This is a genomic window from Adlercreutzia sp. CNCM I-6216, from assembly GCF_977113345.1.
In genome coordinates, this window is the sequence record NZ_CDSBIE010000008.1 from 56179 (window position 1) to 113849 (window position 57671).

Annotated in this window: 51 protein-coding genes (2 of these 51 only partly in view); 9 read left to right on the forward strand and 42 right to left on the reverse strand. The window is 63.3% G+C overall.

Annotation, left to right across the window (positions count from 1 at the left end):
• From ACYVRU_RS08595 to asnB, 4 genes are all read left to right on the forward strand, one after another.
• A protein-coding gene (locus tag ACYVRU_RS08595) for an aminotransferase class I/II-fold pyridoxal phosphate-dependent enzyme (RefSeq protein WP_157012239.1) crosses the window boundary here: on the forward strand, positions 1-1165 show its 3' portion. 125 nt of this gene lie to the left of the window's left edge; only the last 1165 of its 1290 coding nucleotides appear in the window; the start codon falls outside the window, past its left edge; the stop codon is at positions 1163-1165.
• A 282-nt stretch (positions 1166-1447) separates the two neighbouring features.
• Positions 1448-2848: a carboxylate--amine ligase gene (locus ACYVRU_RS08600; protein ID WP_461186023.1), complete on the forward strand. Its 1401-nt coding sequence runs from the start codon at positions 1448-1450 to the stop codon at positions 2846-2848.
• A complete protein-coding gene (gene cuyB / locus ACYVRU_RS08605) occupies positions 2845-3576 on the forward strand; it encodes a cysteate racemase (RefSeq protein ID WP_288220831.1) in 732 nt (243 codons plus the stop codon). The genes ACYVRU_RS08600 and cuyB overlap by 4 nt, the downstream gene beginning before the upstream one ends.
• A gap of 93 nt (positions 3577-3669) precedes the next feature.
• Positions 3670-5550, forward strand: coding sequence for an asparagine synthase (glutamine-hydrolyzing) (gene asnB, locus ACYVRU_RS08610; protein WP_173112392.1), 1881 nt, complete (start codon positions 3670-3672; stop codon positions 5548-5550).
• A 145-nt stretch (positions 5551-5695) separates the two neighbouring features.
• On the opposite strand, the gene ACYVRU_RS08615 is transcribed toward asnB, so the two are convergent.
• The 6 genes from ACYVRU_RS08615 to ACYVRU_RS08640 all read right to left on the reverse strand — a co-directional run bounded on the left by ACYVRU_RS08615 (position 5696) and on the right by ACYVRU_RS08640 (position 12329).
• The gene (locus tag ACYVRU_RS08615; RefSeq protein WP_461186024.1) at positions 5696-6655 is read right to left on the reverse strand and encodes a slipin family protein; all 960 of its coding nucleotides are present in this window, start codon (positions 6653-6655) and stop codon (positions 5696-5698) included.
• A gap of 22 nt (positions 6656-6677) precedes the next feature.
• A complete protein-coding gene (locus ACYVRU_RS08620) occupies positions 6678-7064 on the reverse strand; it encodes a GntR family transcriptional regulator (RefSeq protein ID WP_157012244.1) in 387 nt (128 codons plus the stop codon).
• Positions 7065-7132: 68 nt separating this feature from the next.
• Positions 7133-8011: an NrfD/PsrC family molybdoenzyme membrane anchor subunit gene (gene nrfD, locus ACYVRU_RS08625; protein WP_157012245.1), complete on the reverse strand. Its 879-nt coding sequence runs from the start codon at positions 8009-8011 to the stop codon at positions 7133-7135.
• A gap of 27 nt (positions 8012-8038) precedes the next feature.
• Positions 8039-8803, reverse strand: a complete 765-nt coding sequence (locus tag ACYVRU_RS08630) for a TorD/DmsD family molecular chaperone (protein ID WP_157012246.1) — start codon at positions 8801-8803, stop codon at positions 8039-8041.
• A 234-nt stretch (positions 8804-9037) separates the two neighbouring features.
• On the reverse strand, positions 9038-9664 hold the full coding sequence (locus ACYVRU_RS08635; protein ID WP_157012248.1) for a 4Fe-4S dicluster domain-containing protein: 627 nt from the start codon (positions 9662-9664) through the stop codon (positions 9038-9040).
• 10 nt (positions 9665-9674) lie between these two features.
• Complete coding sequence (locus tag ACYVRU_RS08640; protein WP_157012250.1) at positions 9675-12329, reverse strand: molybdopterin-dependent oxidoreductase; 2655 nt, start codon at positions 12327-12329, stop codon at positions 9675-9677.
• Between the two features lie 371 nt (positions 12330-12700).
• On the opposite strand from ACYVRU_RS08640, the gene ACYVRU_RS08645 reads away from it, so the two are divergent.
• On the forward strand, positions 12701-13414 hold the full coding sequence (locus ACYVRU_RS08645) for a ferric reductase-like transmembrane domain-containing protein (protein ID WP_157012252.1): 714 nt from the start codon (positions 12701-12703) through the stop codon (positions 13412-13414).
• A gap of 24 nt (positions 13415-13438) precedes the next feature.
• Here the strand turns inward: ACYVRU_RS08645 and ACYVRU_RS08650 are convergent, their stop codons facing one another.
• The 6 genes from ACYVRU_RS08650 to nifJ all read right to left on the reverse strand — a co-directional run bounded on the left by ACYVRU_RS08650 (position 13439) and on the right by nifJ (position 24760).
• Positions 13439-14833 carry an ATP-binding protein gene (locus tag ACYVRU_RS08650; RefSeq protein WP_157012254.1) on the reverse strand — a complete coding sequence of 465 codons (1395 nt, stop codon included), beginning with the start codon at positions 14831-14833 and terminating at the stop codon, positions 13439-13441.
• A gap of 396 nt (positions 14834-15229) precedes the next feature.
• Positions 15230-15946 (reverse strand): response regulator transcription factor, encoded by a 717-nt coding sequence (locus ACYVRU_RS08655; RefSeq protein ID WP_157012256.1) that lies wholly within the window; start codon positions 15944-15946, stop codon positions 15230-15232.
• The gene (locus ACYVRU_RS08660; RefSeq protein WP_157012258.1) at positions 15927-17657 is read right to left on the reverse strand and encodes a sensor histidine kinase; all 1731 of its coding nucleotides are present in this window, start codon (positions 17655-17657) and stop codon (positions 15927-15929) included. Before ACYVRU_RS08660 ends, ACYVRU_RS08655 begins: the two co-directional genes overlap by 20 nt.
• A 119-nt stretch (positions 17658-17776) precedes the next feature.
• A complete protein-coding gene (locus ACYVRU_RS08665; RefSeq protein ID WP_461186025.1) occupies positions 17777-18352 on the reverse strand; it encodes a 4Fe-4S dicluster domain-containing protein in 576 nt (191 codons plus the stop codon).
• Positions 18353-18364: 12 nt separating this feature from the next.
• Complete coding sequence (locus tag ACYVRU_RS08670) at positions 18365-20995, reverse strand: molybdopterin-dependent oxidoreductase (RefSeq protein ID WP_302012621.1); 2631 nt, start codon at positions 20993-20995, stop codon at positions 18365-18367.
• A gap of 213 nt (positions 20996-21208) precedes the next feature.
• Entirely contained in the window at positions 21209-24760 is a 3552-nt protein-coding gene (nifJ, locus tag ACYVRU_RS08675; RefSeq protein ID WP_302222612.1) for a pyruvate:ferredoxin (flavodoxin) oxidoreductase, read from the reverse strand.
• 316 nt (positions 24761-25076) lie between these two features.
• On the opposite strand from nifJ, the gene ACYVRU_RS08680 reads away from it, so the two are divergent.
• The gene (locus ACYVRU_RS08680; protein WP_227070485.1) at positions 25077-26732 is read left to right on the forward strand and encodes an ABC transporter substrate-binding protein; all 1656 of its coding nucleotides are present in this window, start codon (positions 25077-25079) and stop codon (positions 26730-26732) included.
• On the opposite strand, the gene ACYVRU_RS08685 is transcribed toward ACYVRU_RS08680, so the two are convergent.
• From ACYVRU_RS08685 to ACYVRU_RS08790, 22 genes are all read right to left on the reverse strand, one after another.
• Positions 26729-28906: a cytochrome C oxidase Cbb3 gene (locus ACYVRU_RS08685; RefSeq protein WP_173112369.1), complete on the reverse strand. Its 2178-nt coding sequence runs from the start codon at positions 28904-28906 to the stop codon at positions 26729-26731. The two genes, ACYVRU_RS08680 and ACYVRU_RS08685, sit on opposite strands and share 4 nt — an antisense overlap.
• A 119-nt stretch (positions 28907-29025) precedes the next feature.
• On the reverse strand, positions 29026-29655 hold the full coding sequence (locus tag ACYVRU_RS08690; protein WP_157012270.1) for an adenylate kinase: 630 nt from the start codon (positions 29653-29655) through the stop codon (positions 29026-29028).
• A gap of 37 nt (positions 29656-29692) precedes the next feature.
• Entirely contained in the window at positions 29693-30973 is a 1281-nt protein-coding gene (gene secY, locus ACYVRU_RS08695; RefSeq protein ID WP_173112366.1) for a preprotein translocase subunit SecY, read from the reverse strand.
• Positions 30967-31416: a 50S ribosomal protein L15 gene (rplO, locus tag ACYVRU_RS08700; RefSeq protein ID WP_022740322.1), complete on the reverse strand. Its 450-nt coding sequence runs from the start codon at positions 31414-31416 to the stop codon at positions 30967-30969. The genes secY and rplO overlap by 7 nt, the downstream gene beginning before the upstream one ends.
• 320 nt (positions 31417-31736) lie before the next feature.
• The gene (gene rpmD / locus ACYVRU_RS08705; protein ID WP_022740323.1) at positions 31737-31928 is read right to left on the reverse strand and encodes a 50S ribosomal protein L30; all 192 of its coding nucleotides are present in this window, start codon (positions 31926-31928) and stop codon (positions 31737-31739) included.
• On the reverse strand, positions 31928-32458 hold the full coding sequence (gene rpsE / locus ACYVRU_RS08710; RefSeq protein ID WP_022740324.1) for a 30S ribosomal protein S5: 531 nt from the start codon (positions 32456-32458) through the stop codon (positions 31928-31930). Before rpsE ends, rpmD begins: the two co-directional genes overlap by 1 nt.
• A gap of 15 nt (positions 32459-32473) precedes the next feature.
• Positions 32474-32842, reverse strand: coding sequence for a 50S ribosomal protein L18 (gene rplR, locus ACYVRU_RS08715; protein ID WP_016309207.1), 369 nt, complete (start codon positions 32840-32842; stop codon positions 32474-32476).
• A gap of 36 nt (positions 32843-32878) precedes the next feature.
• Positions 32879-33418 carry a 50S ribosomal protein L6 gene (gene rplF / locus ACYVRU_RS08720; protein ID WP_022740325.1) on the reverse strand — a complete coding sequence of 180 codons (540 nt, stop codon included), beginning with the start codon at positions 33416-33418 and terminating at the stop codon, positions 32879-32881.
• Between the two features lie 18 nt (positions 33419-33436).
• The gene (gene rpsH / locus ACYVRU_RS08725; protein ID WP_022740326.1) at positions 33437-33835 is read right to left on the reverse strand and encodes a 30S ribosomal protein S8; all 399 of its coding nucleotides are present in this window, start codon (positions 33833-33835) and stop codon (positions 33437-33439) included.
• Between the two features lie 101 nt (positions 33836-33936).
• Positions 33937-34122 (reverse strand): type Z 30S ribosomal protein S14, encoded by a 186-nt coding sequence (locus ACYVRU_RS08730; RefSeq protein ID WP_013980746.1) that lies wholly within the window; start codon positions 34120-34122, stop codon positions 33937-33939.
• A gap of 97 nt (positions 34123-34219) precedes the next feature.
• Positions 34220-34771: a 50S ribosomal protein L5 gene (gene rplE / locus ACYVRU_RS08735; protein WP_041714614.1), complete on the reverse strand. Its 552-nt coding sequence runs from the start codon at positions 34769-34771 to the stop codon at positions 34220-34222.
• Between the two features lie 191 nt (positions 34772-34962).
• Entirely contained in the window at positions 34963-35298 is a 336-nt protein-coding gene (rplX, locus tag ACYVRU_RS08740; protein WP_022740328.1) for a 50S ribosomal protein L24, read from the reverse strand.
• Positions 35299-35311: 13 nt separating this feature from the next.
• Positions 35312-35680, reverse strand: coding sequence for a 50S ribosomal protein L14 (gene rplN / locus ACYVRU_RS08745; RefSeq protein ID WP_022740329.1), 369 nt, complete (start codon positions 35678-35680; stop codon positions 35312-35314).
• A gap of 50 nt (positions 35681-35730) precedes the next feature.
• Positions 35731-35991, reverse strand: a complete 261-nt coding sequence (rpsQ, locus tag ACYVRU_RS08750; RefSeq protein ID WP_016309213.1) for a 30S ribosomal protein S17 — start codon at positions 35989-35991, stop codon at positions 35731-35733.
• 19 nt (positions 35992-36010) lie between these two features.
• The gene (gene rpmC, locus ACYVRU_RS08755; protein ID WP_016309214.1) at positions 36011-36205 is read right to left on the reverse strand and encodes a 50S ribosomal protein L29; all 195 of its coding nucleotides are present in this window, start codon (positions 36203-36205) and stop codon (positions 36011-36013) included.
• Positions 36205-36627 (reverse strand): 50S ribosomal protein L16, encoded by a 423-nt coding sequence (gene rplP, locus ACYVRU_RS08760; RefSeq protein ID WP_016309215.1) that lies wholly within the window; start codon positions 36625-36627, stop codon positions 36205-36207. Before rplP ends, rpmC begins: the two co-directional genes overlap by 1 nt.
• Positions 36628-37341 carry a 30S ribosomal protein S3 gene (gene rpsC / locus ACYVRU_RS08765; protein ID WP_022740330.1) on the reverse strand — a complete coding sequence of 238 codons (714 nt, stop codon included), beginning with the start codon at positions 37339-37341 and terminating at the stop codon, positions 36628-36630.
• A 5-nt stretch (positions 37342-37346) separates the two neighbouring features.
• Positions 37347-37688: a 50S ribosomal protein L22 gene (rplV, locus tag ACYVRU_RS08770; protein ID WP_114539954.1), complete on the reverse strand. Its 342-nt coding sequence runs from the start codon at positions 37686-37688 to the stop codon at positions 37347-37349.
• Between the two features lie 19 nt (positions 37689-37707).
• A complete protein-coding gene (rpsS, locus tag ACYVRU_RS08775) occupies positions 37708-37980 on the reverse strand; it encodes a 30S ribosomal protein S19 (RefSeq protein WP_022740332.1) in 273 nt (90 codons plus the stop codon).
• 20 nt (positions 37981-38000) lie between these two features.
• Positions 38001-38831 carry a 50S ribosomal protein L2 gene (rplB, locus tag ACYVRU_RS08780; protein ID WP_022740333.1) on the reverse strand — a complete coding sequence of 277 codons (831 nt, stop codon included), beginning with the start codon at positions 38829-38831 and terminating at the stop codon, positions 38001-38003.
• A 1323-nt stretch (positions 38832-40154) separates the two neighbouring features.
• Positions 40155-40847, reverse strand: a complete 693-nt coding sequence (locus ACYVRU_RS08785; RefSeq protein ID WP_022740334.1) for a succinate dehydrogenase/fumarate reductase iron-sulfur subunit — start codon at positions 40845-40847, stop codon at positions 40155-40157.
• A gap of 35 nt (positions 40848-40882) precedes the next feature.
• A complete protein-coding gene (locus ACYVRU_RS08790; RefSeq protein ID WP_022740335.1) occupies positions 40883-42730 on the reverse strand; it encodes an FAD-dependent oxidoreductase in 1848 nt (615 codons plus the stop codon).
• A 196-nt stretch (positions 42731-42926) separates the two neighbouring features.
• Between ACYVRU_RS08790 and ACYVRU_RS08795 the strand changes: the two genes are divergently transcribed.
• Positions 42927-43787: a MarR family winged helix-turn-helix transcriptional regulator gene (locus ACYVRU_RS08795; protein WP_161127310.1), complete on the forward strand. Its 861-nt coding sequence runs from the start codon at positions 42927-42929 to the stop codon at positions 43785-43787.
• Here ACYVRU_RS08795 and ACYVRU_RS08800 read toward each other — a convergent pair.
• The 4 genes from ACYVRU_RS08800 to ACYVRU_RS08815 form a co-directional block, all read right to left on the reverse strand.
• A complete protein-coding gene (locus tag ACYVRU_RS08800) occupies positions 43784-45880 on the reverse strand; it encodes a YgiQ family radical SAM protein (RefSeq protein WP_227070488.1) in 2097 nt (698 codons plus the stop codon). The genes ACYVRU_RS08795 and ACYVRU_RS08800 overlap by 4 nt on opposite strands.
• 85 nt (positions 45881-45965) lie before the next feature.
• Complete coding sequence (locus ACYVRU_RS08805; protein ID WP_161127312.1) at positions 45966-47321, reverse strand: trigger factor; 1356 nt, start codon at positions 47319-47321, stop codon at positions 45966-45968.
• A 216-nt stretch (positions 47322-47537) separates the two neighbouring features.
• The gene (locus ACYVRU_RS08810; protein WP_114539957.1) at positions 47538-48119 is read right to left on the reverse strand and encodes a hypothetical protein; all 582 of its coding nucleotides are present in this window, start codon (positions 48117-48119) and stop codon (positions 47538-47540) included.
• Between the two features lie 87 nt (positions 48120-48206).
• Positions 48207-49814: a phytoene desaturase family protein gene (locus ACYVRU_RS08815; protein WP_114539958.1), complete on the reverse strand. Its 1608-nt coding sequence runs from the start codon at positions 49812-49814 to the stop codon at positions 48207-48209.
• Positions 49815-50031: 217 nt separating this feature from the next.
• On the opposite strand from ACYVRU_RS08815, the gene ACYVRU_RS08820 reads away from it, so the two are divergent.
• Positions 50032-50589 carry a TetR/AcrR family transcriptional regulator gene (locus ACYVRU_RS08820; protein WP_114539959.1) on the forward strand — a complete coding sequence of 186 codons (558 nt, stop codon included), beginning with the start codon at positions 50032-50034 and terminating at the stop codon, positions 50587-50589.
• 139 nt (positions 50590-50728) lie between these two features.
• Here the strand turns inward: ACYVRU_RS08820 and ACYVRU_RS08825 are convergent, their stop codons facing one another.
• Positions 50729-51424, reverse strand: a complete 696-nt coding sequence (locus ACYVRU_RS08825; protein WP_114539960.1) for a succinate dehydrogenase/fumarate reductase iron-sulfur subunit — start codon at positions 51422-51424, stop codon at positions 50729-50731.
• 17 nt (positions 51425-51441) lie between these two features.
• Positions 51442-53364: an FAD-dependent oxidoreductase gene (locus tag ACYVRU_RS08830; RefSeq protein WP_227070503.1), complete on the reverse strand. Its 1923-nt coding sequence runs from the start codon at positions 53362-53364 to the stop codon at positions 51442-51444.
• 187 nt (positions 53365-53551) lie between these two features.
• Here ACYVRU_RS08830 and ACYVRU_RS08835 point away from each other — a divergent pair, with 187 nt between their 5' ends.
• A complete protein-coding gene (locus tag ACYVRU_RS08835; protein ID WP_161127315.1) occupies positions 53552-54100 on the forward strand; it encodes a TetR/AcrR family transcriptional regulator in 549 nt (182 codons plus the stop codon).
• Between the two features lie 59 nt (positions 54101-54159).
• On the opposite strand, the gene ACYVRU_RS08840 is transcribed toward ACYVRU_RS08835, so the two are convergent.
• Both ACYVRU_RS08840 and ACYVRU_RS08845 read right to left on the reverse strand, forming a co-directional pair.
• Positions 54160-57432: an FtsX-like permease family protein gene (locus tag ACYVRU_RS08840; protein WP_227070490.1), complete on the reverse strand. Its 3273-nt coding sequence runs from the start codon at positions 57430-57432 to the stop codon at positions 54160-54162.
• Position 57433: 1 nt separating this feature from the next.
• Positions 57434-57671, reverse strand: partial view of an ABC transporter ATP-binding protein gene (locus ACYVRU_RS08845; protein ID WP_161127317.1) — the end only. The gene runs 464 nt beyond the window's last position; the window shows 238 of its 702 coding nt (coding positions 465-702); its start codon lies off the right edge, out of view — the gene reads right to left on this strand; it ends in the stop codon at positions 57434-57436.

The window sequence follows — 57671 nt, forward strand, 5'->3', positions numbered from 1 at the left end:
CGCACAGCTGGAGCTGTCCCTGCCTATGCTGGACGTGCTGGACTCCGAAGCCGACCTTGCCGCCGAGGACGGCACCGACTGCCGCAACTACGGCGTGCTCGACGGCATCCCCGAGGCGAAGCGGCTCATGGCGGCGCTTCTGGACGATGAGCCAGAGAACGTCATCGTGCTCGGCAATGCGAGCCTCACGGCCATGTACGACGCCATGGTGCGCTACCTGGTGTTCGGGGCCCTGGGAAGTACGCCCTGGGGGCGCTTGCCCGAGGTGAAATGGCTCTGCCCCGTCCCCGGCTACGACCGTCACTTCTCTATTTGCGAAGATCTCGGCATCGAGATGATTCCCGTCCCCCTTTGCGAGGACGGCCCCGATATGGAAGAAGTGGAGCGCCTCGTCGTCGCCGACGACGCAATCAAGGGCATCTGGTGCGTGCCGAAGTACTCGAACCCCTCCGGCATCACCTACTCCGATGAGACGGTGCGCCGCCTCGCCGCCATGGAGTGCGCCGCCGACGATTTCCGCATCTTCTGGGACAACGCCTACGCCGTGCACCATTTCTCCGGCGATCCAGCCGAGCAGGACATCGTGCTCGATATCGCCGAAGCCTGCCGCGAGGCGGGCAACCCCGATCGCTATCTGAAGTTCGGCTCCACGTCGAAGATCACCTTCCCCGGCGCGGGCGTGGCCGCTTTGGCCGCAAGCCCCGCCAACATAGCCGAGATCAAGCGGCACTTGGGCGTTCAGGCCATCGGCCACGACAAGCTCAACCAGTTGCGTCACGCCCGCTTCCTGGAAGAGGGCGCGCGCCTGCCCGAGCATATGGCCGCTCACGGCGCGCTCATGGGCCCGAAGTTCGAGCTCGTCGAAAAGAAACTGGCCGAGGAGCTTGCCGAGGCCGGCATCGCCACATGGACCAATCCGCGCGGCGGCTACTTCGTGAGCTTCGAGGGGCCCGCTGGCACGGCGCGCCGCATCGTGGAGCTGGCGAAGAACGCTGGTGTTACCATGACGGATGCCGGCGCCACCTGGCCCTACGGCGACGATCCGGCCGATTCCAACATCCGTATCGCACCCTCGCTGCCGCCCTTGGAAGAGCTTGACGCCGCCATGGATGTCTTCACCTGCTGCGTGAAACTGGCCGCCCTGGAACAGCTCGTCGAGGAATAAGGCTTTCGGCCCCGAACGGGCTCGCGATGCGGCTCTCTGGCGGGGGCGCGCCCCGCGCGCAGGTTGCGCAGCGAACGGAACAGGACTAAATGTCCTGTTCCGCCGAGCGAGCCATTGCTTGAGCACGGGGTGTGCCCCCGCCAGAGAGCTGCATCGTCCCGCCGTAAGGAAAAGTTACGCCCTCCTTACGCTTTCGTCAGCATTTGCTATGGGAAGCGTAATGGAGGGCTTTCCTATCATTTCTCCTGAACGCAGACGAGCCGAGTTCAGGAGATGAGTTCAATGGAGAATATCGATGCCCCCGACGTGCTGCCGGTGATCCTCGGCGGAGACATCGGCGCCTACAGCCTCGCCCGGGCCTTCCACGAGGCTTACGGCATCGTGCCCTTGGTGTTTTCCCAGGCCGACTGCCACATGTGCGGCGACTCCTCCATCCTTGTGAACCGCGTGGTGCCGCATTTGGAACGGCCGGCGGTGCTCCTCTCCACCTTGGCCAACACTGCCGAGTGCTTCAGCGACCGCCCGCTGCTTCTGCTCGGCTGCGGCGATTGGTACGTGCGGCTCATCGTTGAGAACCGTGCCGTGCTGGAGAAGTCCTTCATCATCCCCTACATTGGCGAAGATCTGCTGAACCGGCTCACCGAGAAGGATCGCTTCTACGAACTGTGCGCGGAAGTCGGCGTGCCCGCGCCGCGCACCGTGGTGTTCGATGCCCGCACGGGCGGCGACGACCCGGCCGCCCTCGCGCTTCCCTTCTCCTTCCCCGTGGTGGCCAAGCCCGCTTCCTCGGCGGCCTACCACTACGCCGATTTCCCCGGGAAGCAGAAGGTGTTCTTCCTGCGCGACGCGACGGAGCTTCGGGCGACGCTTGCGGCCGTGCAGAGCAGCCGCTACGAGGGGAAGTTCCTCATCCAGGAGATGATCCCCGGCGACGACACGAGCATGCGCATCCTCACTACCTACTCTGACCAGAACGGAAAGGTGCGCTTCGCCTCTTTCGGACAGACGCTTTTGGAAGATATGCGGCCCATGGGCGTGGGCAACCCGCTCGCCATCGTGAGCCGCACCGACGAGACGATCGTGGCCGAGGCCGCGCGCTTTCTGGAGGCCGTGAGCTACACCGGGTTCGCGAACTTCGACATCAAGGTGGACCCGCGCGACGACAGCCATCGCTTCCTCGAGATAAACACGCGTCTGGGCCGCAGCAACTACTATGTGACCGCCGCCGGCGACAACGTGGCCCGCTGGCTCATGGACGACCTCGTGTTGGGCCGACCCCTGCCCGAAGGGCTCACGATAGCCCGGGGCGAGTCGCTCTACACCGTGGCGCCCAAGGCCATCCTGCTCGACTACATCCGCGACGACGCCCTACGTCGGGAGGTGCGGGGGCTGTACGCGCTGGGCCGCGATGCCGACCCGCTGGACTACCCGGCCGAGAAGAGCCTGCGTCGGCGCCTGTATCCGCTCGTTTTCGCGTTCCGCCAATGGAAGACCTGCCGGGCCGCCATGGCAGATAAGCGGGCCCGGGAGAAAGCAGTGGAAGATTTGGAAGGTGCCGGGGCCATAGTCGATCGCCGTACGAAGGGGACTGTCTCCGGCAAAGACGACGAGTGCGTTGCCTGCGTCTCGCCGGAGCTCCCGTTGGCAGACAGGCTGGCGGCCCGCGCGAAAGCAGCATCATGAGCGGGCGCTTGGTAGGCGTGCTCGGAGGCACCGGACCTGCGGCCACGGCCTACTTCCTGCAGCGGCTCGTCGAGCGCACCGAGGCCCGCTGCGACCAGGACCACGTGCGCACCCTTGCCTTCAACGACACGGCCATCCCCGATCGCACGGCATTTCTGCTGGGGCGAAGCGACCGCTCTCCCCTCGCGGCACTTATCGAGGACGGTCAGCTTCTGGAAGCCTGCGGCTGCGATCTTCTGGCACTGCCCTGCAACACGGCCCACGGCTTCTTCGACGAACTGCAGGGCGCCTTGGGCATCCCCGTCGTCCACATGGTGCGCGAGACTGCCGCCGCCGCATCCGCTGTGGGCTTGGCGCGCATCGGCGTGCTGGCCACAAGCGGCACCGTGGCCGCCGATCTGTACGGGCACGAGGCCGCACGACTCGGCGTGGACTGTCTTTACCCGGATAGCGCCACGCAAGCGCGGGCGAACCGCATCATCTTTGACGAAGTGAAGGCGGGGCGATTCGTAGAGCCGGCGGCTCTCGAGGCGCTGGCGGCCCCGCTGCGCGCAGCGGGCTGCGACGGCGTCGTGCTCGGCTGCACCGAGCTGTCCTTGGCTTTCGGCGGCGTGACGCGGGCGGCAGGACTTCACGTGGTAGACGCCCTGGACGTACTAGCCGACTGCGTCATCATGCGTGCCGGGCGGCCGCCGAAAACCTCGAAAAACTTGTCACTTCGAAACTAGCCTTTTGACCTGAGATTTCCTTCGATATCACCAGGTCAGAAGCTTGGCAAGTTTTCCACGTTTTTCGGCACGAGCTTTCAGGAAGGATCCCTTATGTGCGGCTTTGTCGGCTTTATCGACGAGAACGACCAGACTTACGACCACCGCGCCACCATCGTCGCTATGGCCAATGCCATCGCCCATCGCGGGCCCGATTCGGAAGGGTATTTCAGCGACGGCCGCGCCGCCTTGGGCTTCCGGCGCCTGGCCATCATCGATCTGGCCGGTGCGAACCAGCCCCTCTATAACGAGAATCGCTCGCTCGTGCTCGTCTTCAACGGCGAAATCTACAACTACCAGGAACTACGCCGGCAGCTGATCGCCGCAGGTCACACCTTCTCCACCCAGGGCGATGCGGAAGTGATGCTCCACGGGTTCGAGCAGTGGGGAGAAGGGGTGCTCGACCGCTTGCGCGGCATGTTCGCGTTCGCTCTGTATCGCCCAGCCACAGGAGAGCTTTTCTGCGCGCGCGACGCCTTCGGCATCAAGCCCCTCTACTATGCCGTGGAAGGCGAGCGCATCCTGTTCGGCTCCGAGATCAAGGGGCTGATCACGCATCCGCGTGCGCACCGGAGCCTGAACGAGCGGCGACTCGCCCATTGGCTGTGCATGGAGTACCTGCCCGACGAGGAGACCCTGTTCGAAGGCGTCCGCAAGTTGCCCGCCGGCCATTGGCTGCGATGGCGCGACGGCCGCGCCGAATGCGGCCGATGGTTCGCCCCGCGCTTCGTCCCCGATGCGAGCCGCAGTCTGGAGGAGAGCGCCGAGGCCATCGAGGCTACCTTGCGGGAGTCGGTGGCGGCCCATGCCATCGCCGACGTAGATGTGGGCTGTTTCCTCTCGGCCGGGGTGGATTCCAGCCTCGTGGCCCGGGAGGCCGCCCGCATCATGGAGGCGCGCACGTTCACCATCGGCTGGGGCGAGGGGCGCTTTTCGGAATTGGAGGCCGCTGCAACCTTCGCCCGGGCCACCGGGTTGCCGAACGAGGGGTGCATTCTCGGCGCCGAGCAGTTCTTCGCCTCGGTGCCCGCCGTGCAGTACGCCATGGACGAGCCTCTGCCGAACCCCTCGGCGGTGCCGCTGTACCACCTGTGCGCCATGGCCGCCGAGTCGGTGAAGGTGGTGCTGTCGGGCGAAGGGGCCGACGAGCTGTTCGGCGGCTACCCCTACTACCAGGAGTGCCTCGCCTTTGCGCCTTACATGGCCGTGCCCGTACCCGTGCGCCGGGCCGCGAGCGCCGCCGCGCGGCATCTGCCCGAGGGCACCCACGGGCGGCGCTTCCTTTTGCGCGGGGCCCATGGGCTACCCGAGCGCTATATCCGATTGGAGTACAATTTCGCCTGGGCCGAAGCGCTGGGGCTCTTGGCGCCGGAGGTGGGCGCCCGATGCGCGGCGGCCCCGGCACCCTGGGAGCTCACAGCGCCCCTGTTCGCGGAAATCGTAGGCAGCGGGAAAGCGTGTGGGGATGCGCCCGACGAGGTCACGGCCATGCAGACCGCCGACATTCTCACCTGGCTTCAGCAGGACATCCTCCTGAAGGCGGACAAGATGTCCATGGCGTCGTCGCTGGAGCTGCGCGTTCCCTTCCTCGACCGCGAGGTGTTCGCCCTGGCGAGCACGCTTCCCGCCGCCCAGCGCGTCGGCCGCCACGAGACGAAGATCGCCCTGCGCGCCGCCGCGGCCCGCATGCTGCCGCAAGCCACGGCCGCCATGCCCAAGCAGGGCTTCATCACCCCGCTCGCCCAGTGGCTGAGGGAAGAGCCGTGGAACGCCCAGGTCCGCGAGGTGCTGAGCAGCGAGCGCGCCCGTCGCCTCTTCCACACCGAACGTTTGAATGCCCTGCTCGACGAGCACCAGCGCAGCGCTTGCTCCCACATGAAGAAGATCTGGTCAGCCTACTGCTTCCTCATCTGGCACGAGCAGTACTTCGGCTGAATGCCTCCCACGCTTCAAGGGCGGACCAAGGTCCGCCCCTACGGATAGAAGGCTCGCGCAACGCAGAACAACCTATCACAACACCCCGTAGGGGCAGACCTTGGTCTGCCCTCCCGACCGCGGGAGACAGCCGGTTTCGAACGTTCTATTTTCCGCTCTTCAGACTGTCCGGAGCGCGGTCGAGGCCGGCGTCGGCGAAGCCCTCGGAATAGGCGCTCGGAATGACCACCGTGCCGCCGGAGTTCTTCACCGACTCGTACAGCAGGTGCATGGTACGCAGCCGCACCGCCAACTCGTTCTCGTCGTACACATTGGCGGCGTCCACCAGCATCGAGGAGATGTCCTTCTCAACCTCGGCCAACACCATGCGGGCGTTCTTCTCGCGCTCGGCCTGGGCCTCGGCGGACATGGTCTCCTGCAGCTCCTGCGGGATAACGATGTCGCGAATCTCCACGGACATGACGGTGATGCCCCACACGCTCGTGCGCTCTTCGATGACCTCCTGCAGCTCCTGGTCGAGCTGGTTGCGGCGGATAGCCACCTCCGACACGCTCGCTCGTCCGATGGCATCGCGCAGGGCCGTCTGGGCCGCCAGCGACACGGAGTTGTAGTAGTTCTCCACCTCCAGGCACGCCTTCTTCGCGTCCCACACCATCCAGAACAGCACGGCGTCCACATTGATGGGCACAAGATCGCTCGTCAAGGTCTCCTCGGCGCCGAAGCCGGTGACCATGATGCGCTGATCGGCCTTGAGCGCCGTCTGTTCAATGAAGGGAATGGTGAAATACAACCCAGGCCCCGCCATGCGGTCGAACTTGCCGAAGCGGAAGATGACCACCTTCTCCCACTGCATGGCGATGTGCACGCACATGGTGGCAGCCCAGGCCACTACCAGCGCGCCCAAAAGCCACCAGACGTTGAATTCCCCCATCAGCGCGAACCCGCCCACGAACACGCAGGAGAACACCACCACAGCGATGAAGGCCGAGAAAATAAGCGGCCCGTTTTGGGAGGTGCGACGGTCGACGTTAGAATTGTATTTCTCGATGCCGGCGGCGCGACGGGTGCGGCCCTCGCGCTCGGTCTTCGCAGTGCGGTTTAGCATGGAACTCTCCCCTCTTCGAGGATCAGGACTTTTCGTCCTTCAAACGGTGGGCCACGTCCATCATGCGCAGGGTGACCTCGTCTATGGTCATTCCCAGGGCCAGACAGCGCCGGATGCAGCCCTCGATCTCGGTGTCGGCGATGGAACGCACGTCATCGGCCTTCCCGCCGATGTCGCGCACGAACACGCCCCGGCCGCGCACGGACTCGACGTAGCCGTCGCTTTCCAAATTGACGTACACCTTGCTCACGGTGTTGTAGTTGATGGCGGCCTCGGCGGCCAGGGTGCGCACGCTGGGCAGCTGGTCGCCCGGCTGGTAGTGGCCCGTCTTGATGAGATACACGAACCGGTTGCGCAGCTGCACCCAAACGGGTAGTCCGCTTGATTCGTCTATCTCGAACAGGGCCATGGGCTCTCCTGTGCCTTCCTGCTTGCGCGCCCATCGGGCGCGTCGGTTTCACATCGGCTCGCATTGTATCACCCGAGCCAGTGACTTCCGGCCAGCACCAGGCAGAACCGTAGAATCAGTCCTCCGAAGAGGCAGAGCACCTCGGATGCGGCCACGGGCGCGACACGGCCCGTGAAGGGGCGCAGCGTTTCAGCGGCGAAGGGAACGATGATGCCGCCCAGTACGAACCCCGCGAAGAACCAGGGGGCTTGGCCATCGGGCGAAACAAGCTGCGCGAGGCCCGGACCGGCGAATGGGTTTATCGCGGCCAGGGCGAGAAAGACGACAAGCGCCAGAAACTCGAGTCCCAGGACCACCAGATGCGCCCGGTGCAAGCCGCCTATCCAGCCGGACAAAAGTGCCCAATCGCGCACAAAAGGCGCCGCGAGAAGCACTGCAGCCATTCCCGAAGAGAGCGACGAGAGCGCGAACAAAGCCGGGAGCGCCCCATTGCTCCAAAGGGGCACGGCTTCCATCCACGCCAGGTACAGGCCGGTATATACCATCAGCACCGTCGCCAGCACCGCACAAAGCGCTTCCAACCCCTTGCGCGCCCATGAGGGCGCAGGCCAGCCGAGAGCATGAACCGCTGCCAAGCAGCCTGAGGCGAGCAGTGCCGCCAACAGCACGAACGAGCCCGCCGACAGCAGCGATGCCGTCGGGCGCAGGAACAACAGGAAGAAGCGGTGGGGGCTACCAAGATCAAGAAGCAGGCAGAATGCCGAAAGAGCCAGAAGCCCGAAACTAGCGAGGTAAAGCTTCCCCGCCAGATCCCAGAAGGCGCGGCTCTGCTGGAAGGTGCGCGTTTCCGTGCGATGGAACAGCAGCGACCATACAGCCGTCACGAACAGCGCGGCAGCCCCGCATCCGCCTAGAAACAGGTACAGCACCACGAACGTCCCCAACATACGCGCCTCCCCTCAAAGGCACCGACGCTACTTCCTCCGCTTGAACGCGCTGGCCTTTCCGTCGAAGCGAATGCCGAAACGCTCGGCATAACAGGCAATCAGGCCGAAAACGAACGCTCCGACACCACGGTAGTAATCGGTGCGCGCGTATTTCTCGACAGCATAGCGCCACGGAGCCAGCCAGGGAAGGACATGCTCGGTCAGGAACGCGTCCTGCTCGTCAGCGAGTGCAGCGCCCTGCTGCATATCGCCGGCCTCGACGGCCTCGCGCTCCTCGGCCATCAGGCGCGAGAGAAAGCCCAGCATGAGGCCTAGATGGTCATCAGGCTCGCGGTGCAGTCGCTCAATCTCAAGGCCATGGCGGCGATAGGCCTCGCGCACGGCGATGACGTTCTTACCGAACATATGGCTGTTGGGCTCCACGTAGAACGACTCTAAGCACGACGCCTCGGGCGTGCCCAGGCCGACAAACAGGCGCAGCCATTCGCGGCGCAATTCAGCCACGGCTTCGGCGAATGCGGGGCTTTCCACGAGACGCGCGGCCGCTTCGTCGGCGCTTGCCTCCTCGGGCACCTCGGATGCGTTCAGGGCGACTGCACACCACCCGTCAAGAAGATGCAGGCCCTGCCGCTCATCGTCGTTACCTTCGCCAAAGGGAGCGCTCGCGAACTGACGGCTTGCGACCTGCTCGGCCACCGGCGCGATCTCCGGCTCAAGGTACAGCAACTGCGAGGCGACAGCAAAGCAGACCTCGGCCGCAGCCAGCGTATCGGAATCAAAAGGAGTGTTCATGGGGCACCTCGGAAAAAAGAAAGGGCGGGGCACCGGGCAAATCGGGAGGGAGGGGGGTGAATCTGTCCGGTGCCCGCCTTAACGTGGGATTATACAGGGTTGGAAAGCATTCTTCTCGGTATTGGAAAGGTTCATGAAAGGGGCACAGATCCTGCCGCAACGGTTACTGCTTCGCGCAGCGATCTGCGCCCCTCGCAGTCCTCTCGCACCGAGCGAGTATCTTCCCGGAAACCGCTACAGCTCTTCCTCGAGATTGACCACTGAGCCAGTGCCCGATCCCGACTTCTGAGCGTCGCGATGAGGCGTCAGGATCAGGTTGGGGCCCGTGGTGTCGGCAGGCAGCGGCTCCACCTCAACATCTCCCTCGCCGTACTTCTCGATCATCTCCTCGCGAGTGCCGAAGTCCAGCGCGCGCATGGGACAGCCGGTTACGCAGATAGGCTTGCCGCCCGCGGCCACTTCGCCGCGGCACATGTCGCATTTCAACATGTAGCCCTCTTCCTCGCCGTAGGTCGGCGCGCCATAGGGGCAAGCGGTCTCGCAGGTCTTGCAGCCGATGCACACGTCGTGATCGGTCCAAACGATGCCGGTCTCCTCGTCCTTCTGCATGGCACCGGTGGGGCAGTTCGCCACGCAGGCCGGGCTCGAGCAGTGGTTGCAGGCCAGAGACACAAAATAACCGAACACACCGTCGGGTACATAGTGGCCAGCTTCAGTGGGTTTCCATGAGCCACCTTGGTAGTTGTACACCTTGCGGTAGAGGTTGCTCACTGGCAACTTATACGTTTCCTTGCATGCAACCTGGCACGTCTTACAACCAGTGCACTTGCCACCATCCAAATGAAATGCGTATTGAGTCATGATGCGCCCCCTATTCCTCAATGCCTACAGGCATAACTATAGGCATGTCCTTGTCGGGCTTAAGTGTCAGCGGCCCATCGTATTTCTCCACCTGCACGAGCGTGCCCGTCCACGACTGGGAGGCTTGCCCCGACGCCTTCGGCGCCTGAAGAATATTCGGATCGCCACCCAAATCGATGCCCGTCTCCTCGTCGATGCGAATCCAGGCGCCGTCCTGCAGCGCCACGGCACCGGGCACAATGGTGGGCAGCACCTTGGCCGGGCGCAGCACTTTGCCGTAGGGGCTCGTCATCAACACTGTGTCCCCACTCTTGATGCCCCGGGCCTCGGCATCCACGGTACTCATGAAGCACTCTTGGGGGAATGCCTCGCGCAGCGAGACAACGTTGTCGTTCACCGTATGGGAGCGACGCAGGGAGTGCGGCGTCCACAGCAGCAGCGGATAGGCGTCGGTCTGAGTACCAGCACCCTGCTCGGGGTCGCCGATCTGCCACTTCGCGATGGGCGGAATGGCGGAATAGCCCAGCGAACTTACAACTGCCGAGAGCGTCGCGCTGTAAATCTCGAACTTGCCCGATGCCGTGGCAGCGGGATTGGCTACCGGATCAGCGATGAATGCCTCGAACGGCCGATAGGTGAGCGCGTCCCCCTTGGATCGCTGGGTCTTATAGCAGCCCTTTTCCTTGAACTCGGCGATGGTGATGCTGCCTTGTTGCGGTTCGCCCTCCACGCCCAGGGCGTTAATGTCTTCCTGGGTGATGGTGAACAGCGGCTCGTATGCTGCCGTTGCCTGGTCGGTCATCTTGATGGCGCCGGCGAAGGAATAGTAGGTGCGCTCGGCGTCGGTCATGGTGTTTACGGCCTTCGGATCGAGGCCGAGGCGGCTCGCCAGCTCTTCGGCGATCTCGGTCTCAGGGCGCGCCTCGTACAGCGGCTCCATAATGCGGTCGGCCCAGTACACCGTCTCGGCATTCACGCTCCAGGCTATGTTGCCCTTCTCCCACCACGTTGCCACGGGCAGCACAATGTCGCAGTATTGGCGCGAGGCATCGAAGAAGGGCGCGGCGCCCCACACGAAATCGACTTTGCGGAAGACCTTGATGCCGGCATTCGCGTTGGGCAGCGAGTTCAGACTGTTCTCGTAGCCGCCCGTGTAGATGACGTGGATGTCAAGGGGCTTCTTGCCGCCGGGCCAGGTGTCGCGTCCGTAGGCCCCGTCGAGAATGGACTGCCAGCACTCGGTGTAATCCACCTTTTCCCAGGAGTCTTTGTCGGTAATTTCAGCCCAATTGGGCACAAGCACGATGACCGGGGGAGCCAGCGGGTTGACAGGGTTCTTGCCGGCACCGTTGGAGGCATCCCCCGCGAAGCAGTAGGGTGTAGTGGAATAGCCGTGCTCGTGCATACCGAGCCATCCCACATAGTTGCCCGGGGTTCCCACGCCGTGCATGAAGGCCAAGGTGTAGAAAGCCTGACCGAACATCTCGCCAGCGGGAATCTTGGTGGTGGACTGACCAGCGAAGAAATCGACCTTCTCGGTTTTAGCGATCTCCTCGGCGAGACGGCGCGTAGTGGCCGCAGGTACACCGCAGATAGCCTCGGCCCATTCCGGCGTCTTCGGCTCACCGTCGTAGGTGCCCAGCAGGTAGTCCTTGAAGTTCTCCTTGGGGTCCGCCCCCTCGGGCATATGCTCGGCATCGAACCCCACGCAGTAGGTGTCCAGAAACTCCTGGTTTTGCAGGTTGTTCTCCACCTGGTGGTACATCATACCGAGGCAGAACGCCGTATCGGTACCGGGCAGAATGGGCACCCACTCATCGGCGATGGCGGCAGCCGTCTGGTTGAGCCACGGGTCGATGATGACAAGCCTGCCGCCCTGTTCCTTGGCGTAATTCAGTTGAAGCGATGTGTTGCCGGCCTTGTTCGCCGCCCAGTTGTTGCCGAAATGGAAGTGCAGCTGGCTTTCGGCGAGGCTCAAGGCATCAGGAGCCTCGAAGATGCTGCCAGTCATGAACAGCTCCACACAGGGCCACGAGCCCAGCGACACCGTGCCCAAGTCATGATGTACCGCGCCACCCTTGGCGTTCAGCAGGCACACAATGGGATCGAAGTATTCCTCGCCGATATCACTATAGGCGGCAGCGAGGATCGATTTCGGGCCCCAATTATCGTAGGCCTTCTGCATCTCCGCGGCAATATAGTCGAGCGCTTCGTCCCAACTGATGCGCTCCCACTCATCACGACCGCGCATCTCGCCATTGGGGGCGTCGGGGCTCCAACCCTTGCGCTTCATGGGATACTTGATGCGCGCCGGGGAGGTCATGTTGCTGATCTGGGCGCGGCCGCGCGGGCAGGCTCGGCGCTGGGGAACCTCAATGGAGTCTTCCTCCTCGTCGGTACGGATACGCAGTGGAACGCCGTCCTCCACGTACACCCGCAGAAGGCAGCGCGAGTGCTCGCAGCTGCAGTTGTTCATGCAGGCCCCCGTGAGCCACTGCCCGTTGCCCTTCTCGCCGGGATAACCGAAATCCTGGGTTGTGCCGCCCGTCTCCGAAAGCTCCTCTTCCTTTGCGGGAGCGCAGGAGGTAAGCCCTGCCAGCGCCGTGGCGCCCGCAGTGGCAGTGCCCCACTTGACGAAGCTGCGTCGAGTCAGTTCATTACTCATACATGACCCTCCTCTTCCGATCGCAGGGAAAGCTCCCTCGGCAAGGTCGTTTCCCCTCTTTTCTCCAGTACGACCCATGCATAGGTGCAACCGTCCTAAACTTGTATGACGGTTACAGCGCCCATACTATCATGCAAATCTAGGACAGTCAACTACTATTGATGCCCAATATTGCAAGTAATTACTCTCTCTTTCGCATCTTCTCTCTGCTGTAATAGTGTCCTATTGGTGTATTCTAGATTTCCAAGCGTATTTCTCAAGACTAAGACCGCTCAAACAATTCTCGTTGCCGGATAATTCCTCCTGTGGTACCTTATCGAGCAGAGGGAGATAGTCGTTGCAATCGGTCTATCTGAATTGAAGGAGTCATCATGCGATTTATCGTAGCCCTCGTTGTGTCCTTTGCCCTTGTCTGGGCCTGTGCGAAACCCTTGAAGAAGCACCCCGTCCCGTTCTATGTCTGCGCTGTGGCGCTCGTGGCCCTGTACTTCTGGGGCGTGTCCGCCGGCGTGCGCGGCGAGGCCTGGTCCTACTTCCAGCCGCTCATGCAGCGCTGCGCTTTGGCCTTCCTGTTGTTCACCGTGGTCATGTTCGTGGGCGTGCTCGGCGAGGGGAACCCGCTGCGCACCCACCTCATGCCCATCCGCCGGCAGCTGTCCATCCTCGCCTGCATCTTCGCCTGCGGGCACATCGCCTTCTACGGCGCCTCCTACCTGCCGCGCCTGGCGAGCGCCTTCTCCGGCAACTTGGCCTTCTCCCTGGGGCTCGCGGCGCTCATCACCGCGCTCATGGTGGTGCTGTGGGTCACCTCGGCCCAGCGCGTGAAGCACGCCATGAAGGCGGCCAGCTGGAAGCGCGTGCAGCGGCTCGCCTATCCCTTCTACGTGCTCACCTACGTGCATCTGGCGCTGCTGCTCATGCCCAGTGCTGTGGCCGGCAACGAGGTGGCCGTGCTTTCCATCGCCGTGTACTCGGTTGTCATGGGCGCCTATGTGGTCCTGCGCCTGCGCAAGGCCGCTGCCGACCGTCTGGCCGAACCAGCCGCCGCAGCCTCCGACCTCGACCTGGAAGCCGCCCCGGCGTAAACGCTTCAGAACGTCGTGGGCCTTCTAAAACGTCGGAGGAGCCAGATGCATGGAGCCGAAGGTGCCACTTGTTTGCTCGGCAATGCAGAACGCCATGTAAAGAGGCAGATACCATATGGGCTTACCCTCGCGCTCACGCCGCTCCACATTCGCCGAGGAGAGCACGCAGGCCTCCCCTATCTCGAAGTCGTGCGTGCCCAACAAATTGTTGAGAGCCGTATGCAGCTTGTAGTCCTTCCCCGACTTGACCTCAATGGGCACAAGAGCGCCGTCGTTGCGCTGCGCGATGAAATCCACCTCGCCCTTTCGGCTGCTGCAGAAATAGAACAGATCGGGGTTCTCGTTACTGAGCGCCTGGGCGACGGCATTTTCGTAGACCGAGCCGAAGTTCACCGAGGGTGCGTCGGCGATGACATCCAGCATTGTCTGGGGCGCGTACTGCGATAGCAAGAGCCCCGTGTCGGCCTCGTAAAGCTTGAACTTGTTCTCTTGGGCCGTTCGCCTAAGCGGGCGTTTCGGTTCGCTCACTTGATAAGTCGGCAGCACAACCGCCGCATCGATGAGCCACGCGAAATCGTTGGCGTAGCGATCGTACACGGCCCCGCTTTTCAAAGCGTCCATGCGAAAGCGCTTGTTCACCTTATCGAGTTGCGAGGGGACGGCATCGAATACCCGCCGAATCTGCGGTGCGCGACCTTGGGCATATTTCGCGATATCGAACCGATACTGCTCCACGATCTGCGAAGCAACAGCGCGCACCGCCATCATGTCGTAGGAGGAGTCGAGATACGCACTCACCGCCTCAGGCATTCCACCAATAGCTACAAAGTACCTGAACAAGCCGGAAAGCCTCTCGTGAAGTCCTGCATCCAGCCCCTTTCGAGCATCAAACGCCTCTCTGATGTCGTCGATGATCGCCTGTGGCACGTTTTGCGACCAGCAGAACTCCTCGAAATCGAGAGGGAACATGCGCTCGATCTGCACATAGCCTACCGGGAAAGAGCGAAAGCCCTTCATTTCGGTACCCAGCATCGATCCGGAGATCACCACCCGATGACGGCCATCCTCGACGAGGAACTTCACAGCGGTAATAAGATCGGGTGCCTCCTGTATCTCATCGAGAAAGACAAGCGTCTCTCCAGGAATTACAGGCATGCCGCAAATCAGAGAGAGACGCGAGACGAAGTCTTCCGCATCCTGTGCTTCCGAAAGAACCCGAATGGCCTTCTCGTCCTCCAGAAAGTTCACTTCGGCAAGATGAGCGAAGTGTTCGCGAGCAAATTCTCTCACGATATAAGTTTTTCCCGTCTGTCGCGCTCCCACGAGCAGAAAGGCCTTCTTTGCCTTGCTTTCGTTCCAGCGTTCAAGTACCTGAAGCATTTTACGTCGAATTGCAGCCATGGAAAACACCGCTTTCATCAGGTAACTGTTTCCAACACAGAAAGAATACCACGTTCTATGTAGCTAATACGGAAGGATTTCAGCCGAAATTGTGTCTAGCGCAGAGAAACTGTGTCTCTGGTGCGGCATTTCTGCGCAACCACGCTGCCGAGACGACCCCTCCCTGCCGCCAAGCCCGAGCCAGAGCCGGTCGCGGCGCAACAGTCCCCTATTTGACGGTTTTTCTCATGACTCCTATAGCGCTGCCGTGCCCCGTGCGCCAAACAAACGTTGCCGAAAACCTCCCAGGAAATTTTTGTAGTGCTGTCGAGGAGAGTAGAAATGTGGGTGCACCCCATTCTCGAGCTGAGGCGCCCCGAGATGCTAACGCAGACACGCCGCGCTTCGAAGCCGTGCGCCGCGGCGATTCCTTCGTCAGTCTCCCTCGATCATCGAGGCGTCGCCGAGGCGGTAGCCCTCGCGCCAGATGGTTTGCAGGTAGCGGGGCTTGTTGGGGTCGTCCTCTATCTTGTTGCGAATCTTGCGCACGAACACGGCGATGCTCGCCGACTCGGGCCGATAGGCCTCGCCCCACACGTTGGCCATGATGTCCTGGGCCGAGAACACCTCCCCCACATGATTGGCGAGAAACGCGATGATCTGGAACTCCTTCGGTGTGAGGTTGACGTAGCGGCCGTGGACGAGCACCTCGTTGCGCTTGAGGCGAATCTCCATGTCGCCCAGGCGCACCACCGCACGGCTCCGGCGCGGCTCGCGCCCCTCGTCGGCCAGCCGGGCGCGGCGCAGCAAAGCCTCGATGCGCATGGCCAGCTCCTGGCTGTTGAAGGGCTTTGCCACGTAATCGTCGCAGCCGGCGGCGAACCCGACGCCCTTGTCGACGATGTCGCTTTTCGCCGAGAGCATCATGATGGGCACATGCGGGTCGCGGGCGCGCAGATCGCGGCACAAATCGAACCCGTTCACCTCAGGCATCATCACATCGAGGATGACCACATCGGGCTGCTCGCGCTCGAAGGCCGCGAGGGCCAGGGCGCCGTCGTAGACGCACAGGCAGGTGTGCCCCGCGCGCTCGACGATTTTGCACACCGCCTCGCAGATGTCCCGCTCGTCGTCAGCAATGAGAATCTTCATCTTCATCCTCCTCGATGGGGGTGACGGGCAGCGTGACGGTGAAGGTGCTCCCCCGCCCCGGCTCGCTTTCCACCGATACCGACCCGCCCAGGGCCTCCGCCGTCTTCTTCACAAGGGAAAGCCCCAGGCCGCTGCCCCGGTATTTCCGGGAAATGGAGGCGTCGGCCTGCACGAAGCGGTCGAATATGCCCTCCTGCCGCTCCTTCGCGATGCCGATGCCCTCATCCTCGACGGCAAGCGTGAGTTCCCGCCTCCGCCCGTCATAACTTGCCTTCAACCACACCATGCCCCCGGCGCCGGTGAACTTCACGGCGTTGCTCAGCAGGTTGGTGAGGATTTTCTCCAGCTGCGCCCAGTCGCCGCGGATGAGGGGGACCTCGCGCGCGATGGCGAAGTCGACCCCCACGCCCTTCTGCTCGGCAATGGGCCCGACCGCGCCGACGGTCACGGCCGCCAGGTCGGTCACGTCGACGGGGTCCCGGGCGAACTCAAGCGCACCGGATTCCACCCGCACCATATCGAGGGCGTTGTTCACCATCTCGAGGAGCACCTGGCTTTGGGTCTTGATCTTCTCGAGGCACTCGCGGCTCTCCGGGCTGTGCTCCTCCCCCGACGCCTCCCACAGATCAACGAAGGCGAGGATGGAGGTCAAAGGCGTCCGCAGCTCGTGGCTCAAGATGGCCACGATGTTGGTGCGGTACTCGTTTTCCTGGGCGAGCTTGCCGTTGGTCTGCTCCAGAAGCTCGTTGGTGCGCGCCAGGGCGGCCCGCTGTTCTTCCAGCATCTCGTTGGCCTCGCGATAGAGCCGCGTGCGCGAGCCCACCTTCTCCTCAAGGGTGGTGTACAGCGAATCGAGCTCGCCGGCCATGGCCTTCACACCCTGCACGAGCTCGTCGACTTCGCGGGAATAACCGCCCTCCGGCACAGGCGTGCTGAAATTCCCCTGACCCATCTGCTCCACGGCGGCCTCCAGAGACGTGAGCGGCTCGGTCACGCGGCGGCGGAAGAACAGCAGGCTCGCCAAAAATGTGATCGTGAGGAAGAGCACGAAAAAGCCGATGATGAGCACCGTGTTCCGGTTGATGCCCGCCTGGTACAGATCCGTCGGCATGCTAATGCTCACCGCACCGCCGATATCGCCGGCGGAAAGCCCCTCTTTCGGAAAGCCCGTCACATCCAGCTCGCCGGCCGGGGCACCGTGGCACTCAAGGCAGCTGTCCGTGAGGTAGATGGCCCCCACATAGCGGTACTCCCGGGAACCGTCCGCGGCATTGACAAAGCCCGTGTACTCGGAGGCGCCCTCGTGGTAGAACGCGTCGAGGGCCCGCTGCTCGAACTCGTCGGGGGCATCGAGGGCGTTGCGGGGATCGAGCCGCGTATAGCGGAGCGTGTAGCGGCCGTCGGTGCTCAAGGTGAACAGCTTGCCCACCGATTTTCCCACCAGCGAGCAGTAGAGCCCCTTGAAGTTGTAGGTCCCGTCGCGGTCATAGTTGATATTGGGCTGTTCGTAGTCGATGAAATCCCACGTCGCCCGCACCGATTTCTCCAGAATCCGGGCCTCGGCGAGCATCTGCTCCTCCATATGGCGCGACTGCTCCTGATAGGACATCCAGCCGAACAGCGCTACGAGCACCACCGCCACCGCGGTCATGAGAGCGATATAGCGCACCACCAAAGGCCGGCTGCGGCGCGGCTTTGCCCCATCCCCCATAAGATGCCTCCGAACTTTCTTCTTCCCACGCTTCCCGCGCCCCGTGCCAGCTTATCCCGAAACCCCGGCGAGCCGCAAGCCCACCTCGGACTTGCGGCATCGCTCGGGAACGGGAAAGGCTACAGGGTCACGGGCGTGCCCTCGTCTTCCAAGGCCGCGGCACGCGCCTTGATGAGCGTGTGCGAGCCGGTGGTGTCCTCGCCCAGGGCGGGAATGGAGCTCACTGCCTCCGCGCCGTACTTGGCGCGCAGCTCCTCCACGTCGCCGAAATCGAGCGCCCGGTAGGGGCACGCCTCCACGCAGGCGGGAAGGTAGCCGGCGGCGCGCCACTCGGAGCAGGCGTCGCACTTGACCGACAGCCCCGTGGTCTCATCGATCTGCGGGTGCCCGTAGGGGCAGGCGTTCACGCAGCTGGAGCAGCCGATGCAGGCCTCGGCGTCGCGCACTACCGCTCCCTCGTCGGTCTTGGAGAGCGCCCCGGTAGGGCACTTCGCCATGCAGGCCGGGCTCTCGCAATGATTGCAGGAGGCGAAAAGATGGTACAGCTTCACGGCCGGGTAGGTTCCCACCTGGCGGCTCGCCACCTTGCGCAGCACCGGGCCCACGCCCAGGCGGTTCTTGTCCTTGCAGGCCACCTGGCAGGTCTTGCAGCCGGCGCAACGGGTCTGATCGTAGTAAAAACCTATCTGAGTCATGAGTGTCCCCTCCTACGCCATGGCGACGGTGCGGCAGGGCAGCTCGCAGTCGGCCACGAGCGCCTCGCCCTCGTACTTCTCGAAGTTGCAGTTGTAATTGTTGTAGCCCGAGGTGCCCATGCCGCTGGTCACCGAGCCGCACAGCACGTTGTCCATACCGGCGACGTCGATGCCGTCGTCCTTGCTGAAATCGGCCCAGGCCCCATGGGGAAGGCCGACGCAGCCGGGCATGAGCATCTCCACCACCGAGGCCGTGCGCAGCACCGAGCCGTGGGCGCTGTACACCCGCACGGTATCGCCGTCGGCCACGCCGCGCGCGGCCGCATCGGCGGCGCTCACGAACACCGGCGCCGACCATGCCTCGCGCAGCCACGGCACGTTGTCCATGACGCCATGGGCACGACGCAGGTAATGGGGGTTGTACACGATGAGCGGGTACTCGCTGGCCGCCCCGCCGATCTGGCGGTCAGCGAACATGCCCTCGCGGCCCTCGGGGGAGGCAACATAGGTGGGATAGGGCTTGAAGGTACCGGCGGGGCTGTAGCCCATGGAGTTCAGCATGTCGCCCTTGTACTGGCAGTAGATCTCCAGCTTGCCCGAGGCGCTCTCGCGGGGATTGGCTTCCGGGTCGTCCACGAAGTCCTTGTAGCCGATGTAGGAATAGCCGTCGCCCTCGGCGCGCTTGACCGTGTAGCAGCCCGCTGAGAGGAAGTCGTCCAGGGCGATGTCGCCCTCCTGGGGCTCAGCGTCCACGCCCCACTTCGCGATATCGTCGGCGGTGATCGTCACCAGGGGCTTCTCCTCGCCGGCGGCATCCACATAGGTGCACCCGACGATCTGGTTGAAGAACGCCTGCTCCTCGGTGATGGGCCACAGCTCGTCGGGGTCCATGCCCAAACGCGCGGCGAGCATGCGCCCGATCTCGAACTCGGTCTTGGCCTCCCACAGAGGCTCGGTGACGCGGCTGTAGACGACCACCGTCTCGCGCGAGCGCTGGTGTCCCGCAAAGCCGCCCACGCGCTCCCATTCCGTGGCGCAGGGCAGCACGATGTCGGCATAGGCCGCGGACGTGTCGAAGGTGTAGGCGAGGTCGGTGACGAAATCGAGTTTCTGGATGGCCTCCCGCGCATCGCTTAGGCCCACCGCCGTCTGCAACGTGTTGCGCCCCTCGATGTTGAGCCACTTGAACTCAGTTTCCTTGATGTCCTCGGCGTTGAAGTTCACGCCGTAGGCGGCACCGGTGGAGTTGTAGCGCCCCTCCCGGATGCACTGCCACATGAGCGGCTCGGGCATGGTGTCCGCCAGCGCGTTCTTCGTGGCCGGCAGGCCCGTCTCGCCGAACTTCACCAGCGCGGGGCCGCCGGCGCCGGCGTAGGTCTTGTAGGCACCGCCGCAGGCATGGCCCGACTTGCCCATGTGCCCGCCCATGGCCCCCATGGTCATGAAGAGCTGGGGGATGTTGTCGGCCGAGGCGCAGCGGGCCAAGGCGTAGTTGTGCATGAGCATGACCTTGTGATCCTTACCGACGGTCTCGGCGAACCAGCGGATGTCCTCTACGGGAGTTCCGCAAATGGCGCTGGCCCATTCGGCCGTCTTCGGGGTGCCGTCGTAGTCGCCCACCAGGTAGCCGCGGAAGTTCTCCTGCAGGGTGGCGTCGGCGGGCATGTGATCGCCGTCGAAGCCGACGCAGTAGGTGTTCAGGAAGTCGTAGTCCACCACGTCCTGCTCGATCATCTCGTAGCACACGCCCAGCATGAAGGCCGTATCGGTGCCGGGCAGCACCGGCACCCAGCGGGCCTCGAAGTACGCTGCCGTGGCGTTGTAAGAGGGCCCGACGTAGACGAACTGCACGCCGGCATCGCGGGCCTCGTTGAAGTTGTTCATGGTGGAGCCGCCCGAGGACCAGGCGGGGTTGCCGCCCATGATCACGATGGTGTCGGCGTTCTTGTTGTCGAAGCGGTCGTTCAGCTCGCCCAGATCCTGGGAGGGAAGCCCGAGCGCTACGATGTTGAAGGCGTAGGTTCCGATGGAGCTCGTATCGGAAAGGGAGATGTGGCCGCCGAGCTGGTGGAGAATCTTGCCCACGGCCAAGGCCTTGGTGCCGATGACGGCCGCAGGGCCGAACTCGCCGTAGATGCGCTCGGCCTCTTGGGCAATGTAGTCGATGGCCTCTTCCCAGCTGATCTGCTCCCATTGGTCGCGCCCGCGCAGCTCACCGTGGGCATTGGCACCGCCGCCGGGCTGCCAGCTCTTGCGCTTCATGGGGAACTTCACCCGATCTTCGCCGAAGACCTGCTGGGCCCGTGCCCGCCCGCGCGGGCATCCGCGCTGCTGCAGCCACTCGAAGCTGTCCTCATGGGAAGTCTCGCTGCCCTGGCGCACCACTTCGCCGTCGCGCACGAGCACGCGGTTCACGCAGCGGCCGCCGCAGTTGTCCCAGCATGCTGCAGCAATCCAGATACCCTCGTCCACCGATGTGGCGCCGGCGGTACCGGCCAGGCCTTCCTTCGGGGCCGGAGAGCTCGGCGCGCAAGCGACCAGAGACGACAGGGCCCCCGCCGAAACAGCGGCGACGGCACTGCCCTTCAAAAACCCGCGACGCGAAAGAGCGCCCGGCTCGAACACGTTCTGAGAATCGTCCATTGCGTCCCCCTACTTTCCTTGCTCGACTCAGCCAAGGCCGCGCCCTGGCTCTTGCAAGGACAAATATACGGAGCGGTTCTGCGGTCAACAAGATACCATGAAGGTAACCGCCCTGGTAATTCAGTAAGGAAGATTACCAGCTGGTAAGGGTAGAAAAAGGGAGCCGGCGCAAAGGCCGACTCCCTTCGGGTGAGGCGATCTGTCCGCGAGCACCTACTCGGCGGCGTAGAGGTCCTTAAGCTTCTGCAGGTGCGACCAGCGGGCCATGGCGGCCTGCTCGTTCTCGGCGAACAGCTCCTCGGCGCGCTCGGGGAACTCGCGGGTCAGGCGGCTGTAGCGGGCCTCGTTCATGAGGAAGTTCTGGTACTCGCCCTCGGCCGGATCCTTCGAGTCGATGACGAGCTTCTTGCCCGGAGCGCCCTCGGGGTTGAAGCGCAGCAGGTTCCAGTAGCCGCAGTCGACGGCCTTCTTCATCTCGGTCTGACAGTTGGTCATGCCGCCCTTGATGGAGTGCATCTCGCACGGGCTGTAGCCGATGATGAGCGAGGGACCCGGATAGGCCTCGGCCTCGGTGATGGCCTTAATGGTCTGGTTGAGGTTCGCGCCCATGGCCACCTGAGCCACGTACACGTAGCCGTAGGTCATGGCGATCTCGGCCAGCGACTTCTTCTTCACGTCCTTGCCGGCGGCGGCGAACTGCGCCACCTGGCCGAGATTAGAGGCCTTGGAGGCCTGGCCGCCGGTGTTGGAGTACACCTCGGTGTCGAACACGAACACGTTCACGTCCTTGCCGGAGGCGAGCACGTGGTCGAGTCCGCCGTAGCCGATGTCGTAGGCCCAGCCGTCGCCGCCGAAGATCCACACGGACTTCTTGGTCAGGTACTCCTTGTTGGCCAGGATGCCTGCCGCCAGCTCGGCCACCTCGCCGGTGCCCTCGGCCGCCGTCGTCAAGGCCGCCACATAAGCCGCAGCCGTCGTCTTGGAGGCCTCGGCATCCGTGCGGGCCTCAAGCCACGCGCGGGCCGCGTCGGCCAGCTCACCGGCCGCTCCGGCGCACTCGATGAGCGCCTCGGAATCGACCACGACCTTGTCCTGCACAGCCTCATAACCCAGAAGCATGCCCATGCCGTGCTCCGCGTTGTCCTCGAACAGCGAGTTGGACCAGGCCGGGCCGTGGCCGTCGGCATTCACCGTGTAAGGAGAGGTGGCCGCCGGACCGCCCCAGATGGAGGAGCATCCCGTGGCGTTGGCAATGTACATGCGGTCGCCGAACAGCTGGGTGACCAGGCGCGCATAGGAGGTCTGGGCGCAACCGGCACAGGAGCCGGAGAACTCAAGCAGCGGCTTCTTAAACTGGCTCGCCTTCACCGACGTGCCCTCGAGCTCAGGCTTGGCCGCCACCTTGTTCACGCAGTAGTCGAACACCGGCTGCTCGTCCAGCTCATCGGCGATGGGCATCATGGTGAGCGAGTCGGTCGGGCACTGGATGACGCACAGGCCGCAGCCCATGCAATCCAGCGGCGACACGGCCAGCACGTACTGCATGTCAGCGCCCACCTTGCCCTTCACCGGCACGTGCTTGGTCTGGGCCGGAGCCTGCGCCATCTCGGCGTCGGTCAGCGCGAAGGGACGGATGGTGGCGTGGGGGCAGACGAAGGAGCACTGGTTGCACTGGATGCAGGTATCGGGGTTCCACTCAGGCACCGACACGGCCACGCCGCGCTTCTCATAGGCCGAAGCACCCAGCGGGAACTGGCCGTCCTCGTAGCCGACGAAGGCGGACACGGGCAGCGAGTCGCCGTCCATGCGGGCCACGGGCTCCATGACGTTGGTGACGAGCGCCACCGTCTCGGGACGGCCATCGATGTCGGAGGTCTTTGGCGCCGCTTCGGCCGTCTTCCACGCCTCGGGCACGTCCACCTGCACGAAGGCAGTGGCGCCGGCGTCAATGGCCTTGTGGTTCATGTCCACGATGTCGGCGCCCTTCTTGGCGTAGGACTTCGTGGCGGCATCCTTCATGTACTGGATGGCCTCCTCCTGCGGCATGACCTTCGCCAGAGTGAAGAAGGCGGACTGCAGGATGGTGTTGGTGCGCTTGCCCATGCCGATCTCGATGGCCAAATCGATGGCGTTGATGAGGTAGAGCTTGATGTCGTTCTCGGCGATGTAGCGCTTAGCGGCGGCCGACAGGTGCTCCTCCAACTCCTCGGGCGTCCACTGGCAGTTGATGAGCAGGGCGCCGCCGGGCTTCACATCGCGCACGATGGGGAAGTCCTTGGTGATGTAGGAGGGGTTGTGGCAGGCCACGAAGTCGGCCTTGTTCACGTAGTAGGGGCTGCGGATGGGGCTGTCGCCGAAGCGCAGGTGCGAGATGGTCACGCCGCCGGTCTTCTTCGAGTCGTACTGGAAGTAGGCCTGAACGTACTTGTCGGTGTGGTCGCCGATGATCTTGATGGAGTTCTTGTTCGCGCCCACGGTGCCGTCGCCGCCGAGGCCCCAGAACTTGCACTCGATGGTGCCGGGGGCGGCGGTGTTGGGGGCGGGAACCTCCGGCAGCGACAAGTTCGTCACGTCGTCGACGATGCCGATGGTGAACTGGCGGCGCGGCGCGTCCTTCTCAAGCTCGGTGTACACGGCGAACACGGAGGACGGCGGAGTGTCCTTGGAACCGAGGCCGTAGCGGCCGCCGATGACGGTGATGCCCTCGCGGCCTTCCACGGACAGCGCGTTCACGACGTCCATGTACAGGGGCTCGCCAATGGAGCCGGGCTCCTTGGTGCGGTCGAGCACGGCGATCTTCTTCACCGTCTCGGGCAGGGCGGCCACGAACTTCTCGGTGACGAAGGGGCGGTACAAGCGCACCTTCACGAGGCCCACCTTCTCGCCCTGGGCGGTGAGGTAGTCGATGACCTCCTCGGCCACGTCGCAGATGGAGCCCATGGCCACGATGACGCGCTCGGCATCCGGGGCACCGTAGTAGTTGAACAGCTGGTAGTTGGTGCCCAGCTTCGCGTTCACCTTCTCCATGTACTCCTCCACCACGGCCGGCAGGTCGTTGTAGATGGAGTTGCAGGACTCGCGGTGCTGGAAGAAGATGTCGCCGTTCTCATGGGAGCCGCGCATGGCCGGGCGCTCCGGGTTCAGGGAGTGCTCGCGGAAGGAGCGCACGGCATCCATGTCGCACATCTCGGCGAGGTCGTCGTAGTCCCACACCTGGATCTTCTGGATCTCATGGGAGGTGCGGAAGCCGTCGAAGAAGTTCAGGAAGGGAACGCGGCCCTTGATGGCGGCAAGGTGCGCCACGGCGGACAGATCCATGACCTCCTGCACGTTGCCCTCGGCGAGCATCGCGAAACCGGTCTGGCGGCAGGCCATGACGTCGGAGTGGTCGCCGAAGATGTTGAGCGCCTGGGTGGAGACGGTGCGGGCCGACACGTGGAAGACGGTCGGCAACTGCTCGGCGGCGATCTTGTACATGTTGGGGATCATGAGGAGCAGGCCCTGACTGGCCGTGTAGGTGGTGGTCAGCGCGCCGGTGGCCAGAGAGCCGTGAACCGCGCCGGCCGCGCCGCCCTCGGACTGCATCTCGCACACCTTCACCGTGGTGCCGAAGATGTTCTTGCGGCCCTGGGCGGCCCAGATGTCGACGAAGTCGGCCATGGGGCTGGAAGGCGTGATCGGGTAGATGCCGGCAACCTCCGTGAACGCATACGAGACATGCGCTGCGGCGTTGTTGCCGTCCATCGACTTGAGTTCTCTCGTCATGTTCCTCTCCTTATCTGGCCCGCACGGCATCGGCCGGCTTGCGGCCTCGTCGCTCAACGCGCGGGTGGTACTGTCGCGGAGAGGTCGGAGGGACGAAGCGCGTCCGACGATGCGGGTCGGATTTGCTCTGCGAACAGAAATACCTGTCCGATATTAGCAGCCCGCGCGCGCCAACGCGCCGTCAACGCACGGGCGGGCCGCGCTAGGCTTATCCCCGTCGGTCGGCGGGGCACCTGCATCTTTGTCATGGGCTTTCTTCGAGCTGCTCCAACTTTCTATATAATAGGCTGCGGAAAACAAAGAAGGAGCCTTTACGATGCTGAACTTCCCCCTCACGCGGCGGGCCTTTGTGGCCGGGACGGCGGCGCTGGCGGCCGGAGGCGCGTTGACGCTGGCCGGCTGCTCGGTGGAGCAGCCCATCGAGCCCGGGCCCGCACCGGCAGATCCGGCCGACGACAACGCGCCCACCGAGCCCGTGGCCGCGCAGAGCGGCGTGGCCCGAACGCTCACGGCCGCCGTGGCCTACGAGGGGAGCGATCCGAACCCCATCGGCACGAGCTCCGGCGTCTTTCTCGCGGCCGGCTGGCACGTCTTCGAGGGGCTCTACGAGCTGAACATGCATACCTATCGGGCCGAGTGCGGCCTGGCAGCCGACGCGCCCGTTCAGATAGACGACTTGGAATACGAGGTGACCCTGCGCGAGGACACCGTCTTCTCCGACGGCTCGCCGCTCACCTCCGCCGATGTCGTGAACGCCTTCGAGCGCAACGGCGAAAGCGACCTGTACGGCGCGTTCCTCTCGTTCATCACGGCAGTGTCGGCCCCCGACGAGCGCACGGTGCACTTCAAACTGAACGCCCCCATGGGCTCGGTGCTGCAGGAGCGCCTGGCCCTCGTTCGCGTGTTCCCGGCGACGATCACCGACGAGGAGCTGGCAAGCAAACCCGTCGGCTCGGGTCCGTGGTGCTACGAGACCATCAACGCCGCCGACGGGGGCCGCATCTCCTTCACGGCGAATCACCGCTACACCGGCCCTTGGCCAGCCACCTGCGAGCGCATGGAATGGTCGGTGCTGCTGGACGATACGCGCCGCACTGACGAGCTTATCGACAAAGACGTCATGGTCATGGAGGCCGCCCCGGTCGTGCGCGCCGAGGAGCTGGCCGATGCGGGGGCCACGGTGGAATGGGTGCCCGGGTTCAACCTCCCCTTCCTCATGTTCAACTGCGAGAAGCCGCCCTTCGACGACGTGCGCGTGCGCCAGGCGCTGCTGTACGCCATCGACGTCGACTCGCTCATCGGCACGTACATGGCGGGCCACGCGCGGGCGGCCACGTCCCTTCTGCCCGATTACTTCCGGCATTACCACCGCGCGGCCACGGTCTACAGCTACGACCCGGAGAAAGCGCGCAAACTTCTGGCCGAGGCCGGCGTCGATGAGCTGGCGCTGACCTTGCGCGCGAACGACAACTGGGTGAGCACGCTCGCCCCCGCCATCGCAGAGGACTGGAAGGCCGTGGGCGTCACCGCCGAGGTGGTGCTCCTGGACACGACGGCCCTGTTTGCGGACCTATCCACGGAACCGGAGCCGGGCACGCTTCTGCCCTTCGACGTCGTGCTCTCCCCCGGCGACCCGTCGTGCTTCGGAAACGACGCCGACCTCATCATCAGCTGGTGGTACGGCGACAACGTGTGGACGCGCGCCCGCAGCCGCTGGGCCACCACCCCGGCCTTCGCGGAGATGGCAGAACTTCTGGCCGAGGCGCGGTCGAAGACCTCCGAGGACGAGCAGCAGCCCCTGTGGAACCAATGCTTCGACATCATCGCCGCCGAGGTGCCCCTCTATCCGCTGTTTCATCGCGAGACGGCCACGGCCTGGTGGACGGCCCAGCTGGACGACTACGACCCCATCTCGGCCACGGGACTCAACTTCCTCGGCACGACGCCCATGCGCGACGCCGATCCCATTTAGCGCCAGAAGACCACCGCGTCGAGCAGCCCCTGGTAGGCCCACGGGTACACATCCGAGTACCAGCCGGTTTCCGGGGCAAGGCAGAGCAGGGCGCTGTAGGCCACCGATACGCCGACGAGCACGAGCAGAAGCTTCAGCATGAGATCGTGAAGGGCCGCCCGGTCGGCCAGCGACTCGTTCACCACGAAGCACAGAAGCACGGCGGCGGCCAGGAACATGAAGCTGAAATCGGCATAGTACCGCTGCAGGATGCCCGCTAGCTCCGCATCGAGCAGCGCCACGAGCACGCCGGAGGCCACCAGCACCACGATGATGCCGAAGATGGTACGCGTCTCGGCCTGACGCGCCCGCATCCCCAGAATGCGCCGCGTGAAGGCGAGCACCCACAAAATGGGCAGGCAGGCGAGAATGCCGCCGAAGGTCACTTCCTTGATGGTCTGTCCCATGTAGGTGGTCTCGAAGAGCGCCGGCTGCAAAAACGGGAAGACGCCGGTCATGCAGGGCGGCTGTAGGAAGTAGGTGAAGAACGCCGGGGCCAGGCGACCGACGTTCATGCCGCGCTTGGTCATGTCGTTCACCGTCAGGTTGTAGTTCGCGCCGAAATCGGTCAGCGAGCCGAAGCGCGCGTAGTTGTAGGCCATGATGCCCGCGGCCACCAAAACGTAGGGGGCCGCCAGGCAGGCGAACTCCACGATACCCCGGCGGGTGGCCAGCCGGCGCTCGGTGATGTAGGTGCGCCAGAACAGCGGGAAGGCCAGAAGTGACAGCACGAGCAGCTGGGGACGGCAGCCAGCCACGAGCGCCATGCACAGCGACCCGGCGAACAGCCAGCCGCACTTGTGCGCGGCGAGCCGCGAGCGCATCCAGCAATACAGGCCCCACACCGAGAACGCCAGGCCGCACATGATGGGCAGGGAGTAGAAGGTCGGGAACTTCACGAGGTACATGATGCCGCAACAGAACACGAGCGGTATCTGAAGCAGCAGGTACACGCCGAGGCTCACCGAGCGGAAATGGTAGCGGGCGAATCGGTCGAGAAGGGCCGTGGCCCCCAAGATGAACAGCAGCGCCATGACGAGCACGCCGATGGCCGTGGGGAAATTGGCCCCGGTGAGCAGATAGAAGGGCAGGTAGAACAGCAGCACCGGCACCACGCCGAAGTAGACGTAGTAGTGCCCGTCGTGGTAGGCCACATCGAACAGGTAGGGCTCGCCGGTCTCCTTCTGGGCCTCGTCGCGGGCGCCCTTGTCGTAGGGATCCTCCATGTCCTTGAGCCACTGGGGCGGCTCCTCCTCCAGATACAGCTGGCCTTTGGCCATGGCCTGGGCCAGCATGGCGTACTGCTGGGCGTTGTCGCCGCCCACCTCGAAGGTGTTCACGAGCGACGTGCCGTTCCAAGCGCCGTAGTTGTAGGAAGAGGTGGCCACGCCCACGAGGTTCGAGCCGTAGAAGAGGAACGTCGTCGTAAGCGCCAGCTCGATGGCCACGGCGAAGATGATGCCCGCCTTCGACTTGCGCGGGTTCTCGACAATGCGAATGCGGTAGATGGCCGACTTGGGACGGAACGCGTAGCCCAAAAGCAGCAGCCCGAAAACGGCCACAAAGCGCAACGGGTTGAAGGCGAAGGGGCGGTGGGCATTCAGGGAAACGCCGTTCAAGAGGATGGGGTAGGAGACGTCCTCCCCCACTACCTCGATGCGCAAGTTCTCCACATACCCGGCGGTCTGCAGGTTGATGAACTTGCTCGGATCCACCACCGTGGACACGCTCGCATCGGGGATGCCGACGGTGTACTCCGTGGTGTCGAAATAGGTCTGGTGGGCCGAGTCGGTGAACTGGATCTTCACGGCGATGTTCTGGGCCGGCTGATCGGCGTTGAAATCGATGCGGATGTTGCGCACCTCGGTGTTCAGGCTGGAGAACTCGAGCGTGTGATCCACATCAGTGAGCAGAAAGGCACCCTCGTCGTTGCGCTGGAGCTGAATACGGTCGTCCAAGTTGATGGTTCGATAGCCCGACGAAGTGAAGAAGTTGATATTGAAGACGAAGACCTCCAACGCCAGGGCGATAAGAGCAATGATCGCCACCGCCCGGGCCACCTTCAACAAGGTACCGCGGTAGACGAGCATGAAATGCTCGAAGGTGTAGGCTATGTTCTCGCGCACAGTGGGCATGAGGGAGATTATACCGTAGGGGCTGACCTTGGTCAGCCCTCGCAAGCAGAACGACAGCGCACGACAAAAAAGGGGCGACCAAGGTCGCCCCCTACGGGTTTGGCTGCGCGTTCTCCGGCCTACAGGTCGAGGGCCTCCTTGACGTCGGCGTACACCACGTTCGGGTCGCGGTCGCCGTCGATGGTGACGAGCAGCTCGCAGCCGCGGTAGTAGTCGATCAGCGGGCTCGTGGACGTCTCGTACACGTCGAGACGGTTGCGCACCGTGGCCTCGTTGTCGTCGTCGCGCTGGTACATCTCGCCGCCGCACTTGGGGCAGGCGTCGCCGTCGGCGGCGCTGCCGATGTAGCCGCAGTCGCGGCACATGCGACGAGAGGTGAGACGGGCCACAATGACCTCGGGATCCACATCGATGAGCAGGGCGGCGTCCAGCGGACGGCCCAACTTGGAGAGCTCCGCGTCCAGCGCCACAGCCTGAGCCGAGGTGCGCGGGAAGCCGTCCAGGATGAAGCCAGCGGCCGTGTCGTCGTCCTGCAGGCGCTCGGTCACCAGGCCGATGATGACGTCGTCGGGCACCAAGTCGCCGGCGTCCATGTAGGACTTGGCCTTCTGGCCCAGCTCGGTGCCGGCGGCCACGGCGGCGCGCAGCATGTCGCCCGTGGAGATATGGGGCGTGGAGAACTCCTCCACCAGCTTGGCGGCCTGAGTACCCTTGCCGGCACCCGGCGCCCCCAAAAGCACGATGTTCATAGCAAACATCCTTTCCTATTCGGACTGCGCGTCCGCCTTACTTAAAGAAGCCTTCGTAGTTGTACATCTTCAACTGGCTCTCCACCTTGCTCATGGTGTCAAGCGCCACGCCGATCATAATGAGGATGGACGTACCGCCGAAGGCCTGGATGAGCTGGTTGTTGGTGAAGTAGAAGATGATGGTGGGCACAACCGCGATCAGCGCGATGAAGATGCCGCCGGGCAGCGTCACGCGGTTGATCACGTTCTTGATGTACTGCACCGTGGCCGTGCCCGGACGCACGCCGGGGATGAAGCCGCCCTGCTTGCGGATGTTGTCCGCCGTCTCCTCCGGATTGAACACCATGGAGGTGTAGAAGTACGCGAAGAACACGATGAGTGCAACGGTGAGCAGCCAGTTCAGCCAGCCGGTGGAGCACCAGTTCGCGAAGGTGGTCAACCAATCGACGTTGAAGATCGCCGCCAGCTGCGCCGGGAAGTAGATGATGCAGCTCGCGAAGATGATCGGGATAACGCCGGCCGCGTTCACCTTCAGCGGAATGTAGGTGGACTGGCCACCCATCATCTTGCGGCCCTGGACGCGCTTGGCGTAGTTGACCGGAATGCGGCGCTGGGCGCGCTCCACGAAAATGATCAGCGGGATGCAGACGAGCACCACGGCCAAAATCACGATGGTGAGCGCGATGCCCGTGCCCAGATCGCTCGTCAGGGTAGCCGACGAGAAGATGGCCGACGGCACGCGGGACACGATGCTCACGAAGATGATGAGCGACATGCCGTTGCCGATGCCGCGCTGGGTGATAAGCTCGCCCATCCACATGATGAAGGCGGTACCGGCGACCAAGGTGAACACGATGATGATGTTCGTGAGCGCCTCGGGCACCTCCGTGGAGAACTGCACACCGTAGGCCGGCGACTTGAACAGCAGCAGGTAGCCCACCGCGTTGATGAGGCCGAGACCCAGCGTCAGGTAGCGGGTCACCTGGGTGATCTTGCGACGGCCCGTGTCCCCCTCGCGAGCCCAGCGGCCCACGGCGGGGATGACGCCCTGCATCAGCTGCATGATGATGGATGCGGTGATGTAGGGCATGATGCCGAGCGAGAACACCGAGAAGTTCGACAGCGCGCCACCGGTGAACAGGTCGAGCATGGTCATAGCCACGCCCGTGTCCTGGAAGGCCGTGGCAAACTCATGGAAGGGAATGCCCGGCACCGGCACGTAGGCACCGAAGCGGTACAGCGCAAGAATAGCCAAGGTGAAGAGGATCTTCTTGCGCAGCTCCGGAACCTTGAATGCGTCAATGATTGAGCTTAGCAAGGCTCTTCGACCTTTCCTCCGGCCGCCTCGATCTTCGCCTTGGCGGAAGCGGACACCTTATCGACGCGGACAGTGAGAGCCTTGGTGATCTCGCCGTCGCCGAGCACCTTCACCAGCGCGTCGGCATGCTTGATGATGCCCTTGGCCTTCAGGGACTCGCCATCCACCACGTCGCCGGCCTCGAACTTGGCATCGAGACGGCTGACGTTCACGGGCAGGTACTCCACACGGTTGAAGTTGCGGAAGCCGGGCAGCTTCGGCAGACGACGGGCGAGCGGCGTCTGGCCGCCCTCGAAGCCGGCACCCTTGCCGCCACCGGCACGGGACTTCTGGCCGTTCATGCCGCGACCGGCGGTCTTACCGGTGCCGGAAGCGGGGCCGCGGCCCACGCGCTTGCGGTTCTTCGTCGAGCCCTCGGCCGGGCGCAGATCCTTGAGTTCCATGTAAGTAAATCTCCTTTTCGCTCTCTGACCGGGGATTTTCTCTTCCCTCAGTCAGTGCTAGCAGCTCGCCGCTAGCAAACTTCCATCTATCATGGCAACGGCGTGTCTGTTCAGACACGCCGATTGTCATCTTTCATCCCGACACATTATTAAATTCATAGACTCACTGGTTCGCCCAAGGGAGTCAGCGAGGTTGCGACAGGTGCCTGGAATTGCCCCGCCTTGGGGCCAAGTTGGCTTAGGCCAACGCCGTGCCCCAAACAAGGGGCAAGGCCAGGTGCCTGTCGGAACCGCAGCGTCGGGATTGAAGTTGGGGAAATTTAGATTTCCTCAACTTCAATCAAGTGCTTAACCGTGAAAATCATCCCGCGCACGCTCTCGTTGTCCACCTGCTCGGTGGTGCTGCCGATGCCGTGCAGGCCCAGCGCGCGCAGGGTGCGACCCTGGTTCGGCTTGCGGCCGATGGCGCTCTTCACCTGGGTGAGGCGCAGCGTCTTGTTCGTCTCAGCCATTAGTTCTCCTTCCCGCCGAACATCTCGGCCACGGAGATGCCGCGGCGCTCGGCGACCTGGACGGGGCTCTCCATGTTCTTGAGACCCTCGGCGGCAGCCTTCACGATGTTCATGGCGTTGTCCGTGCCCAGCGACTTGGTGATCACGTTCTGAACGCCGGCCAGCTCCATGATGGCGCGAACCGGGCCACCGGCGAGCACACCGGTACCGGGAACAGCGGGCTTGATCAGCACGCGGCCGGCACCGTACTCGCCCATGATCTCGTGGGGCACCGAGCCCTCGGCGGTCACAGGGACGGTGAACATGTTCTTCTTCGCGTCCTCGACGCCCTTCTTGATGGCGGTGGGCACCTCGGCGGACTTGCCCATGCCCACGCCCACGCGGCCGTTGCCGTCGCCGACGACGACCAGGGCCGAGAGCTGCATGCGACGGCCGCCCTTGACGGTCTTCGCGACGCGATTGATGAAGACCACGCGCTCCTGAAGCTCAGGAGTCGTGCTCTCCTGCTGACGGTTGTTGTTACGAGCCATAAGCTAAAACCCCTTCTAGAATTTCAATCCTGCTTCACGGGCAGCTTCGGCCAGAGCCTTCACGCGCCCATGATACAGGTGGCCGCCACGGTCGAACACAACTTCCGTCACGCCGTTTTCCTGAGCCAACTTGCCAACGATGGTGCCGAGCTCGGCTGCGCCCTCGACGGTCGCGCCGCTCTTGCCGGTGGCCTTGAAGGCCTCCCCGAGGGTAGAGACGCCGCAGATGGTGGTGTGGGCCACGTCATCGATGACCTGCACGTACATGTTGCTGTTGCTCCGCGTCACGCACAGACGCGGGCGAGCTGCAGTGCCGGAGATCTTGCCGCGCACGCGACGATGGCGACGGGCAAGACGGGCCTGCTTCTCCTGTTGCTTATTCATAGGTTTAATCCCTTCAATCAGCTACCGAATAGGCACTTAGTCTTTGCCGGCCTTGCCAGCCTTGCGGCGGACATGCTCGCCCTCGTAGCGAATGCCCTTGCCCTTGTAGGGCTCCGGCTTGCGCCACTTGCGGATGTTCGCGGCAACCTGGCCGACCTGCTCCTTGCTCGGACCGGACACGACGATCTCGGTCTGAGAGGGCACCTCGAAGGTGATGTTCTCGGGAGCCTCCACCAGCACGGGATGGGAGTAGCCGAGCTGCATCTCGAGATCCTTGCCCTTGAGTGCGGCACGATAGCCAACGCCGACGAGCTGCAGCTTCTTGGAGAAGCCGTTCGACACGCCCTCCACCATGTTGGCGAGAAGGGTGCGGGTCAGGCCGTGGGCGCTCTTGGACTCACGGGTGTCGTCGGGACGGGTGACGATAAGCTCATCGCCGTCGCGGGTGATGGTCATGGACGGCAGGAACGTGCGGGTAAGCTCCCCCTTGGGGCCCTTCACCGTCACCGTCTGGCCGTCGATGGTCACATCGACGCCGGCAGGAACGGGGATGGGCATCTTGCCGATACGAGACATACTAGATACCTTCCTTTCCTACCACAGATAGGCGATGACCTCGCCGCCGATGCCCTGCTTGCGGGCATCGCGGTCGGTCATGACGCCGCGACTGGTCGAGATAATTGCCGTGCCGAGGCCGCCGAGCACGCGGGGCAGATCGTCCTTGCCGGCATAGATGCGCAGACCCGGCTTGGAGATGCGCTTGATGCCGCGGATGGTCTTGGCCTTCTTCGGGCCGTACTTGAGGGTGATCTCAAGGGTGCCGCGGGGCTCGCCGTCGATGACATCGAAGCGCTGGATGTAGCCTTCCTGCTCCATAATGCGCACGATCTCGACGAGCTTCTTGCTCGTCGGCATGGACACGGTGTCCTTGCCGGCAGACTGGGCGTTACGCACACGCGTAAGCATGTCTGCGATGGGGTCGGTCATTGTCATGTTTGTTTTCTCCTTTGATCCGTGATGAACCGGCGTTCGGTTCGTCGGCGCCCATAGCGCCTCCGCCTTTAACGTCGGCACACCCTTAGCGTCCGCGTCTTCTACCAGGAAGCCTTGGTCACGCCGGGCAGCTCGCCTTTGTTAGCCAACTCACGCACGCAAATACGGCACAGGCCGAACTTGCGATAGTAGGCGCGGGGACGTCCGCAACGGGTGCAGCGGTTGTGCTGACGCGTAGAGAACTTCGGCTCGCGCTTGGCTTTGGCGATCATCGATTTCTTAGCCATGCATGTCCTTCTTTCTTTATGTCCTTAAGCCCGCAGCCTTATCGCGGACTTGTGACCGAGGTTGCGCGACGCGGGGCATAAGTGGGCCCCGGTCGGTTTACTTGCTCTTGAACGGGAACCCGAGGGCAGACAGAAGAGCGAACGCGGAATCGTTGTCGCCGGCATTGGTCACGAAGGTGATGTCCATGCCGCGGGTGCGATCGATCTTGTCGTACTCGATCTCCGGGAAGATGAGCTGCTCGGTGATGCCCAGGGTGTAGTTGCCGCGGCCGTCGAAGCTCTTCGGCGAGATGCCGCGGAAGTCGCGGACGCGCGGAAGGGCGGTAGCCAGCAGGCGATCGAGGAACTCCCACATGCGGTCGCCGCGCAGGGTCACCTTGCAGCCGATGGCCTGGCCCTCGCGCACATGGAAGCCGGCGATGGACTTCTTGGCGCGGGTCACACAGGGCTGCTGGCCGGTGATGATGCGCATGTCGTTCATGGCGGCATCAAGCAGCTTGGAATCGCCGGCGGCGGCGCCGACGCCCATGTTCACGACGATCTTCTCCAGCTTCGGCACGCAGTTGATGTTCTTGATGCCGAGCTGCTCGACGAGCGCGGGGACGATCTCGGTCTGGTACTTCACCTTGAGGCGGGGGGTATCAGCCATCTTTCTTCAAACCTTTCTCCGATGGATTAAACGCCGGATTTCCGACCCGGCGTCCCTGGGACCTTCCCAGGGCCATGGCGCTTGCGCGCGATTGGAAATTGTCCCACAAAACGAGACACTTTCCAAGTAAAAACCGCCCGCTACACAAATTCGGTAGCAGGCGGTCTGTTCAGAGCCTTGAGTGCCTTATCTTAGGCCTCGACGGCGGGGATGTCCTTGCCGCACTTCTTGCAGACGCGGACGAGCTTGCCGTCCTCGCGGCGACGGGCCACGCGGGTGGCCTCGCCGCAGCTGGGGCACACGAGCATCACGTTGGACACGTGGATGGGCGCCTCGACGGTAGAAATGCCGCCCTGGGGGTTGGCCTGGGTCGGGCGCATGGCCTTCTTGACCATGTTCACCTTCTCCACGACCACGCGGGACTTCTCGGGCACCGAGCGCAGCACCTTTCCAGTCTTGCCGCGATCCTTGCCGGCGATGACCTTGACGGTGTCGCCCTTGCGGATCGTCATCTTGTTCTGAGCCATTCTGACACCTCCCCTACAGCGTTTCCGGTGCCAGAGACACGATCTTCATGTACTTCTTGTCGCGCAGCTCGCGGGCGACGGGCCCGAAGATACGGGTGCCGCGCGGAGAACCGTCGTTGTTGATGAGCACGGCGGCGTTCTGATCGAAGCGGATGTAGGAGCCGTCGGCGCGACGGACTTCCTTCTTCACGCGCACGATCACGCAACGCACGACCTCGCCCTTCTTGACGTTGCCGTTGGGCATCGCTTCCTTGACGCTGCAGATGATCACGTCACCGAGGCCCGCATAGCGGCGCTTCGAGCCGCCCAGGACCTTGATGCACTGCACCTTGCGAGCGCCGGAGTTGTCGGCCACGGCGAGCATGGATTGCATCTGAATCATGTGATGTTCCTACTTTCCTTATCAATAGTCCTCGTGCCGGAGCACTCAAACTATTTGGCCTTCTCGACGATCTTCAGCAAACGCCAGCGCTTCATCTTGGACAGCGGGCGCGTCTCCATGATCTGAACGGTGTCGCCGACGCCGGCCTCGTTGTTCTCGTCATGGGCATGGAACTTCTTGGTGGAGGTGATCATCTTCTTGTAGATGGGATGGGGCTTGCGCTCCTCGACGGCCACCACGATGGTCTTGTCGTTGGCATCGCTGACGACGACGCCCTGACGTACTTTACGCAGATTGCGCTCTTCAGTCATTTCTTGCACCTTCCTTAAGCTACGCGCTCAGCTCGCGAGCCCGCATCTCAGTCATGATGCGCGCGATGTCCTTCTTGACCTGCTTGACGCGGGCAGTGTTGTCCAGCTGGCTGGTGGCCATCTGGAAGCGAAGGTTGAACAGCTCCGCCTTGGCCTCCTTCAGCTTCACCTGCAGGTCTTCGGCAGAAAGTTCACGAATCTCTGCTGCTTTCATTATTGCTGCCCCTCCGTTTCACGAGTGACGATCTTGCACTTGATGGGCAGCTTGTTGATGGCCAGACGCAGAGCCTCGCGGGCGGTCTCGTCATCGACGCCGGCGATCTCGAACATGATGCGGCCGGGCTTCACGACAGCGACCCAGCCCTCGGGGTTGCCCTTACCGGAACCCATGCGGGTCTCGGCGGGCTTGGAGGTGATGGGCTTGTCGGGGAAGATCGTGATCCAGACCTTGCCGCCACGCTTCATGTGACGGGTCATGGCAATACGAGCTGCCTCGATCTGACGGTTGGTGATCCAGTGGGCCTCGAGGGCCTGGATGCCATACTCGCCGTGGTTCAGACGGGTGCCACCTTTGGCCTTGCCCTTCATGGAACCACGCTGCACCTTGCGGTGCTTTACGCGCTTAGGTACGAGCATTTACTTGTCACCCCTCTCGCGGCGATCATTACGACGGGAACGGTTCGGGCGGGACGAACCCTCGAGCGCGGGCTGGGGAGCCTTCTGGCCCGGCAGCACCTCGCCGTGGTACACCCACACCTGTACGCCGATGGAGCCCATGGTGGTGGCGGCGGTGGCGAAGCCGTAGTCGATCTTCGCGCGGAGGGTGTGCAGCGGCACGCGACCCTCGCGGTACCACTCGCGGCGGCTCATCTCGGCGCCGCCCAGACGACCGGAGCACTGGATGCGGATACCCTTGGCACCGGACTTCATGGCGGACTGCACGGCCTTGCGCATGGCACGGCGGAAGGCCACGCGGCCCTCGAGCTGCTCGGCCACGGACTGGGCGATGAGCTCGGCGTCCAGCTCGGGACGCTTCACCTCGACCACGTCGATGGAGACCGGGCCGTCGGCGACCTTCTCGAGCTTCTTGCGCAGAGCGTCGATCTCGGCGCCCTTCTTGCCGATGACCACGCCGGGGCGCGCCGTGGTGATGGTCACCTTGATCTTGTCGCCGGCGCGCTCGATGTCCACGCGAGACACAGAGGCACGGGCGAGCTGCTTGTCGAGAAACTTGCGGATGGCGATATCGTTCTCGAGCGTCTTGGCGTAATCCTTACCGGCGTACCAGCGGCTGCGCCAATCCTCGGTGATACCGAGGCGGAATCCGGTAGGGCTGACTTTCTGACCCATGGACCTTATGCCTCCTCTCGGGGTGCGACGACAATGGTGATGTGGCACGTGCGCTTGTTGATGCGCGACGCGGAGCCCTTGGCGCGGGGACGGATGCGCTTCAGGGTCGGGCCTTCGTCGACGTAGGCGGCCTTGACCACCAGGTTGTCGCCGCGAAGGTGATTGTTGTGCTCGGCGTTGGCCACGGCGGAGTTCAGCGTCTTCACGACGGTCTCCGCGGCGGCGCGCTCGCAGAACGCCAGGATCTCGCGGGCCTGGGGCACGGACTTGCCGCGAACCAGGTCGACCACGATGCGGGCCTTGCGGGGAGCGATGCGGACGTAACGCGATACTGCTTTAGTTTCCATGTAACTTCTCACCTATGCCCTATCGCTTCTTCTTGTCGGCCGCATGACCCTTGAAGGTACGGGTCGGCGAGAACTCGCCCAGCTTGTGGCCAACCATGGACTCGGTAACGTAGACCGGCACGTGCTTGCGGCCATCGTACACGGCGATGGTGTGACCCACCATTTCCGGGAAGATGGTGCTCGCGCGAGACCATGTCTTGATGACTTCCTTTTCGCCGGCCGCGTTCATTGCCTCGATGCGGGCAAGAAGGCGCGGTTCTACGAAAGGACCCTTTTTCAAACTTCTGCTCACTATGACTCCTTAGGATTCCGCTACTTCTTGCGACGACGGATGATGAGACGGCTCGAGGCCTTCTTCTTGTTGCGGGTGCGATGGCCCTTGGTCGGCACGCCCCAGGGGGTGACCGGGTGACGACCAGCGGACTTGTTCTTGCCCTCGCCGCCGCCGTGCGGATGGTCGACCGGGTTCATAACCGTACCGCGGACAGAGGGACGAACGCCCATCCAGCGCTTGCGGCCGGCCTTGCCGATCTTGATGTTGGAGTGCTCGGCGTTGCCCACCTCGCCGATGGTGGCGCGGCAGGTGATGAGCACGCGGCGCATCTCGGAAGAGGGCATGCGCAGGATGGCGTAGTTGCCCTCCTTGCCCATGAGCTGGATGGAAGTGCCGGCGGAACGGGCGATAGCGGCACCCTTACCCGGCTGCAGCTCCACGTTGTGGATCAGCGTACCGACGGGGATATTCGCCAAAGGCAGAGCGTTGCCCGGCTTGATGTCGGCTTCCGGACCGGAGACCACGATGTCGCCGACCTTCAGGCCCTTCGGATGGATGATGTAGCGCTTCTCGCCATCAACGTAGTGCAAAAGAGCGATACGGGCCGAGCGGTTGGGATCGTACTCGATGGTGGCAACCTTGGCGGGCACGCCGTCCTTGTTGCGCTTGAAGTCGATGATGCGGTAGCGCTGCTTGTTGCCGCCGCCCTGGTGACGGGTGGTGATGCGGCCATAGCAGTTGCGACCGGCCTTCTTCGGCTTCGGGGCCAGAAGAGACTTCTCCGGCTTGGACGTGGTGATCTCCGAGAAATCGGAGACCGTCTGGAAACGTCGGCCGGGGCTCGTCGGCTTGTACTGTTTGATTCCCACAGTAACAACCTTTCTTGACTTCGGGCTTCCGCGCTCGCCGGCCGGTAACGGCAACCAGCGGGACACGTGCGCCCCTTTCCTTTGGAGTTTCCGCTCGCGCGCCTCTCCGCACACCGAAACCTCCCCTACGGTAGTGGCCAGGCGATTGCCGACCGGCGCAGATGGAGGCTCTACGCTGCGACGCCGTCTTGCCACGCGCCCGGGTGTATCCATCGCTGGGCACACAGACGCAAAGAAGCATTATAGGGGTGGGGGGCAACCGCCTCAAGAACTTTTTCGACAAGCGGCCAACCGTCACATTTCCCGCACACTTGCCTCGGGGCGGGGCCGAACGTCGAGATCGCAGGTTTGGCCCCCTCGCGATGCGACCCCGCAGACAGAATCGCGGGGTTTGGCACCTTTAAGGTGCGAGCCTCGGGCAGAATCGCGGGGTTTGGTACCCGCGCGGCCTGGGCTACGGGCAGAATCGCGGGGTTTGGTATCCCCGAGCGCTTTTTTCGCCCCAAGATCGGCAAATTGGGGCGATTTGGTACCCGTTTTCTGCCAAGATCGGCGATTTGGTCCCCAACGCCCGAAGAAAGCCCAGGTCACGAAAGCCGTGTGAGTGCTTCGCGGGTACCAAACCTCCGTTCTCGCCATAAGGCGGGTATCAAACCGCGCATGTTGGCCGAAAAGGATACCAAACTCCTCGATATTGTCGCCCCTTTTCCGCTTGGAGGTACCAAACGGGGCGTTTTTGCCAAGGCGACATCGACCAACTCGACAGCAGAGAGCAGGAGCGCCGATTCGAGCACCGAAAACTACAAGAGAGCGCGGCAGCACGAGACCCTGCGACAACGCAAAAAAGAGCGCCGCAGCCCGAGGGGGCATTTTGCCAGTCGACTTCGCGCTTTGCGGCATTAGGGCGCCTCTGGCTACGGGTTCGCGCTTCCCTGACGTTCTTTGCCAAAGAGAAGCCCTTGTTCAGAGCTTTGTGTTTTCGTCAGAAGAACCGGCGACCCGTAGCTCGGGGCGTGAAAACGCCCCCAAACCTTCCATCGACCGGCAAAATGACCCCTCGGGCTGCGGGCTACGTGCTGCGGACTGCGGGCTGAGGGCTGAGGGCTGCGGCGCCATCTCTTTCAGAGAGCGTAAACGGGTGACGAGCGGCAGCGCCCCTCGCGGGGGGGGTCGCGAGGGGCGCTGCCATGGGAAAGACGAGGCCCTTTGGAGGGAGGGGAACGAAAGGGCCTCCGGAGTTGATCGTGAAAACGAGACGGGGCACGGTCGGCCGCATCCTGGCCGATGCGTGGTCACGCGAGGCCTGCCGCGCGCCTCGTCACCTTAGTCCTGTTTCACGAGGCCGCGCTCAGTAGCGGCATCGCGCAGCTTCTGCCAAATGGCAAGATGATCGATCTCGAGCTGGTTGCAATGGGCCGTGCACGTGCCGCACATAGTGCAATCCCACAGCCCGCCCTGGACGGCCTCCACGATACGGTCGGCCTGGTCGTAGGGATCGAAGTGGCGGAAGGCCACGGCCAGCATATGGGAGGGCCCGATGTAGTCGGGGTTTATGGCGCGGGCCGGGCAGCCTGCCGTGCACACCTGGCAGCGAGCGCAGTAATTGATGCCGAACAGCTCATCGGCGTCTTCCATATTGTAGGTCTGGAGATCCTCTTCGGTCAGCGGGGCCACGCGCACGCGCTTATAGGTCTCGGCGATCTTCTCCTGCACCTGACTCTTGTCCACTACCAGGTCTTTCACCACCGGCAAGCCCGCAAGCGGCTCGACCGTGTGCGAGCCGTCAGGCAGGGGCTCCACGCAGGCGAGTACAGGCTCGCCGTCGAGCATCATAGCGCAGCGGCCGCACATGCGCCCGCGGCAGGAGAAGTCGAAGGCCAGCGGCTCCTCGTTCTCGTGAATGTACACGAGGGCTTGTAAAAGCGTCATGTACTCGTCATCGTGGGGAACCTCGTAGGTGGTCTCATAGGGAGCATTGTCCTTCGAGGGATCGTAGCGCTTAACAGTTATCTTCATGGTCTATCTCCTTGGAACTCGCAGAATGGCACCGATTAGTAAGCGATCTTCTCGCAGGACAGGCTGCCGTCCTCGGCGCGCGTGTAGGCCAGCGCGCACTTCCAATTCTCGTCATCGGTCTCAGGAAAGTCGGGGCGGATGAACGCATCGCGGCTCTCCTCGCGCGCAAGCGATGCCTCCACGGTCAGTCGAGCGATATCAAGCAGGTTCACCACCTCGATGGCGTCCTTCCAGTCGGCGTTCTGCACCAAGCTGTCGTCGGCGCACGCCATGCGGGGAATATCCTCCGCCATAATGCGGTCGAGCTCGGCTTTGGCCGTCTCCAGCACATCGGTGGGACGCACGGGACGAGCGGCCTCGGCGCAGGCGTACTGAATGTTGCGGCGCACGGTGATGGGGCGCAGCGGATCGTCCACGGTGCGCGTCCGCAAATCCTCGAGACGGGCGATCTCGGCCGCCACTCCTTCGTAGGTCACGGATGCGGGCTCCTCATAGGCCGCCAGATATTCCAAGGCCCTCTTCATGGCGTAACGGCCCATGCGACGATTGGTAATGTTCATCATGCCGCCCTCGCTGCCGGCGTTGGCGCGAACGCAGAACAGACCCTCGGCATCAACGCACATGGCGTTGTCATCGGTGATGGGTTCACCGCCGTGCTCGTACATTTCGGGTACCACCTCGGTCGGCTGGGCAGTGAAGTCGTAGCCGAACTTCTCCTTCAACAGCTGGGCATTGCGCTGGTACATCCATCGCATGGTGGAGAGGGATTCCTGCTTGCAGTCCAGGTACACGCCGCCGTTCTCGCTGCCCTTGCCAGCACGCACCACCACGTCGACCGCCTGCATAACGCCCGACTGGGTGGTCAGGTACTCCTTCTCGGCGATTTCGGGGTAGTCTTTCAGGTAGGTTCCCTCGGAATCCATCAGGTCTCCTGAATGCACGCTGTCAGCGCCGACCATGGAGCCCTCCGAAGCCGTGAAGCTGCGCGGGAAGGCGCCCATCATGTCGTAGCTGCCGAACTCGGCGTTGGCGATTTTGCCGCCATGGCGCAGGAGGGCCATCTCCACATCGGCGGTATTGTCGAGCACGTTGTTCGTTGTCGCCGAGGTGGAGTTCCAACCGTAGAACTGGGTGCAGCCGCCCGTGGCCGACAGCGTCACCTTCGCGCGGTAAACACGGTACTCGCCCGTGGGCAGGTGCAGGCCCACGGCGCCCAGGCAGCGGCCGTCCTCGATGATGAGGTCGGTGATCATCGTGCGGTCGTGAACCGTGACGTAGTCCTTGGAGCGGAAATAATCGGACCAGTGACGCGTCATGGAATGCTCGAAACCACGCGTCGTCGGGAAATCGTAGATATAGAAAGGAGTTCCGTCCTCGTTGCGTGCCGAAAGGATCTCGCCCCAGTTAGCGACGACCACATCGGGATTCAGCTCGACCTCGTTCTGGACGCCCGTCTTGCGGTAGAGGCTATCGTTACGAATTTTCGTAGCAACGGGCACCTCCTCCTCGGTCTCATAATAAGCGCCGGGAACCCACGTTTGCATGATGTCGAAGCTCATGCCGAAAGCGCCTCCGAAGCCATAGGGCGCTTTATCGATCACCAACATATTCTTGCCAGCCTTGCAAGCTTCCTGCATAGCGAAACTGGCACCGAAGCCGCCGCCAATGAGGAGGATGTCGGTGTCGTAGACCGCGTAGGGCACCGATGCGGCCACCGTCTCGTTCTCTCCGCCCGTCTGGGCCATCTCGGTCGGGTTCTGCGGCGCGCAGCCGGCCAGCATGCCGCCCGTCAGCGCCGCCGCGCCCGCAGTCAGGCCGCCCAGCTTGAAAAACGAGCGCCGGTCCATGCTGCGAGGCGTGTTCTCCCCTTGCTTGCTTCCCATCCCTCTTTCTCCTTTCGATCGGGATCAGACGGGCCGAAGAATACGGAGGAAACGGAAGCGTGGCAAAAGTTGCGCCGCTAGAGCAACTGTTGACGAGACGACACCGAAGCGCGCGGCGAACCGTTGAGCGTTTGGAGCATATCCCCGAAACGCCGCAGCCGACGTATCATGGACGATACGCAAAAAAGGAGGGGCGATGAACAACGAGAGAGACGATTGGGCGCAAGCCTCGGAGACAGTCCTAATTTTCGACCAATGGATGCGCGCCATCGTCGGCACGCTTCGGGCCGAGCGCGGCGCCACCATCAACCAGTTCTGGCTACTGCTGCTCATCAGCGAACGCCCCCAGCAGTCCGCGGCGACGGCCGCCGCGACGCTCGGGCTCAACTACACCACGATGGCCGCCTGCGCCGCTCAGCTCGTGCGGAAGGGAGCCCTTGAGAAGCGAACCTGCGACGATGACAACCGATACTCCCCTCTCGCCATAACACCCGCCGGCCAACGGCTCCTCGCATCCCTCGACCAAAGTCTGATAACCGCGGCCAAAAGCGCCCTGGACCCCCTCCAGGGCAACGAGCGGACACAGGCCCTGCAGCTTTTCTTCGAAGCCTGCGTGCGGCTCAACAAGAAGCGGATGATGGGCGATCTGGTGCGCGGGGACAGCGCCTTCATCATCGCCTGCCAGCAAACGGCCCTCGATTTCAGCCGTCTGTGCCGTAAGCAGCACCTGAGCGCCACCCAGGGCCATCTGCTTTTGGCCTTGGGAAGCAGCGGGCGCACGGCGGCCAAAGAGCTGCGACGCCACCTCTGTCTAGACGCCCCCACCTTCTCGCGAGCGCTCTCGCGCCTCACGGACGCGGGCCTCGTCACCCGCATCGCCTGCGCCAGCAAACGGGAGATCGAAATCGCGCTCACCTCGCAGGGCCTCGCCTGCGCCACAGACATCGCCGAGGAGACCACCAAGATGCTGGAGGCACTGCTCGGGGACGGTCTTCGCAGCCCCATGGGCATTCGCACCATCGCCGCCCTTCGCGCGTCGCTGGAGGAACGGCTCTAACGGCCCTTGCGGATGCCGCCTTTGCGGCCGTTGGCCTTCGGGGGCTTGCCGGCTCGCTGGGGTTTCGAAGCGGCACCTACCGCACCTCTGCTCCGTTCAGACGAGACACGTCCTTTGGCGTTCTTTCCCTTGCCGAACGAACCGCGCTCTTTAGCGCCCCTCCCCTTTCCTTTCGGGGCGCCGCCGTCCGCATCGCGCTTCTTGGGGCGCTTGGGACGGATGAGGCACTGCTCGTCCCAGCCGATGAGGTCGGTCCGCCCAGCCTTCACGAGTGCCTCGCGCACCAAATCGTAGTTGGCGAGGTTGCGGTACTGGATGAGCGCCCGTTGCAGGGCCTTCTCATGCGGGGTCCTCGGCACGTAAATGGGTTCCATGGTGAGCGGATCGAGGCCCGTGTAGTACATGCACGTGGAAATCGTCGAGGGCGTGGGGTAGAAATCCTGCACTTGCTCGGGGTTGAAGCCCATGTCGCGCACGTACTCGGCCAACTCGATGGCCTCGGCCAACGTGCTGCCCGGATGCGACGACATGAGATAGGGCACGACGAACTGCTTCTTGCCCGTCTCCCGATTGATTTCCTCGAAAGCGTCGCAAAACGCGTCGTAGACGGCCCGAGGCGGCTTGCCCATGGCGGCGAGCACCGTGTCGGACACGTGCTCGGGCGCCACGCGCAGCTGGCCGGATACGTGGTGCTCGACCAGCTCGCGCAGAAACGTGCGGTCGGGATCGGGGTCGGCCATGACGTAGTCGAAGCGGATGCCCGAGCGCACGAACACCTTCTTCACGCCGGGCAGCTTCCGCAGCTTGCGCAGAAGACCCGTGTAGTCGCGATGATCGGCCTTCATCGCCGGGCAGGGCTTCGTGCCCAAACAGCGGCGGTCTGTGCAGGCGCCTCGCGTGCGCTGCTTGGCGCAGGCCGGCCCGCGGAAGTTGGCCGTGGGACCGCCCACATCGTGGATATACCCCTTGAAGTCGGCGTCTTGGGTCATGACGCGGGCCTCCTCGAGCAGCGACTCGTGGGAGCGGCCCGTGACGATGCGCCCCTGATGGAAGGTGAGCGCGCAGAAGGCGCACTCGCCGAAGCAGCCGCGGCAGGAAGTGAGTGAGAACTTCACCTCGGAAAGCGCCGGCACGCCGCCGGCCTCGTCGTAGGAAGGATGCCACGTGCGCGCATAGGGTAGGCGATAGACGGCGTCCATCTCGTTTTGGGTAAGCGGCGCAGCCGGCGGGTTCTGCACCACGTACACGCCGTGGGGGTACGCTTCCACCAAACGGGCGCCCGTCACCGGGTCGCTCGCGCGGTACTGGGCGGCGAAGCTCTCCGCGAAGGCACGCTTGTCGCCCGAAACCTCTTCCCACCTGGGCAGCATCTCGTAGTCGACCACGTGTTCCAGCGAGCGCGTGCGGAACACCGTGCCGTCGATGAAGGTGAGATCGCTCACGGAAAGGCCCGCAGCGAGGGCATCGGCAATCTCGACGATAGAGCGCTCCCCCATGCCGTAGGAGATGAGATCGGCCCCGGAATCGAGCAAGATGGAGCGCTTGAGGGAATCGGACCAGTAGTCGTAATGGGCGAGCCGGCGCAGACTCGCCTCGATGCCGCCCAAAATGATAGGCGTTTCCTTGAAGGTGCGGCGAATGAGGTTCGAATAGACCACGGCCGCGTGGTTGGGGCGCGCGCCGCCCTTGCCGCCCGGCGTGTAGGCGTCGTCGCGGCGGCGCTTCTTGTTCACCGTGTAGTGGTTCACCATGGAGTCCATGTTGCCCGCCGACACGAGGAATCCCAGCCGCGGCTCGCCGAACACCGCGACGCTTTCCGGGTCGTTCCAATCGGGCTGAGCGATGAAGCCCACCTTGTAGCCGTGGGACTCCAACACCCGCGTGATGATGGCGCTCCCGAACGAGGGATGATCCACGTAGGCGTCGCCGGAAACGTAGACGAAGTCGAGCTGCCCCCAGCCGCGCGCATCGGCCTCGGCGCGCGTGGTGGGCAGGAACGCCGAAGCGGGCAGGGAGGGGCGCGTGTTTTTCGGAGCGCCCTTTTCCGGGCGCTTGGGGCTGCGATGAGATTGGGGCGCGGGCTTCTTAGACACAGAGAGTACGTCCTTCATAGAAACGGGCGGGGAAGTCCCCGCCCTGGCGTGTGGTTATGGCGCAAGGCCGATATCGGCCCGTAAGCTAGTTCTCGTCGGCCGCCTTCGCCTCGGCGGGCGCCTTCGCCTCGTCGGCGGGCGCCGCGGGAGAATCGGCCACGGTGATCTTCGCCTGGGAGGCCACGAAGCGGGCGGCCTTCAGGCGCTCGGCCGTCTCGCGCAGAGCGAAGCCGCGACCCGAGTCCTCCAGCTGCTGGCGCATCATCTTGGGATTGCCCTGGGGATTCATGCCCAGGCAGGCATCCTCCAGATCCTTGTCGGTCAGCGTCAAGCGCTCGTGGCGGTACACCGCGTCCAGGCAGAAGCCCTGCACCAGCACCTCGCGGGTCTGCATCATGAGCATCATGCCGAACTGCTGCTCGCCGCCGTTTTGGGCCACGAACTGCTCCCAGGTCATGCCGGCCTGCTGAAGCTCCATGCGCAGGTTCTGCATGAGCTGGTCGCGCGTGGCCTCGTAGATCTCATCGGCGATGCGGCCCTCGAAGCGGCGCGTGAGCTGGCCCACGGCCATCTGCTGCACGTAGCCCTCGTAGGCCTCGCGCTGCTGGGCCTCGAAGACGCGGCGCATATCGGCGACGAGCGCCTCGCGGCTCGCGAACATGGGCATGTTCGCCTTCACCCAGGCATCGTCGATGACCGGCACGACCTCCTGCTGAATCTCCTTCACAGTCACCGTGCAAGAGATGGGCTTGTTCACCACTTCCCCGTTCTCGGTGCCCAAGGGGGCCTCGAAGGTGAACTCCTTGGTCTGGCCCGGCTCCATGCCGATGAGCGCCTCATCGAATCCCTCGGGCATGTAGCCCCGGCCCATGAGGTAGGTGCGATCCTCGCAGGTGAGCGCCTTGATCTCCTCGCCGTCGTCGAAGCACTTCATAGCGATGGAGCAGGCGTCCCCCGCCGTAAGCGGCTTGGCATCGGCCACCACGTAGGTGACGGAGTTCTTGGCGATCTCCTCCAGCTGCTGGTTGATGGGAGTCTCGTCGAAGGTGAAGGGGGGCACCGTGATCTCCACCGGCTCGTAGGAGGTCAGCTCGTAGGTGGGCTTCACCGTGACGTTCAGGGTGAACGTGAACTTCTTGCCGCGCTCGAACTTCACCGTGGGCGTGGCCTTGGGAGGGAACGCCGGCACGAGGTTGCGGCGATCGAGCGCCCGAGGCACGAGCACCTCGATGGCGTTGGGCTCGATGATCTTGTCCAGATCGGCGATGCCCAGCTGCTCGCGCGCCAGCTCCTCGATGGACTTGCCCGGCGCGGGACGCACGCCCATCTGCATGGCGAAGGCCTCGGCGGCCTCCTTGAGGGCGTTGTTCACCTCGATGGCCGTGGCCTCGCAGTCGAGCTTGATGATGCCGTCGGCGAGCTTCTTCTCGGTTACTTTCACGGTTCGCTTCTCCTTCTTCATGAACGGGGGCCGACCCTGCGCCGGCCCCTCAAAGGTTTGGGCGCTATGGTAGCACAGGCCGCACCGCGCGATCCGTGCACACCGCGAAGCCCACAAAATAGCGGAGCAGCGATGCGAAGAGAGCGAAAACGAAAGGGCGGCGGCAAGACCAACGTCCTGCCGCCGCCCATCGCAGCGCCCGTTACGACAACAGAGCTAGTTGCCCTCCATCCCCTTTGCCGCATCGCCCTTGCTCTTACAGGCCTTGTACCCTTGATACAAGAAGACGGGCATCTGCTTAATCAAGTCGAAGGGAACCATCGTGAGAACTTTCCAGACCTCCTCGGGCTTGATATAGACCGTCGACGGCATCGACTGCAACAGCAAAGCCTTCATGAGGATGGTACCGTCTTTCATGCGCAGGCTCTGAACGTCCACCATAGGCGCTCCCCCGCGATCGTAGAACGACGCACCCGCGTAGGTATGGGCGAAACGTGTTGCGCCGAACGAGAGGGCCGCAACAAGCGCACCGACGATGATCTCGCTCAAACCGGCCCCCAAGCCCGCAATCCAGCCGACAATGCCCCACAGTGCAAGCGCGATTCCCAGGGCACAAAGCACGTAGTCGAGCGTGGGCTTATAAGCCTCCTGCTTGATGGCAACGATAGACAGGACGAGAGCTATCGCCCCCGCCGCAATCGCGATAGCCAGGGCCACACCCCGCGTCCCCAGCAAATACGGAGACACGACGAGCCACGCCCCCAGCACGGTGACGAGAGAATTAAGAATCGCTGTCATAGATCGTTCCTCTTTCATCGCTCTCCATAGCCGCGGGGCAACATCCCCCGCGGCTATGGAACCTTATCTCAGAATGCTGGCCATTCCCTACTTGTTGTCGAGAACGTCGTCCCAGTCGAAGCCCAAATCGTCGAGGATGATCTGGGCGGTGCCGCGGCCGCCGCCGGTGACCGCGCCGCCCGGGTGCGTACCCATACCCGTCAGATACAGACCGTCGATCATCGTGCGAAATTGGCCAATCTCCGGCAACGGTCGATAGGCGTAGCTCTGGAAGAGATAGGCACCGGGACCTGTGATATTGCCGTCGATGATGTTGTCGTTCCACTCACTGTAGAAGTCGGGCGTGAACACCTTGTAGGCGAGCACGTTATCCTCGCTGAGGTTGTTGGTGTAGCTGAAGAAGTGCTCGCGGATGTCACGCGCGAACTGCTCGACCTCCTCGGGATGGTTCTTCCACCAATCCATCCCCTCCTCGCCCACACCGGCCGGGGCGAGCTGCCACAGATACAGTACGTGCTTGCCCTCCGGCGCCCGCTCCGGATCGAACAGCGACGGCACGAGCGACTCGGGGCAAAGCGACCGCTTCTCAGGCAGGCGACCCTCCACCATGGCGCGATAGCCATCGAGCAGATCTTGGACGTTCTCGGGGATAGGCTCTACAACGACGGCGTCATCGAACTCGGGACCGGCCTTGTAGTGGGGTGCATCGTCGATGGCCACCGCCTGCATCACCCCGGACATGGGAGCCGGGATAATCTGCTCGAGATCGCGCTTGAATTTGGGGTCGAGCTCGTAGCCGTCCACCATCTCGAGGAAGACGCGGCGAGCGTCCACGTTGGAAATAATGGCCTTGGTACCGACATAGGTATCGCCATCGGCCGTCTCCACGCTCACCGCGCGACCATCCTCCACATTGATCTTGACAACCTTCTTGTTAAGAATGATCTCACCGCCACGATCCTTCAGGGCTGCGGCCAGGGCATTGGGAAGGGCGATGGAGCCACCCTTAGGCAGCGAGCCCGAACGGAAGGCGTTGCCCACGGTCACGAACATCATCCACATGGCGCTGCCGGCATCTTCCGGCGTCACCATAACCTCCGTGGAGATCTTCAGCACATGGGAGATCGTCTTGGGATGCTTGAACCACTGGCGAGCCATCTGCAGGGCGGACATGGACATGGATTTGAACAGGTCGCGTCCTTCGGGCGTGGAGTTCAGCTGGTTGACGAACAGCCCCATCGGAGGAGGACAAGTGGACATACCTGTGGAAATCAGGGGCAGCAGCCGGGCCTTCTCCTGGATGAACTGTCCGTAAGCCTGGGCGTCTTCGGGCGAATAAGCGGCGATCTGCGCGAGCTCGTGGGCCAAGTCGCCATCCTCCACGACACCGGTGCCATCGGGATAGAGGGTGGCACCGTTCTTCTTCGTGTCGATGAATTCAAAACCGTACTTCTCGCGGATGCCCAGCTCGTCATTGGCGTAGACAGGATTCGACTGGATGGCCCCAAGCGCCACCGAACCGATGTCGTGCTTGAATCCCGGAAGCGTGCACTCGACCGTGGTGGTGCATCCGCCGATCATGTCGTTGGCCTCCAGCACGCATACGCTCAGACCCGCCATAGCAAGATAATTGCCAACGATCAGACCGTTGTGACCCGATCCGATGATGACTGCATCGTATTCGTGAGTTGCCATTACCGTACCCCTTTCTCGATGATTTGGCACCCTCTCTCTCAGTGCCTTGCTGCCTTCATATTCTGGAGCTCTGACACCTGGTTTGTAAGTGTGCAAAGTCGCAAGTGTGGTAACATGAAATTGCTTAAACGACCTGGTGGTAAAGCATTTGTTGACAATCGATGCCCTATGTCAACAAGCTCGACCGCAGACCGACGACACCTGATGGGACGGTCTCATGAGACGACAAGTATTCCCCCTCTCAAAGCAAGTGGAAACGCGGCTGCGCATTATGCATGCCGTCGATCGTCCCATCGACGAGCTCACTTGCGCAGCCATCTGTGCCAAAGCCGATGTGTCACGCCAACTGTTCTACCGATACTTCGATTCGAAGTTCGATATTCCCTACTGGTTCGCCACGGAATGCGATCGGTCCACTATCTCCGAAATCGGACGGTCACTCACTTGGGAGGAGGGCTTCTCGGACTTCTTCAGCCTTCTGCACGACGAGCGCGAGACGCTGCGGCATTTCACCTCGAGCAAGGAGTCGCGCTCGAGTCGGCACCGAGCGGACGCGCGACGGGCAGACATCTTCTGTGAGACCATCGCCCTCAACGGCGGTATCGTAGACGGTGACTTGCGCTTCTACGCGGAAATGTACGCGAACTGCTTCAACAAGGCCTTCGCCACCTGGATCGACAGCGGAATGGAGCGGGCACCCGAGGATATGGCGCGGCTTGTTTGCGGGCTGGTTCCGCCCGCGCTGCGCAAGGCAGTCTGCGGCAGCAAATTCTGAGGACGATCCGAACCTAACAGGTCCAGAAACGCCCGTTTCGCATTGCGAGACAAAAGACAGCGCCCCCGAAGATGAATCCAGGGGCGCATTATCTTGGGCTTATCGGAATTCTGAGCAGCACGCGCTCATAGAGACAAGCCTATTTGGCGTAACGGGGCTTCAAGCCGCGCTGCTCCGCCGCCGCGCGCAGGTCGTTCCAATAGGTCAGATGATCGATTTCCGGCGAGTCGCAGACCTCGGTGCATTGGCCGCACAGGATGCACCGGTACAATCCGTCTTGAACGGCCTGCACCACGCGATCGGCCTGATCGTAGGGATCATAGTACCGGTAGGCCGTGGCGAGCATCGTCATGGGCCCCACGTAGTCCGCGCTCGTCTGCATGGCGGGGCAAACCGAGCTGCACCGTCCGCAGCGAGTGCACCACTCAATGGAGTACACCTTCTCCTGGGACTCCATATCGAACTGGTTGATCTCGTCGCGGTTGAGGTCGTCGAAGCGCACGCGGTTGTACCGTGCCGAGGTCGCCAAGTGGCGCTGCGTTTTGTCGACGATGAGATCGTGCAGCACCGGATAGCCCTCAAGCGGCGCGATATCGTGAGCCATGTCGGTCAAAGGCGTGATGCACGCCAGCTTGGGCTCGCCATCCACCATCATGGCGCACCGTCCGCAGCTGCGACCGTGGCAGGCGTAATCGAAGGCAATAGGCTCTTCGTTCTCGTAGATGTACATGAGCGCCTCAAGCGCCGTCATCTTGTCAGTGAAGGGCACCTCGAATGTCTGGTCGTAGGGCGCGGCGTCTTGGGACGGATCGAAGCGCGTAACGGTAATTTTCATGAAAACCTCCTTCAGGCCTAAGCCGTCTGCGTCCAGTCGATAGACTCCCAGTCGACGACAGGCATCTCAACCTTTTCCGTCTCGTAGCTGCCCTCGGTGCCGCCGATGGCCAGCGAGCATGCCCAATCGTCGCTCGGCTCGGGGAATTCGGGGCGCAGGTAGCTGCCGCGGCTCTCCTCGCGCGTCAGCGAGGCGAGCACCGAAAGCTCGGCAATGGTGAGCAAGTTGTAGTTCTCGATGGCCTCTTTCCACTCCATGTTGTAGGCCAAGGAGGGGCTGCCCACGGCCTGGCGGGGCAGATCCTCCCGACGGATGCGCGCCAGCTCGTCGCGAGCCGCCTCCAGAGCCTCGGTGGTGCGAATGATGCCCATGGCGGAGCCGGCCGCCTTCTGAATGGCCCGTCGAATGGCCACGGGACGCAGATCGCCCTCAGCCGCGTTGGTGCGAATGGCCTCAAGACGCTCGCGCTCGGCCTCGATCAGGGCAAAGTCGAGCTCTCCCAACTCGGCGGTCTTCGCGTATTCGGCCGCGCAGTGGGCGGCGTAGTTGCCGTACAGGTAGTTGTGGCTCACGCCGGGGCTTCCGGCCGCACCGGTCATACCGCCGCCGCGAGCGCAGAACAGGCCGGCGAACTCGCGGCTCATGGCCTTCTCGTCCGTGAGGATGCTGCCCTGATGCTCAATCATCTCGAGACCGCACTCGATAAGGTCGCTCGTGGGGTCGATGCCGAACGTATCGCGGAACAGATCGATGTTGCGGCGATAGAAGTAGCGGATGTGGCTGCGCGCTTCCTCGGTCGAGTAGTCCACGTAGACTCCGCCGGCATCTGACCCGCGACCGTCGGCAATGCACTGACCCACGGTCTGCAGGAACAGAGAGCGGCTCTTCTGGTACTTCAGGGGATCGTCCTCGTCCACAAGGAACAAATCTCCGTTGCGGTCCTTGATGTAACCCACCGACATACTATCGGCGCCCAGGCCGGCGGGGTATCCGCAGGAGATGCCCGTGGGATAGACGGTGATAAGGTCGTAATCGGTCCATTCCGAATCCACGATGAGGGCGCCATGGCGAAAGGCCGACATCTCCAAGTCGGAGGTGTTGTCAGGCACGCTGCCCGACTGCGGCGCCACGGTGTTCCACCCGTTGATCCAGCATGTACCGCCCGTGGCCATCACCGTGGCCTTGGCGCGAAACACTCGGAAAGCCCCCGTGGGCAAATGGATGCCCATGGCACCCTGGCACACGCCGTCTTTGACGATAAGATCGGTGAGCATGGTCTGATCGGCGATGGTCAGCCACGGCGACGCCGTCAGACGGTCGGTCTCATGGCGGGGAAAAGAGCCTTCGACCATGTAGATCTTGGCCGCCTCGATATCGGAGAAGATATGATAGCTTCCGTCCTCGTTGCGCTCGGGGAACATCTGGCCTTTGTTGAGAACTTCGAGATCGAGCTGCTGACCTTGGCCGGAGCAGGCGGGGTTCGCTCCATTGCGCTCCTCCGCGTACCGGCGCGCAGCAAGATTCACCTCTTGGTTCAGCACCGGTCCGATCTGAGAATCAAACTGATAGAAGTTCGGATCGTAGATCCAGGTGGTGAGGAAATCGAAGTTCATACCCGCCACGCCGCCAGAGCCGAACGGGCCCTTCTCAACCACCGTAACGTTCAAGCCGCTCTTTGCGGCATTCGCCGCCGCCGACATACCGGCATAGCCGCAACCGCACACGAGCATATCGGTCTCGTACACCTCGTAGGTGCCCTGGGGCGTCACAACCGTATGCCCCGTTTCAGCCAAGTTGGCGCCATCTTCCTGCGGGGCGCACCCCGTCGCTCCCAATCCCGCACCCGCCAAGAGGGTGAAGCCGGCCGTGGCGCCGACCCCCTTCAAGAACGAACGTCGCGAACAGGCAGTCGAATCGCCAACGAACATGTTGTCGTCCATTGCCACTCCCTTTCCTCTCTCCTCAGATGATTCGGAACGAGAAGAGCATGGCAAATTCATCGACTCGCTGTCAGCGGGCAGTTTTCCCAACCCGTCAGGAACCTCCTTACAAAAGGCGCAAACCGTCAAGATCGCCTGGACAAGTTCACGCTTTCGTGGGTATCATGCGGGAAAAGGAGGGCTTTTTATGGAAGTACACTACATCGAGAAACCCCGGGGATTCGATGTGCGTATGCGCGTGGTGGAGGCTGTCACCGAACCGATTCGCGCTCTGTCAGTTACCGAGATATGTCGCCGTGCCGGCATTTCAAGGCAGACGTTCTACAGCTACTTCGAGTCGAAGTACGCTATTGGCTCATGGTATGCCCTCCATTGCGACACGTTTACGCTCGACCTCATAGGACGGACGCTTTCATGGCGCAAGGGTTACGAGCGCTGGTACACGCTCATGGAGCGCCAAAGGCTTCTCTTCGCCAACTCATCGCAAAGCAAGTTCAGTGACGAGGGTGCAGCCGCGGTGGCCGAGAACCGTATCGCCGCCTTCCGAGAAACCTTTGAAAACCGCGAATTGGCGTTCACCGACGAGTACTGTTACTACGCCTGGATGTGCGCCTCGGTAGAACGCGCCGCATTCAGCCGCTGGCTCAAAGAGGGCTGCGACGCGCCACCGGCGGACATGGCCAGGCTCACCGAGCTATGCGTCCCTCCCTTGCTCCATCGGGCCTTAAGTCTTTGAATCCATGATCTTTTGAACGCGAAAGGCGACTCGCCTTCGAAATAGCGCCCCGGTTCTTCCTACTCGTTGGACTTCAGGCTCTCCACCATGTCGATATGGGCGAGCTTGGGGCGCATGACGACCATGACGACGGCGGTGAACACCATGGTGAGAACGAAGGCGATGACGAAGCTGTCCCAATGAATGGTGCGCCCGAACATGACCTGATCCACCTCCGCCGTCACCACGACGAAGCCCTCCAGCACCACGCCGAGGCCCAGGCCCACAAGCGCGCCCAGCATAGCCAGAAGCACGATCTCGCGGAAGATGTAGGCGTTCACCTCGCGGGGCGTAAAGCCGAGCACCTTCAACGTGGCGATTTCCCGGGCCCGCTCGGTGATGTTGATGTTCGTCAGGTTGTACAGCACGATGAACGCGAGCGCGGCCGCCGCCACCACAAGCACCACCACGACCATGTTCACCGAGCGCAGCATCTGCTTGTAAGAGTCGATGACCTCGTCGTTGAAGGCCACGGTGTCCACCGCCCCCGTAGCGCGCAGGGCCTCGGAGAGCGCAGAGCGCTCCCCCTCGTCGGTGGTGGCCCGGGCGTACACCGTGAGGTTGTCCGGCTCTTCCCCGAAGGTGCGCGCGTAGGTCTCCGGCGTCATGAAGGCATAATCACCGATATAGTTCTCGATGATGCCCGTCACGGGCACGGAATAGGTCGTCGCCGTGGCGTTGCCCAAATCGTCCTGCTCGGCGAACACGATGGCGTCGCCCACCGAAAGTCCCAGCTTGGTCGCCAGCTTCTCGGTGACGATGGCGCCGGCATCGGTCAGCCCCACCTCATCGTGGCCCTCGCGGGTGCGGAAGTGCCACAGCTCCTTGAACGCCTCGGGGTCGGACGGCGCCACAATGGTGGTCATGGCCTCGGTGCCATCGGCGCCCTGGGCGATCATGGAGGTCTCGGTGGCACGGACGGCCACGGGCAGCTTCTCGGCGTCGCCCAGAAGGGCGGCGGCAGCCTCGCGCTCGTCGTCTGCAGCGTCGTCCTTCTCGGAGATGACGACGTTGTAGTCAACCAGCTCGCCGTACTGCACGTCGATGATGTCGTTGATGGAATTCTGCAGCCCCAGGCCCGTCAGCAGAAGCGCCGTGCAGCCGGCGATGCCCACGCACGTCATGACGAGACGGCGCTTGTAGCGGAAGATGTTGCGGAACGTCACCTTCCACGAGAACGAGAGGCGGCGCCACAGGGGCCCGACGCGCTCCAGCAGAATGCGCTTGCCGGCCTTGGGCGCCGGCGGCTGCATGAGGGCGGCCGGAGTCTCGCGCAGGGTGGCCGCGGCGGCGGCCCAGGTGGCCAAAAGCGTGATGCCGATGCCGAGTCCGGCCGCGGCGAGCGCGATGGGCCAGTCGATGGGCATGGCGGCGCGGGGCACGTAGTAGACGATGGAGTAGGCCTCCATGATGACCCAGGGCAGCACCTGGGAGAGCACCGCAATGCCGAGAACGCTGCCGAGCCCTGCGGCCAGGGCGGCGTAGATGAGGTACTTCGACGTGATGCGCGCCCGCGAGTAGCCGAGCGCCTTGAAGGTGCCGATGAGCATGCGCTCCTCCTCCACCATGCGGGTCATGGTGGTAAGGGCCACGAGCGCCGCCACGAGGAAGAAGATGAAGGGGAAGAACGACGCGATGGCGTCGATGCGATCGGCATCGGAGGCGAAGCTCACCACGCCGAAGTTCTTCGTGCGGTCCATGACGAGCCAATCCGGCGGCTCGATGTCGTCGATCTCCTTCTGGGCGTCGGCGAGTTCCTGCTCCGCTTTGTCCAGCTCCTCGTTGGCCTCGGCCGCGGCGGCGTCGTAGTCGGCCACGCCCTGCTCGTACTCGGCCCGACCCGCCTCCAGATCGGCTTTGGCCTTTTCGTACTCGGCCTTGCCCTCCTCCAGCTGCTTTTTGCCCTCCTCGACGCTCGTCTTGGCCTGATCGAGCTGAGCCTGAGCCGCGGCGATCTGCGCGTCGGCGGAGGCGCGCTCCTTCGCCAACTGCGTCTTCGCCTCTTCCAAAGCCGTGGCCGCATTGCCGATGTCGGCGATCTTTTGCTCCAGATCGGCCCGGGTCGCCTCCAACTCGGCGCGCTGGTCGGCGGGAAGGTTCGGCACCTGCAGGGCGGCCTCGGCCTGGGCCAGAGCGTCCTGCAGCGTCGGGAGCGCCGCGTTGGCCTCGGCGAGGTTCGCCTCGTTGGCAGCGATCTGCTGCTCGGCCTCGGCAAACTGCGCCTCGGCGTCGGCCTTGCGCTTGGAAAGCGCGTCGGTGCCCTGGGTGTACTCCTTCTCGCCGTCCTTGATCTTCTTCTCGTTGGCGGCAAGGGTGGAGGCAGCCGCGTCCAGCTTGCGCTGACCCTCGTCCAGCTCCTCCTTGGCCGCATCCAACTCGGCGCGGGCATCGGCGAGCTCAGTCTTCGCGCGGGCCTCCTCTTTTTCGTATTCCGCTCGCGCCTCGTCCAAATCGGCCTGGGCCTCGGCCTTCAGGCCATCCACCCGGGCCTGCTCCCGAGCCGGCGCGATGCCCTCGATGGCGGCCACAACGCCGGCCACGCGATCGTCGTAGGCGTCGCTGTCGGCGGGAAGCTCTGCCGCCCCTTCCACGGAGACGTAGGCCTCCACGTAGGGCATGTCCGCATCGAAGGCCTCCGGCAGCACGTACATGAACTGCTCGATGGTGCCCGAGCCAATGGTGGAGGTGCCCATGGACGTCGAGCTGACGTAGAGCGGCGAGTGCACGCGCCCCACCACGGTGAACTCGGTTTCCGCCAGCGTGTCCTGCACGTTGCCCACCGACGGATCAACCGTCACCGTGTCCCCCAACGAGGAGGGGCCGCTCATAACGCGGTCGTTGAAGATGACGCACTCGTTGGCCGAGGTGGGCCAACGGCCTTCCACCAGATCGAGCCGGTTGAGATAATTCGCGTCATCGGAAGAGAGGGCGCCCGCGTCCGTCTTCACCACCGTCGCCGCCGAGGGCGACAGCGAGTGCACGCGCATCACGTACTGCTCGTCGTTCAGGGTGGCCAGTACATCGGCGGAATAGGCCGCCTCCACGCCCGAGACGCCGGGTACATCGCGCAGGGCCTCGATGTCCTCATCCGTGAGCCCCAAGGTAGAGACGACGCGAATGTCCATGAGATCGGTGCCGTCGTAGTAGGCATCGGCCGCCAGTTTCATATCCGGCGCCGTCATGCGCAGCCCAGCGTAGAAGCCGCAGCCCAGCGCCACGATGGCGGCAATGGCGACAAAGCGCCCGAGCGAGTGGCGGATGGAGCGAACAATATCTTTGTTGAACGCCTTCACGCTACCACTCCAGCACGTCGGCGGACAGGGGCGCCTCGTTCAGTTCCACCGCGGCCACGGAGCCCTCGCGCACGTGGATGACCCTATCGGCGATGGCGGTGAACGCGCTGTTGTGGGTGACGACGACGACCGTGCGCCCCGTATCGCGGCAGGTGTCCTGCAGAAGCTTCAGGATGGCCTTGCCCGTCTCGTAGTCCAAAGCGCCGGTGGGCTCGTCGCATAGAAGGAGCTTGGGGTTC

Coding starts and splice junctions, on each gene's coding strand:
- ACYVRU_RS08645 (WP_157012252.1), top strand. CDS start 12,701: ATGCGATTTATCGTAGCCCTCGTTGTGTCCTTTGCCCTTGTCTGGGCC.
- rpmC (WP_016309214.1), bottom strand. CDS start 36,205: ATGAAAGCAGCAGAGATTCGTGAACTTTCTGCCGAAGACCTGCAGGTG.
- ACYVRU_RS08815 (WP_114539958.1), bottom strand. CDS start 49,814: ATGGCAACTCACGAATACGATGCAGTCATCATCGGATCGGGTCACAAC.
- ACYVRU_RS08635 (WP_157012248.1), bottom strand. CDS start 9,664: ATGACTCAATACGCATTTCATTTGGATGGTGGCAAGTGCACTGGTTGT.
- ACYVRU_RS08615 (WP_461186024.1), bottom strand. CDS start 6,655: ATGCTAAACCGCACTGCGAAGACCGAGCGCGAGGGCCGCACCCGTCGC.
- ACYVRU_RS08685 (WP_173112369.1), bottom strand. CDS start 28,906: ATGCCCACTGTGCGCGAGAACATAGCCTACACCTTCGAGCATTTCATG.
- rpsC (WP_022740330.1), bottom strand. CDS start 37,341: ATGGGTCAGAAAGTCAGCCCTACCGGATTCCGCCTCGGTATCACCGAG.
- ACYVRU_RS08640 (WP_157012250.1), bottom strand. CDS start 12,329: ATGAGTAATGAACTGACTCGACGCAGCTTCGTCAAGTGGGGCACTGCC.
- cuyB (WP_288220831.1), top strand. CDS start 2,845: ATGAGCGGGCGCTTGGTAGGCGTGCTCGGAGGCACCGGACCTGCGGCC.
- rpsH (WP_022740326.1), bottom strand. CDS start 33,835: ATGACAATGACCGACCCCATCGCAGACATGCTTACGCGTGTGCGTAAC.
- ACYVRU_RS08665 (WP_461186025.1), bottom strand. CDS start 18,352: ATGACTCAGATAGGTTTTTACTACGATCAGACCCGTTGCGCCGGCTGC.
- ACYVRU_RS08820 (WP_114539959.1), top strand. CDS start 50,032: ATGAGACGACAAGTATTCCCCCTCTCAAAGCAAGTGGAAACGCGGCTG.
- ACYVRU_RS08630 (WP_157012246.1), bottom strand. CDS start 8,803: ATGAACACTCCTTTTGATTCCGATACGCTGGCTGCGGCCGAGGTCTGC.
- ACYVRU_RS08680 (WP_227070485.1), top strand. CDS start 25,077: ATGCTGAACTTCCCCCTCACGCGGCGGGCCTTTGTGGCCGGGACGGCG.
- ACYVRU_RS08620 (WP_157012244.1), bottom strand. CDS start 7,064: ATGGCCCTGTTCGAGATAGACGAATCAAGCGGACTACCCGTTTGGGTG.
- asnB (WP_173112392.1), top strand. CDS start 3,670: ATGTGCGGCTTTGTCGGCTTTATCGACGAGAACGACCAGACTTACGAC.
- rpsE (WP_022740324.1), bottom strand. CDS start 32,458: ATGGCTCGTAACAACAACCGTCAGCAGGAGAGCACGACTCCTGAGCTT.
- ACYVRU_RS08790 (WP_022740335.1), bottom strand. CDS start 42,730: ATGGGAAGCAAGCAAGGGGAGAACACGCCTCGCAGCATGGACCGGCGC.
- ACYVRU_RS08825 (WP_114539960.1), bottom strand. CDS start 51,424: ATGAAAATTACCGTTACGCGCTTCGATCCGTCCCAAGACGCCGCGCCC.
- rplR (WP_016309207.1), bottom strand. CDS start 32,842: ATGAATAAGCAACAGGAGAAGCAGGCCCGTCTTGCCCGTCGCCATCGT.
- rplV (WP_114539954.1), bottom strand. CDS start 37,688: ATGGAAACTAAAGCAGTATCGCGTTACGTCCGCATCGCTCCCCGCAAG.
- rplE (WP_041714614.1), bottom strand. CDS start 34,771: ATGGCTGATACCCCCCGCCTCAAGGTGAAGTACCAGACCGAGATCGTC.
- ACYVRU_RS08835 (WP_161127315.1), top strand. CDS start 53,552: ATGGAAGTACACTACATCGAGAAACCCCGGGGATTCGATGTGCGTATG.
- ACYVRU_RS08660 (WP_157012258.1), bottom strand. CDS start 17,657: ATGGGGGATGGGGCAAAGCCGCGCCGCAGCCGGCCTTTGGTGGTGCGC.
- rplO (WP_022740322.1), bottom strand. CDS start 31,416: ATGGAACTCAAGGATCTGCGCCCGGCCGAGGGCTCGACGAAGAACCGC.
- rplP (WP_016309215.1), bottom strand. CDS start 36,627: ATGCTCGTACCTAAGCGCGTAAAGCACCGCAAGGTGCAGCGTGGTTCC.
- ACYVRU_RS08600 (WP_461186023.1), top strand. CDS start 1,448: ATGGAGAATATCGATGCCCCCGACGTGCTGCCGGTGATCCTCGGCGGA.
- rplX (WP_022740328.1), bottom strand. CDS start 35,298: ATGGCTCAGAACAAGATGACGATCCGCAAGGGCGACACCGTCAAGGTC.
- rplF (WP_022740325.1), bottom strand. CDS start 33,418: ATGTCTCGTATCGGCAAGATGCCCATCCCCGTTCCTGCCGGCGTCGAT.
- ACYVRU_RS08785 (WP_022740334.1), bottom strand. CDS start 40,847: ATGAAGATAACTGTTAAGCGCTACGATCCCTCGAAGGACAATGCTCCC.
- ACYVRU_RS08730 (WP_013980746.1), bottom strand. CDS start 34,122: ATGGCTAAGAAATCGATGATCGCCAAAGCCAAGCGCGAGCCGAAGTTC.
- ACYVRU_RS08795 (WP_161127310.1), top strand. CDS start 42,927: ATGAACAACGAGAGAGACGATTGGGCGCAAGCCTCGGAGACAGTCCTA.
- ACYVRU_RS08810 (WP_114539957.1), bottom strand. CDS start 48,119: ATGACAGCGATTCTTAATTCTCTCGTCACCGTGCTGGGGGCGTGGCTC.
- ACYVRU_RS08670 (WP_302012621.1), bottom strand. CDS start 20,995: ATGGACGATTCTCAGAACGTGTTCGAGCCGGGCGCTCTTTCGCGTCGC.
- rpmD (WP_022740323.1), bottom strand. CDS start 31,928: ATGGCTGAGACGAACAAGACGCTGCGCCTCACCCAGGTGAAGAGCGCC.
- rpsQ (WP_016309213.1), bottom strand. CDS start 35,991: ATGACTGAAGAGCGCAATCTGCGTAAAGTACGTCAGGGCGTCGTCGTC.
- ACYVRU_RS08830 (WP_227070503.1), bottom strand. CDS start 53,364: ATGGACGACAACATGTTCGTTGGCGATTCGACTGCCTGTTCGCGACGT.
- nifJ (WP_302222612.1), bottom strand. CDS start 24,760: ATGACGAGAGAACTCAAGTCGATGGACGGCAACAACGCCGCAGCGCAT.
- nrfD (WP_157012245.1), bottom strand. CDS start 8,011: ATGTTGGGGACGTTCGTGGTGCTGTACCTGTTTCTAGGCGGATGCGGG.
- ACYVRU_RS08655 (WP_157012256.1), bottom strand. CDS start 15,946: ATGAAGATTCTCATTGCTGACGACGAGCGGGACATCTGCGAGGCGGTG.
- ACYVRU_RS08690 (WP_157012270.1), bottom strand. CDS start 29,655: ATGAACATCGTGCTTTTGGGGGCGCCGGGTGCCGGCAAGGGTACTCAG.
- rplN (WP_022740329.1), bottom strand. CDS start 35,680: ATGATTCAGATGCAATCCATGCTCGCCGTGGCCGACAACTCCGGCGCT.
- ACYVRU_RS08650 (WP_157012254.1), bottom strand. CDS start 14,833: ATGAAAGCGGTGTTTTCCATGGCTGCAATTCGACGTAAAATGCTTCAG.